Raw genomic sequence first — 57,671 nt, 5'->3', positions numbered from 1 at the left:
ATCTTCTACTTTCACATTTGTTTCTCTGTGACAGTTAATACACCATCCCATTGTTAACGGAGCATGTTGTTTCATGATCTCCATTTCTTCAACTGGACCGTGACAAGTTTGACACTCAACTCCAGCAACAGTTACGTGTTGTGAGTGATTGAAATAAACATGATCTGGTAAATTATGAATTCTAACCCATTTAACTGGTTTAGTTTTTCCTGTGTATTTTTGTAACGATTTGTCCCATCCAACAGCATCATATAATTTAGCAATTTCACCATCGTAAAACGCTTTAGAATGCTCTTCAGTTGCTGTAGTTTCAGCTACTTCACTAATATTTTTGTGACAGTTCATACAAACATTCAACGAAGGAATATTAGAATGCTTACTAACTCTTGCCGCAGAGTGACAGTATTTACAATCAATTCCATTTTCACCAGCGTGAATTCTGTGTGAATAGTGAATTGGCTGAACTGGCTCATATCCTTGATCAACACCTATTTGCATCATCCATCCGTATGCAAAATAAGCAGAAACCAACAATAACAAGATTGCCGAAACCAACACTAAGAACTGATTTTTAGCATAAGCTTTAAAGATATTCATGATTGAACGATCTTTTTGAGCTACCTCTAATCCTTTAGCACTAGCGATTTTAGTCAACATATTGTTCACCAAGAACAACATTACAACTAACATCATCATCACTAACGAAAGCACCCCTAATATAACATTATTAGAAACACCTGAATCAGCTGCAGCAGCATCACCAGCAACTGGAGCAGCACCAGGAACTGCAGCAGGCGCAGCAGGAGCAGGCTCAGAAGTGTATGCTATAATATTGTCAATATCTTCATTTGACAATTGTGGAAATGCAGTCATTGGAACTTTGTTGTTCTCTTCAAAAACTTTTACAGCTTGAGCATCTCCTGACTTGATTAATTCTCCACTGTTTTTAATCCATTTGTACAACCACTCTTTATCATACTTAGACGCAACATCACGAAGCGCAGGCCCCGTTGCTTTACCATCTAACTTATGACAAGCAGCACAATTGGTGTTGAACAATTCCTTACCCTTTGCCGCATCCTGAGAGAACGCAGATAAAGAAGTTACTAGCACGAATGCTACACTGAAGAAAATCTTTGAAAACGATTTATGGTTACCCACCTTTTTCATATTTAAAATGATTATCGACTTAATTTGGTATACTTTTAGATATACCTTATCTAAAAACAACACGTTATTTTTTCAAAACTCCGACAAAAATACAATATTCGAACTATTATTAAAACCTTAATTTTATCTTAAAATGTAATTTATATTTGTTCTAAATAATATTCAAGTGTTCGATTCTCATCTTAAATTGTATTTTTGTATAAAAATCATTTGCATATGAAAAACTTATCAAAACATAACTCATTGTACTTCTTTATTCTATCATCTCTTTTCTGCTTTACATCTAATGGACAAGATGGAAAAACCAATGTCTCTGTGGATCCAAAAATTGACCAATTGTTAAAAGAAAAAAGAAAACTAAACACTGGTTTATTTTTAAATGAAGGTTATAAAATTCAAATTTTTTATGGAAACAGTGAAGAGTCCAAAAAGAAATTACAAGAATTTAAAAAAGAATTCAAAGATCTTGACGGAACTATTATTTTCAACAGCCCCAACTATAAAGTATGGATTGGAAACTTTAAAACAAGAATTGAAGTAGAACGTGCAATGGTAGATATTAAGAAAAAATATCCAACAGCATTAATCATCAAACCTTCTAATTAGAACAAATAAAAACAAAAAAACCATTCAAATGAATGGTTTTTTTTATTGCTTATAATTGAATTATTTCAATTTTTTCTTCACTTCCACTTCATGGAAACCTTCGATTAAATCGTACTCACGAATATCGTTGTAATTTTTAATCTGCATACCACAATCGTATCCTTTAGAAACTTCTTTAACGTCATCTTTGAAACGTTTTAAAGTGGCTAATTCACCTGTATAAATTACAACGCCCTCTCTAATTAAACGTATTTTAGAATTTCTGAAGATTTTACCATCTGTAACCATACACCCGGCAATAGTTCCTACTTTAGACACTTTAAACAATTCTCTAATCTCTGCAGTACCAGTAATCTCCTCTTTCATTTCTGGAGACAACATTCCTTCCATAGCATCTTTTAAGTCATCAATTGCATCGTAAATAATTGAGTAGTTACGGATATCGATTTCTTCTTTTTCTGCTAATTGTTTTGCATTCCCTTGAGGACGAACGTTAAATCCAATAATAATCGCATCAGAAGCAGAAGCTAACAATACGTCAGATTCCGTAATTGCTCCAACTCCTTTATGAATAATGTTAATTTGAATTTCTTCTGTAGATAATTTAGAGAATGAATCTGATAATGCTTCCACAGAACCATCCACGTCTCCTTTAAGGATAATATTCAATTCTTTAAATTGTCCTAATGCAATACGACGACCGATTTCGGCAAGCGTAATATGTTTTTGAGTACGAACTGATTGCTCACGTTGTAATTGAGTACGTTTAGCAGCAATTTGTTTTGCTTCTCTTTCGTCTTCATAAACATTGAACTTATCACCCGCTGTTGGCGCACCATCTAATCCTAAAACAGATACTGGAGTTGATGGTCCAGCTGATTTAATTTGGTGACCTCTTTCGTCAAACATGGCTCTAATTTTACCATGATTTTTTCCTGCTAAAACATAATCTCCAACTTTCAAAGTTCCTGCTTGAACTAAAATAGTTGAAACATAACCTCTACCTTTATCCAACTGAGCTTCCACTACAGTTCCTAAAGCCGGTTTATTTGGATTGGCTTTCAATTCTAAAATTTCAGCCTCTAACAATACTTTTTCTAATAATTCAGGCACTCCTTGCCCAAATTTAGCTGAAATGTCTTGAGATTGATATTTTCCACCCCAATCTTCAACCAATAAGTTCATACCTGCTAATTGCTCTTTAATTTTCTCAGGATTTGCCGTTGGCTTATCCACTTTATTAATAGCAAAAATCATTGGTACACCAGCTGCTTGTGCATGACTAATCGCCTCTTTTGTTTGTGGCATGATTTCATCATCGGCAGCAACCACTATAATAGCAATATCGGTAACTTGAGCTCCACGGGCACGCATCGCTGTAAATGCCTCGTGACCTGGCGTATCTAAGAATGTGATTTTTTCACCATTTTCTAAGATTACTCCGTAAGCTCCAATATGTTGCGTAATTCCTCCAGACTCACCTGCGATTACGTTAGCTTTACGAATGTAATCTAGTAAAGAGGTTTTACCGTGGTCAACGTGACCCATCACCGTTACAATAGGTGCTCTGTGAACTAAATCTTCTGGATTGTCTTGAACTACTTCAGCAGCTTCTTCAATATCTGTTGTTATGAATTCAACTTCATATCCAAACTCATCAGCAACGATAGATAATGTTTCCGCATCTAAACGTTGGTTCATGGTAACCATGATTCCAAGCGACATACAAGTTCCGATTACTTTTGTAATTGACACATCCATTAAAGATGCAATTTCACCAACAGTAACAAATTCCGTTACTTTTAAAGTTTTGCTTCCTTCTTCTTGTGCTTGTAATTCATCATCAACACGTTGACGGTGTGAATCTCTTTTATCTCTACGGTATTTAGCCGATTTTGATTTATTTCCTTTACCTTGTAATCTTTCAAGAGTTTCTTTAATTTGGTTTTTAACATCTTCTTCAGAAGGCTCTACCTTTTGAATAATTGGTTTTTTACCTTTATTAAAACCTCCTGCACCATTACCTTTTACAAACTCTTTTTTAGGACCACCCGCATTATTATTAGCCCCAGGAGCTCCTGGCGTACCTGGTTTAACAATACGCTTACGTTTGTTTTTATTATTAGCCGCATTTGCTCCTCCAGCATTTTGACCTTGAGGAGTTCCAGGCTTTTTAAAATCTTTTTTAGGATCTTCTTTTTTCTTTTTAGGTTTTTCAAATTGAGATAAATCAATTTTTTGACCTGTAAAAGTAGCACCTGATAATTTTTGGTACTGTGTTTCGAATTTTACCTCTCCAGTTTCATCAGTAGTTGATTCAGTTTTTTCCTCAACCTCTTTAGCAGGCTTAACCATTTCTACTTTTTTAACAACTGGAGTTTCTTCCTTCACTTCAGGTGTAACCGCTTCTGGTTTTTTCTCCACAACTGGTTTTTGTTCAGAAACAACAGGCTTTTGCTCAGTTTTAGCAACAGGTTTTTCTTCAGAAACTAGTTTTTCAGACTTAACTTCTTGTTTTTTAGGATCTAAATCGATTTTACCAACTGCTTTTGGAGCAGATAAAACTGCCTTAGCTTTGATAATCTCTTGTCTTTGACGCTCTTCTTCCTGCAAACGTTTCGCCTCTTGTTCTTTTTCAAGTTCACGTTTTAGTGCCTCTTTCTCTTTTCTCTTTTCTTCACTCACTTCAAGAGAGGCAACCTTATTCCCTTTGTCAGCAGAAAATTGACCACATAAGACTTGATATTCCTCTTGAGATATTTTAGCATTTGGACTCGACTCAATTTCATGACCCTTTTCTTTTAGAAAATCCACAGCTCTATCAAGAGAAATATTTAACTCCCTTAAAATTTTGTTTATTCTTATTACTCTTTCTTCAGACATATAACCTTTTTAAAATTCTTTGTATTGTTGTGTTGTTTGGTTAGAGAATTATCCTTCTAATTCTTCTTTCAATATATTCATTACATCTAAAATAGTTTCCTCTTCAAGATCTGTTCTTCTCACCAAGTCAGCAACATCTTGATTTAATACGCTTCTAGCTGTATCTAAACCGATTTTTTCAAATTCTTCAATTACCCAAGCTTCGATTTCGTCAGAGAATTCTCTTAATTCTACGTCATCTTCTTCTTCAGTAACACCTTCTCTGATTACATCAATTTCATAACCTGTTAATAAACTAGCTAATTTGATGTTATTTCCACCTCTACCAATAGCTTTAGAAACTTCTTCAATTTTTAAGAATACTTCTGCCGTTTTAGCTTCTTCGTTGATTTTAACTGTAGAAACTTTTGCCGGACTCAATGCTCTTGTAATATATAACTGAGCATTCGTTGTATAATTAATTACATCAATATTTTCATTTCCTAATTCACGAACAATTCCATGAATACGAGAACCTTTCATTCCTACACAAGCTCCAACAGGATCAATTCTATCATCATAAGAATCTACAGCTACTTTTGCTTTTTCACCTGGGATGCGAACAACTTTTTTGATCGTGATTAAACCATCAAATACTTCAGGAATTTCTTGTTCGAATAATTTCTCAAGGAATTCAGGAGCCGTTCTTGACATGATGATTTGAGGTTTATTACCTTTCAATTCAACATTTTCAATAACCCCTCTTACATTATCTCCTTTTTTGAAATAATCGTTTGGAATTTGTTTTTCTTTTGGCAAAACAATTTCGTTTCCTTCATCATCCATCAAAATTACAGCTTTTGGACGAACATGATGCACTTCTGCCGTATAAATATCACCAATTAAATCTTTAAACTGTTTGTAAAGATTTGTATTGTCGTGTTCATGAATCTTAGAAATCAAATTTTGACGCAAAGCCAAAATAGCTCTTCTTCCTAATTGAATTAATTTTACTTCTTCAGAAACATCCTCACCTACTTCAAAATCAGGCTCAATTCTTCTTGCTTCAGATAAAGAAATTTCAGAATTTGGATCTTCAACCTCACCATCTTCTACCACAACACGATTTCTCCAAATCTCCATATCTCCTTTATCTGGATTAATGATGATATCAAAGTTATCGTCTGATCCATACTTCTTTTTTAATGCATTTCTAAATACATCCTCTAAAATTGCCATTAGTGTAACTCTATCTATGAGTTTATCGTCTTTAAATTCTGAAAACGATTCGATTAATGCAATATTTTCCATGTCAACTCTTTATTTAAAATGATATTATAACAATTGCTTCTTTGATATTCTCATAAGGGATTTCCAGTTTTTTATCCACCGTCTCTTTTCCTTTACCTATTTTTTTTGGCTCACGCGCCTGCCATTCTAAAGTTATTTTTTCATCATCTGCCGAAGTTAATTTTGCTTCAACTTCTTCCGATGCTATTGTTTTAACCTTTAATGTTCTTCCGATATTTTTCTTGAACTGCCTTACTAATTTCAACGGACTAGAAACACCCGCCGAAGCCACTTCAATAGAAAAATCCTGCTCTTCACGGTCTAAATTATTTTCAATTGCCCTACTTACATCGATACAATCTTGTAAATTTACACCAAAATCACCATCTAAAATAATACTAATTTTATTAGCATCATTGATGGATAAATCAATTAAAAAAAGATGCTCACGCTCGGCCAATGCCGCATCTAGCACTTCTTGAACTTTACTTTTAAACGTCATATTTTTATAAAAAGAGGCACGCTGTGCGTGCCTCATAACCCTTTGTTGTTTAATAACGTTGCAAATATACAAATTTTTTTGAATTAAAAAAAAGATTGTCAGTTAGGATATTTTTTGTACTTTTATAGTATAAATTTATTCACGATTATAAATTAACCTAAAACAAACTTATGAAACGAATTTTAGTACCAACCGATTTTTCAAAACACGCCGAATACGCATTAAAAGTTGCAGCACAAATCGCACAAAAAAATGACGGCGAGATTTTTTTACTACATATGTTGGAATTACCAACAACTGGAAATGATGCCCTTTCAACAGCTCACGATATTCCAGAATTAATGTTTTTCAAAAATGCAGCCGTAGCAAAACTTGATGAATTAATGGATGCTGATTATTTAAACGGCGTTAAAATTTCAAGAATTATTCAATTCGAAATGGCTTTTGAAGGCATTATTAAAAACGGAGAAGCTCACAATGCAGATTTGATTGTTATGGGTTCTCATGGCGCTAATGGTTTCCAAGAGATGTTTATCGGATCTAACACAGAAAAAGTAGTAAGAAATTCTGAGGTTCCAGTACTAGTTATAAAAAGAGAAGAAGACACTTTCAGTGCAGCAAAATTTGTATTTGCTTCTGATTTTTCAGACGAAATTAAAAAACCATTTGAAAAAGTTGTAGAGTTTGTAAACAAATTTGGCTCACACCTTTATTTAGCAAACATCAACACTCCAAACAACTTTAAGTCTACTAAAGTGGCTCAAAAACAAATGGACGAGTTTATTGCCAACTTTAAAATTGACAACTATTCTACTCATATTTATAATGATGTAAACGTAGAAAAAGGAATTTTATATTTCGCAAAAAGCATAGATGCTGATATTATTGGAATGAGTACACACGGAAGAAAAGGTTTATCACACTTCTTCAACGGAAGCATTAGTGAAGATTTAGTAAATCACGCTAAACGACCTGTTATTACTTTCAAAATTTAATTTTCAAGACTTTTTGATATAAAAAAGACCTTCAAACGAAGGTCTTTTTTTATTTTTTTACAACTCTAAATCAATACATTATAAAATAAAAAAACTCCGCCAAAAAAATAGCGGAGTTTTGTTGGCCCACAAGGACTCGAACCTTGAATGACGGTACCAAAAACCGGAGTGTTACCATTACACCATGGGCCAATACCTAACAACCTTTTCGATTGCGAGTGCAAATGTAATGCATATTTTTTATTCTGCAAATTTTTCTAAAAAAAATATTAAAAAAATTATTAAACCGAAATCGTAAACAAAAAAATAGTTTCTTTGTAGGAGAATATAGAAAAAACAAAATACAATATGAATTCATTCAACTTTAAAAAGTGGAACACCATTTTAGGCTGGTCTACTTTTATGGTAGCTTTAATTACTTATTCATTAACGGTAGAACCAACGTTGAGCTTTTGGGATTGTGGAGAATATATCGCAACATCAGCTAACTTAGAAGTAGGACACCCTCCTGGAGCACCATTATTTCAAATGTTAGGCGCTTTCTTCGCTATGTTTGCCTTGAGTGCCGACAAGATAGCTTTAATGGTAAACTACCTTTCTGTATTTTCTAGTGCCTTTACAGTTCTTTTCATGTTTTGGTCACTAACCATTTTATTAAAGAAATTAATTATAGGAGAAAAAGAACTTTCTACTAGCAATGCTATTATGATTCTAGGTAGTGCTGCAATCGCAAGTTTATCTTTCACTTTTACTGACAGCTTTTGGTATAATGCTGTAGAGGCGGAAGTTTATGCAATGGCCACTTTTTTAATTGCTTTGTTATTTTGGCTTGGTTTACGCTGGGAGCAAGAAATCAATACACCTCGTGGAAATAAATGGCTTTTATTAATTTCATTGGTTATTGGACTTTCTTTTGGAGTTCACTTTATGGCTTTGTTAACTTTTCCAGCTATTGGATTTCTATATTTCTTTAAAAAATACACCAACATCACTGTAAAAAGTTTTCTAATTGCAAATGTTGTGATTATAGCGATATTGCTATTCATTTTTAAACTTTTACTTCCATATACTTTGGCTTTCTTTGGTAAAACCGAAATTTTCATGGTGAATAGCTTAGGAATGCCTTTCAATTCAGGAACTATTTTTGCATTTATACTAATTGTAGCTGCTTTTTATTTTGGGCTTAATTACACCAAGAAGAAAGGACATGTTTTTTATAACACATTAATTTTATCAACACTTTTCATCTTGATTGGATTTTCAACTTGGATGATGTTACCTATTCGTGCGAATGCTAACACACCTATTAACGAAAATAAACCGTCAGATGCTGCAGAAGTTTTGGCTTACTACAATCGTGAACAATATGGCGAACAGAAATTGTTTTACGGACCTCAATTTTCAGATACTTATTCTGGTTTAGATCCTGAAACTCCTTATTTGGACGAAAAACCAAATTACGAAAGAGATTATAAAACTGGTAAATACATCATTACGAATGATTATAAAAATGCCAAACAAAATACTGATGATGCTCACAAAGCTATTCTTCCAAGAATGTGGAGCAATGAGCATAGAGAAAATTATATGATCTTCACTGAACCACTAGAGTTCAGAATTAATCCAGAATATGCACACGAAGACGAATTGGTTCAAATTGTAACAGAATTCCGTAAAGCATATGAAGCAGGTGAAGTTGATGAAGCAGATTATGACAAATTCTTGAAAGGTTATGGCGAATATCTAATTGTAGACAAACCAACCTTCATTAACAACATGAAGTTCATGATTCAATATCAATTTGGATACATGTATGTTAGATATTTACTTTGGAATTTTGTTGGAAGACAAAGTGATGTTCAAGGGAAATACGATAACATTAATGGAAATTGGTTAAGCGGTATCACTTTTATAGATGAAATTTTTATTGGTACTCAAAAAGATTTACCGTCTGATATGCAAAACAACAAAGGAAGAAACACTTATTTCTTTTTACCTTTTATTTTAGCGATAATCGGAATGGTTTTCCATGCAAAAAGAGACATTAAGAGTTTTTATGTTTTACTTGTCTTATTCTTATTTACAGGTTTAGCTTTAAAGGTTTACTTAAACGAAAGACCTTTTGAACCAAGAGAACGTGATTATGCACTAGTAGGTTCGTTCTATGTTTTTGCTATGTGGATTGCTTATGGTGTTTATGCTATTTTTGACACTTTGAAAAAATACATTCAGCCGAAAACTGCAATTCCTGTAGTTTTAGGTTTGAGCTTAATTGCTTCTCCTGTATTATTGGCTGCTGAAAACTGGGATGACCATGATCGTTCCAATAAAGACACAGCTTTCACTATGGCAAAAGCTTATTTGGATTCTTGTGAACCAAATGCCATTTTATTTACCATTGGAGATAATGATACTTTCCCACTTTGGTACATGCAAGAAATTGAAGGTTATAGAACCGATGTTCGAATTGTAAATACTAGTTTATTTATGACGGATTGGTACATTGACCAAATGAAGATGAAAACTCATAATTCAGAGCCTATTCCGAGTTCATTTAACCGTGAACAATACAAAGGAAGTCATAGAGATTATAGCTTGTATGTAGAAAGAACGAAAGATCCTTTGTTATTAGACGATATGCTTAAATTTATTGCCTTAGAGGATGAAAGAGCAAAAATCACATTAAATAATGGTCGTAAAATCAATTATTTCCCATCGAAAAAGGTAATTTACCCTATAGATAAAGCAGCTGTAATTAAAAACAAAGTAGTTTCGGAGAAATTTTATGATTCTATTGTTCCTGCTATCGAATTTGAGATTAAAGATGATGCTTTATACAAAAATCGCTTAATGATGTTGGATATCGTAAACCAAAACAACTGGAAACGTCCTATTTATTTCACAGGAGGAAGTTTTGGAGAAGACGATTATCTTTGGATGAAAGATTATCTTCAGTTAGACGGAATGTGCTTTAAATTAGTTCCGGTTAAAACCCCTGCAGAGTCACCAAGCCCTATGAAAATGGGACAAATTGATTCAGAAAAAATGTATAATATAGTAATGAAATGGGATTGGGGTAATAGCGGAAAACCAATCATTTATCACGATCCAGAAACACGCAAAAACAGCATTTCATATCGAACTAATTTAGCACGACTAATGGAAACTTTAATCAATGAAGGCAAATTAGACAAAGCTGAAAAAGTGATTGACTTAGCAATGGAAAAAATGCCAATTCAATATTTTGAATACTATTCGTTGTTAGAACCATTTGCTGCTGGATATTATGAAGTAGGCAAAAAAGATAAAGCAAGAGCTATACTTACCGAAGTTATTAAGAAATATCAAGAAAACTTGAAATTTTATAGCGGATGGAAACCTAGTGAACAAAACTTTGGAGCTATGGATATTGTAAGTGATATTGAATACTACAGAAGTTTACTTCAAGTTGCAGAATCAGCAGAAGATTTAGAATTCTATAATAAAGAAAAAGTGAAATTCAATAATTTTAACAAAATGTTTGAACGTTTTGGAAGAAAAATGGAATAATAGTTTATAAACAATTAAAATGTTCCAAGTGAAAGAAATTTCGTTTGGAACATTTTTTTTATGCTAATTTTACAATATGAACTTCAAATAAAAACAATAAAATGAATTATAAACTAATTTTAATTTTGTGCTTATTCTTCGTTAATTGTAAAGAAGAAAACAAAAAAACAATTGTAGTTTCCAAAAAAGAAAAGAACGAAATAAAAACAATATCTAAGAAAATTGACTATAAAAACATTTCATCAAACTTCGTATCTTGGTGGACCTATTACAATAATGAAATAGATTTATCATCTGATTTTTTGGCTTATGATTACAATTCCAACAAAATTAGCAAGAAAGAATTTTTAAATCTTCTAACAAAAGGAGAATCCATTCCTGTAAAATTAGAAAACAAAAGCTATCTCATTTATAAATTACTTAAATGTGATAATATTGAAATATTGAAAACCATACAACAAGAATCACTTAAAGAGTTAGAATATTTCAATAGAGAAGGTGAACTATTGCCAGAATTCAACTTTATTACCTTAGAAAACAAACCCATCTCTTCAAAATCATTAAAAGGCAATAAAATAATTATAAAAACGTGGTTCATAAATTGTACTGCTTGCGTAAAAGAATTCCCTGAACTTAATAATTTAGTAGAAAATTCAAAAAGTAAAAATTACACATTCATAAGTTTTGCATTTGATGAAACAGAAAAACTGCAATTTTTTTTAAAAGAAAAACCACTAAAGTATAACAACATTTCAGTCTCTAAAAAGTTTATAGAAGAAAAATTAAAGTTAAATCAATATCCAACTCACATTGTTATAGATGAAAATGGCAGAATTGAAAAAATATTTAACAATTCGACAAAATTGATATCTTATCTAAAAAAATAATAAATAATGAACTTCAATTGGGTTAAAACAAATAAATGGATTAAAAAGGTTTTCAATAATCTGGTTTGGGAGATGCCAAATTCAGAAAAGAAAATCTATTTAACTTTTGATGATGGCCCAATTCCTGAAGTAACCGAATGGGTTTTAGATATTTTAAAATCAGAAAACATTAAAGCAACATTCTTTTGCATTGGCGATAACATTAAAAAACATCCAGAAATTTACAAACGAATACTTGCCGAAGGACACCAAACTGGAAATCACACTTTCAACCATCTAAACGGTTGGAAAACCAAGACTAATCATTATATCGAAAATTTCAAGTTGTGCGAAACTGAACAATCAAAACTGAACGCTGAACACTCTTTTCTATTTCGTCCACCTTATGGAAAAATCAAACCTAGTCAATCTAAAGCAATTCGAAATTTAGGCTACAAAATAATTATGTGGGATGTTTTGAGTTATGATTTTGATTCTTCAATTTCAAAAGAGAAATGCCTAGAAAATGTGATTTCAAATACGGCACAAGGAAGTATAATCGTATTTCACGACAGCATTAAATCAGAACAAAATTTAAGGTTTGCTTTGCCTAAGGCAATACAAGTTTTAAAAGATAGGGGTTTTACTTTTGATGTAATTCCTTAGGCTTGCTCTTGCACTAACGAAATTAAAGTGTTAGCATCAAGTTCACCGCTTTGTCTCCATACCATTTGACCTTCTTTGTAAATCATTAAAGTAGGCAAACCTTTAATACGAAGCGCATCGGCTAATTCCTGATTTTTATCCACATCAATTTTAATTACACGAGCCTTGTCTCCTAAAGCAGCCGCAACATGACGAATTACTTCATTCATAGCTACTGAAGGTTCATTCCACTCTGTAAAAAAATCGATTAGTACAGGTACTTGAGCATCGATAAGTTCTCCAAATTTTGACATAAATTGCAATTTATTAGTATCAAAAATATTAATTTTCACACAAAAATAATATACAAATGTAGCATTTTTACTGAATTATGCTACTTTTTCTCCTTTTTTTAGTTCAATAACCGTTATTTCGGGCATAATTCCTACCCTACCAGGATAAGCATGAAAGCCAAAACCGCGATTTACATAAATATATCTTCCTGCATTTTCATACAATCCAGCCCATTGTTTGTAAACATATTGAACCGGACTCCATTTTACCCAACCCGGAATTTCAATTCCAAATTGCAATCCATGCGTATGTCCTGAAAGCGTTAAATGATAATGATTGTCATCGTGCTGAATTTTCTCATCCCAATGACTTGGATCGTGACTCATTACAATTTTGAAATCATCTTTAGATAAACCTTTAGACGCTAAATTCAAATCGCCACGCTCACCAAATTTTCTTCCCCAATTTTCTACACCAACTATTGCTAATTCTTGATTGTCTTTTTTGATTTTCACATGTTCATTCAATAACAATTTGAAATCAATTTTATTATGTATTGCTTTGATGTTTTCAAAATTTTGGATTTTATCTTGCTGGGATGGCCAATTGATATATTCACCGTAATCATGATTTCCTAAAACAGAAAACTTTCCAAATTTAGGATTATAAATTCCTTTAAATGTATCAATCCATGGATCCATTTCAGTTGCATGTGTATTTACAATATCTCCTGTAAACAAAACCAAATCTGAATTTTGCTCATTAATCAAATCAATCGCATACTGAATTTTCTCGGCATCATCAAAACTTCCGCTATGAACGTCTGAAATATGAGTAATCGTTGTTCCATCAAAAGCATCAGGTAAATCAGGAAAAAACAACGTTTGCTTAATTACTTTGTAATTGTATTTCCCAATGGTAATTCCGTATAAAAAAGAAGCAAACGGAATTGCTGCTACTCCCAATGCAATTTGGCTTACAAAACGCCTTCTTTCTGGTAAAAAACCTTCTGAATCACTATTAAATAAGGAAAATAATCCCACAAAAAAACGCACAATATCTTCTCCAAATAATATAATGGTCAATAATAATTTTGGGACATATAGTAATAACAACAAACCCATCGTCATCATGGTTTTTGGAGTTTGTCCTACACTTCTATCAAAATGATATAATTGATAAACAATATAGGCAAGCGCAATTGCAGATGTTACATAATAGAAAACAAAAAACCACTTCGATTTTATCAAAGTTTTAAATGCCTGAAACGCATAAATTTCAAGAATGATTACAAATACTAAAAAAACAATCCAACGAATCACTAGCTCTTTTTTTTGCAAAGTAAGGAACAAGTTAGACAAATTGATGCTGCATTAAATGAATTTTAACAAAGTTTTTTTAAGCAAAGAATTGTACTTTTACATTTTAAATGAAATTTCAGAACAATGTCACAAAAACGTCTTTTCCTTCTTGATGCTTACGCGCTTATCTTTCGTGGGTATTATGCCTTTATAAAAAATCCTCGTATCAATTCTAAAGGAATGGATACTTCCGCTATTATGGGATTCATGAATTCTCTAATGGACGTAATTAAACGCGAAAAACCTGATCATTTAGCGGTGGCGTTTGATAAAGGCGGAAGCGATTATCGTTTTGAAATGTATCAAGAATACAAAGCGCATCGTGACGAAACTCCAGAAGCAATTAAAATTGCAGTTCCCTATATTCAAGAATTATTAAAAGCAATGCATATTCCAATTATCGAAAAAGCAGGTTTTGAAGCGGATGATTTGATTGGAACTTTAGCGAAACAAGCCGAAAAAGAAGGTTTTCAAGTGTTCATGGTAACACCGGATAAGGATTTTGCACAATTGGTTTCTGAAAATATTTTCATGTACAAACCTGCACGAATGGGGAATGATATCGAGATTTGGGGAATTCCCGAAGTCTTAGAAAAATTTGAAATCGAGCGCCCTGAACAAGTTATCGATTTCTTAGGAATGATGGGCGATTCTGCTGATAACATCCCAGGATTACCAGGCGTGGGAGAAAAAACGGCAAAAAAATTCTTAGCGGAATATGGCACTTTAGAAAATTTATTAGCCAACACGCATCAATTAAAAGGTGCGATGAAAGAGAAAATCGAGGCAAATAAAGAATTAGGACTTTTATCGAAAAAGTTAGCTACTATCCTACTCGATTGTCCAGTTACTTTTGATGCAACTGATTTCGAACTATCAAAACCAGATGTTGAAAAAACAGACGCTTTGTTTCAGGAATTAGAATTCCGTCAAATGAAAGCGCAGTTTGATAAGTTATTTGGTTCTGGAAAAGAATACGATGAAATTGATGCCAATGGAAATACTTCTGAAATTCCGCAACCCATTAAAAAAGCTCCAGCCAAAAAATCAAATGAAGACCAATTTGATTTATTTGGATTTAGTGACGAATCGGATGAACCAACTACGAATCATTCGTTTTATGCGACTTTAGAAAATACGACGCATTTCTACCAAATAGTTCAAGGCGATTTACCAGTAAAATTGTTAATGCAGAATTTATTGAATCAAACTTCGGTTTGTTTTGATACTGAAACTACCGGAATTGACGCCTTGAATGCCGAGTTAGTAGGAATGTCATTTTCTTTCGAAAAAGGAAAAGGATTTTATGTTCCGTTTCCCGAAAATCAGGAAGAAGTCCAAACGTTAATTGAAAAATTCAGACCATTCTTCGAAAATGAGAACATCGAAAAAATTGGTCAGAACATGAAATACGACTTGAAAATTCTTTCGAATTATAACATTCAAGTCAAAGGAAAATTATTCGACACCATGATTGCGCATTATCTGATTAATCCTGATATGCGACATAATATGGATGTATTGTCGGAAACGTATTTGAAATATTCGCCAAAATCGATTGAAACGTTAATTGGTAAAAAAGGAAAAAATCAATTATCAATGCGCGATGTTCCTTTGGAAGACATCAAAGAATATGCAACTGAAGATGCCGATATTACTTTCCAATTAAAAGAGCATTTCCAACCGATTTTAGAAAAAGTAGGTACGAAAAAACTGTTTGATGAAATCGAAATTCCGCTGGTTCCAGTTTTAGCTGATATGGAAAAAGAAGGAATTCGTTTGGATGTGGAATTCCTAAAAAGTATGTCGGTTGATATGCAAAAAGAAATCGATGCGCTGGAACAACAAATTTATGAAACTGCGGGTGAGAAATTCAATTTGGCTTCTCCAAAACAGTTGGGCGATATTTTATTCGACAAACTAAAAATTGGTGGCGCGAAACAAAAGAAAACCAAAACAGGTCAATATGCTACAGGTGAAGAAGTATTGAGTTATTTGGCAAACGAACATCAAATTGTGCGCGATATTTTAGAATGGCGTCAAATGGTGAAATTACAAAGTACGTATATTGATGCTTTACCAAATCAGGTCGATAAAAAAACGGGAAGAGTGCACACTGATTATATGCAAACGGTTGCCGCTACAGGTCGTTTGAGTTCGAATAATCCGAATTTACAAAACATTCCAATTCGTACCGAAAGAGGAAGACAAATTAGAAAAGCCTTCATTGCACGCGATGAAAATTACACGCTACTTTCAGCCGATTATTCTCAAATTGAATTGCGAATTATTGCGGCTTTGTGTGGTGAAGAAAATATGATTAAAGCGTTTCAAAATCACGAAGACATTCACAAAAGTACGGCTGCAAAAGTGTTCAATGTACCTTTAGACGAAGTAACAAAAGAACAAAGAAGTCATGCCAAAACCGTAAACTTCGGAATTATTTATGGCGTTTCGGCATTTGGATTGAGCAACCAAACTAACTTATCTCGAAAAGAAAGTGCGGATTTAATTGAAGCATATTACAAAACGTATCCAAGATTAAAATCATTCATTCAAGAGCAAGTTGATTTTGCTAGAGAAAACGGCTATGTAGAAACCATTTCAGGAAGAAGACGTTATTTGAAAGACATCAACTCAGCCAACGCAATTGTTCGTGGTGGGGCAGAACGAAATGCTGTAAATGCGCCAATTCAAGGTTCGGCTGCGGATATCATTAAAATTGCGATGATTAACATTCACAAAAAACTAACATCTGAAAATTGGAAATCAAAAATGCTTTTGCAAGTACATGACGAATTGGTATTTGATGTGCACAACTCTGAATTAGAAAAAATCCAACCGATGATCAAACACGAAATGGAAAACGCCTTTAAAATGGCAGTTCCGTTAGATGTAGAAATTGGATTGGGTAAGAATTGGTTGGAAGCGCATTAGGAAAGTGGTCAGTATTCAGTATCAGTTGGCAGTTGGATTAGGTTTTGTCATTTCGATGAAAGACAAATGTTATTAAGTTTAAATTATGATGAATAAAATAAAATTACTGTTTGAGAATAAAATGTATTTGATTAGTCTAACACCTTTTGTTCTGATTTTAAAACCATATGAGAGTGGAGTTTATGGAATTAATAAAACTGTTGGTTGGGCATTTGACATCACTGGAATTAGTTTTTTTATTCCCTATTTTTTGTTAACTTTTTTCATAGGATTTAGTCTCTTAGCAATCATTAAGACCAAAACAAACTTTATTTTATCAATCTTATTCCTTTTAGGAATTTCATATTGTTGTTTATTTCAAAGTGATTACTCAAATATTGATTTAATTGATAATCTTCTTTTAATTTCAACTTCTCTATTTTTATTAATTTTTATAAATTCCATTTATTTGAAATTCAAATCTCAAAAATAACCCATCAAACCCGATACGTTTCAAAACCTATCGGGTTTATTTTTTGAAAACATTTTGCCATTCCAAATAATATTTAGATATTTGTCTAAATATATAAATTAATATGAACGCAATTTTCAAAGCCTTAAACGACGAAACCAGAAGAGATATTCTGGAATTGCTGCGCAAACAGGAAATGACGGCTGGCGATATTGCGGACCAATTTCATATTTCAAAACCCAGTATTTCGCATCATTTAGATATTTTAAAGCGTGCCGATTTAGTCACAAGCGAAAAAAAAGGACAATTTGTAGTTTATTCTTTAAACACTACAATTGTTGACGACATTTTACAATGGATTATTACCCTAAAAAAATAAAGTATGGAGAAGTTGAAAAAAGAAATTCCGTTTATCATTATTTCATTATTACCTTTCATTTATTTAGCATTTATTTGGAATAATCTACCCGATGAAATTCCAATGCATTGGAATGGTTCTGGTGAGATTGACGATTGGGGTAAAAAGATAGAAATAATTTTTCCACTGTTGCTGATTAGTGGAATTGGTTATTTTACATTTTTGATTATTCCGTCATTAGATCCTAAAGGAAATTTAGATAAAATGGGAAACAAATTGCATAATTTAAGATATATAATAAGTGTATTTTTAACCTTATTGGCATTATTTATAGTGTATAGCATTCAAATGAAAAACTCAAATCCTAAAATGATTTTTGTTATTATTGGTTTGCTATTTACATTCTTAGGCAATTATTTCAAAACCATAAAACCTAATTATTTCATTGGAATCAGAACGCCTTGGACATTAGAAAACGAAGAAGTTTGGAAAAAAACACATTTAATAGGTGGAAAACTTTGGTTTGTGGGCGGACTTTTAATGGCATTGACATTTGTATTGCCAAATGAAATGCAACTGTATACTTTTTTAGGAATTACTGCCGTTATTACCATTGTTCCAATTGTATATTCGTATTTAGAATTCAAAAAAATCAAAAATCAGTAACAAAATTACATCTTAACTACTAATAAGAAAACAGAATATTATGAAAAAATTACTTCTTTTTGTATTTGCCTTTTCTACTTTCACTTTTGCTCAAGATAAATTTACACGAATGGATAGTTTATTAAACTATTTACATGAAAACAATAAATTCATGGGTTCGTTAACCATTCGCGAAGGTGAAAATGTGGTTTTTAATAAAGCTTACGGATTTGCTGATGTAGAAAAGAACATCAAAGCGGATCGTTTAACACGCTACAAAATAGGTTCGATTTCTAAAACTTTTACGGCTGTAATGGTAATGCAATTGATTGAAGAGAAAAAACTAACCTTGCAAACCAAATTAAATCGTTTTTATCCAAAAATTAAAAATGCTGAAAAGATTTCGATTTATGACTTATTGCACCATAGAACTGGAATAGTAGATTTAGTAAATCAAGATACTACTTTTCATAAAGTAATAGATAAAAAACATTCGAAAGAAGACATTTTAAAAGTGATTACAGCTTATAAATCGAATTTTGAACCTGGAAGTAAATACGAATACAGCAATTCTAACTTTTTTATTTTAGGTTGTATTATCGAAAAATTGACTAAAAAATCATACGCTGAAAATTTACAAAATCGCATCGTAAAAAAAGCGGAATTAGGAACTTACGAAAACAAAACCGAAATGACAGCTAAAGGTGCGGTTACTAATAAAGTTTTCGTTCCAACCACATATTATGTAGAAGACGCAACAAATACAGCAAACAAAGAAAGTTATTCCTATTATTTTGATGGTACCAATTGGGTAAAATCGTTAGAAAATCATAATTCGATTCCGTTTGCTTCTGGCGGCATTACTTCTACTCCTGCTGATTTGACAAAATTTATTCATGCGCTTTTCAATGAAAAATTAGTCAATGCCTCATCTTTAGAACAAATGAAAGAAATTAAAGAAGGTTATGGAAAAGCTTTGATTCAGTTTCCTTTTGGAGAGAGACGTTTTTATGGTCATGGCGGAAGAATTGAAAATTTCAGTTCGATGTTAGGCTATTATCCAACCGAGAAATTGAGTTTTTCTTTGATTTCAAATGGAGATAATTTTGTACAAAACGACATTATCATTGGAATTTTGAGTATTTATTACAAAATGCCGTTTCCATTTCCAAAGTTCATGAAAATGGATAAAGCAGAATTAGCAAAATTTACTGGAACTTACGCCTCAAAAGATTTACCTTTAAAAATTACGGTTTCTGAAAAGAATGGAGAATTATCAGCTCAAGCTACTGGACAAGGCGCTTTTCCATTGACATTTAAAGAAGAAACCACTTTTGTTTTTGCAGCAGCCGGAATTGAAATGGTTTTTGGAGATAATGCATTCGTGCTAATTCAGGGCGGAATGAAATTTAACTTTACAAAAGAATAAAGATGCAGAACACTATCGCTACCATCAAAAGCATTACCAATAGCAAATATCTCGATGTTATCGGAGTGGTTTTGGTGGTAGGCGTTTCAGTGTATTTAGAATATTACAAAACCACTTACGATTTTAGTTTTGACGGAAAAAATTACTCGTTTTACTTGGGTTACTTTTCAATTCTAAACACGTGCTTATCCATGATGGCGACTCGATTGGTCACCAAGAAAAATAATATTGGAAATTTAATTAGTACTTGCAACACCTTATTAAGCGGAAGTATTGATTATCTTTTGGGAAATATTGGTGCAATTTTGACCTATCCCGTTTCGTTTTTTGGAAACTATTTTGCGTTCCGAATTTGGAAAAAGAAACAATATTTGAATGCAATTGATGGCATCTTTTTCCGAAATATGGCAATTGGATTATTGCTTTCGTTGGTATTGAATTACATTGCCTTCACTACGTTTTCAGACAAAGCGATTGATTGGAAATTATTCTTCGCTATCGCCATTCCAGCCGGAATTAGTTTTGGCGGCACCTTTAATATAGGAAGAATGTATCCCGACAATTGGATTAACTGGCAAGTATATAATTTATTCAAAATCCTACAAAATGTAATGTTGATGAACATTGCCAACACCGCAAAATATGTGTTTTATATGTTCAATGCGATTTTGGGTTATATTACTTGGAAGGATGATAAAGCAAAACAATTATAACTTCCTAGTCGATTCTCTCTGACGCAATTCTGTTTTAATTACAACCGTTTGTGGTTGGTAAAACTCATCTTTAGAATTTAACTTATGGATTAACAGTTCAGCAGCTTTAGCCCCAATTTCTGGCGCGTGTTGGCTCACAGTTGATAAACTCGGCGTTAATCGTCTTGACCAAACACCATCGGCAAAACCAATAATATTTAATTCTTCTGGTATTTTGATCCCTTGTTTCAACGCCATTTTCATGGAAGCAGTTGAACTGTGTTCGTCTAAGGCAAAAATAGCATCCATTTTTTTAGATGAAATTAACTCTTGCAACTTCACATCGAAATCTTCAATAGAAGTTTCTAGAATAATTAAATTTTCATCTATTTGTATATTAGCATCTGAAAGGGCTTTTTGGTAACCTTCCAAACGTAATTTTCCAACACTCAAATTATGTATTGTAGAAAGCAAGGCAATCTTTTTACTACCTAATTTAATTAAATGCGTCGTAGCATCATAGGCCGAATCGAAATCGTCTACCACTACTTTATCACAATTGATACCATCGGCTACCCTATCAAACATTACGATAGGCGTTCCGCTGTTCATGATATCTTTAAAATACTTATATTCTTTTAAGGATTGCGTTTCTTCGGCAATAGCCACAATAAAACCATCAATAGTTCCATTGTTTAACATATCCATTACTTGTTGTTCTTTGTTGAAAGATTCATTGGAAATTCCGGTAATCACATTGTATCCTTTTTCCAACGCTACCTTTTCAATTCCACTGAACACTTTTGCAAAAAAAGGATTCAATATATTAGGTATAATTACTCCTATAGTATTGGTGCGTTGATTTTTTAGATTCTTCGCAATACTATTCGGTTTGTAATTCTGCAAAGCGGCATACTCTTGAATTTTTATTTTGGTAGCATCGCTAATTTCAGGACTATCACTAAGTGCTTTTGATACAGTAGATATGGATACCCCAAATTCTTGGGCAATCTGTTTTAGAGTTGCTTTTGCTTTCATACGTAAAAGTTAAGAGGTAAAAATAGTGTATTTCTCGTATTTAAAAAAACAACTTCAAATGAATTTTAGATAAAGATGTGATGTGTAACGATTTAGAAAAAATAATATTTTACATTAGGGGTTTGCAATTCTAATAAATAATTGTACTTTTGCACTCCCTTTATTGGGAATGGAATGTTTAATTTAAATTAATTATTGTGAACACATTAAGCTACAAAACAGTATCAGCCAACAAAGCAACTGCAGACAAGCAGTGGATTGTTGTGGACGCTGAAGGGCATAACTTAGGTCGTTTATCTACAAAAGTAGCGATGCTTTTAAGAGGTAAATACAAGCCAAGTTATACACCGCACGTTGATTGTGGAGATAACGTAATTGTTATCAACGCAGAAAAAATCAACCTTACTGGTAACAAGTTAGATGACAAAACGTACATCAGACACACAGGTTACCCAGGAGGTCAAAGAAGTTTAACTGCTAGAGTAATGCAACAAAAAAACCCTGCATTATTAGTAGAAAAAGCTATCAAAGGAATGTTACCTAAAAACAAATTAGGTGCTGAATTATTCCGCAATTTAAATGTATATGTAGGTTCTGAGCACAAACATGCGGCTCAATCACCTAAAACCGTTAACCTAAACGATCTTAAGTAATGGGAGTTATTCACAAAATCGGTAGAAGAAAATGCGCTGTTGCACGTGTTTATGTTTCAGAAGGAACAGGAAAAATCACTGTAAACAAAAGAGAATTCACTAACTACTTCCCAACTGCAACTTTACAGTACAAAGTTTTACAACCAATGTCTATGACAGAAAATGTATCAAACTTTGACGTTAAAGTAAACGTATATGGTGGTGGTTCAACAGGACAAGCAGAAGCTGTAAGAATGGCTATTGCTAGAGCAATGTGTGAAGTTGAGGCTGAAAACAGAGCTATCCTTAAACCAGAAGGATTATTAACAAGAGATCCTAGAATGGTTGAACGTAAAAAATTCGGTCAGAAAAAAGCACGTAAGAGATTCCAATTCTCGAAACGTTAATATTCGGTATTTATCAGAATATATTTTCAGATTTATTTTTACAATTAAAATTGAATTAAAAACTAAGTTGTCGATATTCCTTGTAAAAAGGGAATTAGTTTAGCATCTAAATTTTCAAGACTAACGCATGTGACTACTTGAAAATTGCTAATCACGGAACGTAAACTATTACACAATGGCAAACAAAATTGACGTTAAAGAGTTATTAGAAGCAGGTGTACACTTCGGACACATGACTCGTAAATGGGATCCAAACATGGCTCCTTACATTTATATGGAGCGTAATGGTATTCACATCATTAACCTATATAAAACTGCAGCTAAAATTGAAGAAGCTAACGAAGCTTTGAAAAAAATTGCTGCTTCTGGTAGAAAAGTATTATTCGTTGCTACCAAAAAACAAGCGAAAGATATCGTTGCTGAAAAAGCAGCAGCTTGTAACATGCCTTACATCACTGAAAGATGGCCAGGTGGTATGTTAACTAACTTCGTAACTATCCGTAAAGCTGTTAAGAAAATGGCTTCTATTGATAGAATGAAGAAAGACGGTACTTTCATGACTTTATCTAAAAAAGAAAGATTACAAGTTGATCGTTTAAGAGCTAAGTTAGAGAAAAACTTAGGTTCAATTGCAGATATGTCTAGATTACCAGCTGCATTATTCGTAGTTGACGTAAAAGCTGAGCATATCGCTGTTAAAGAAGCTCAAAAATTAAACATTCCAGTGTTCGCAATGGTAGATACGAATTCGGATCCACGTCCAATTGACTTCGTAATCCCTGCAAATGACGATGCTTCTAAATCAATTGAAAAAGTTTTATCATTAGTCTCTTCTGCTATCGTTGAAGGTCTTTCTGATAGAAAAGTTGAAAAAGATGAATTACCAGCTAAAGAAGTAGAAGCTACTGAAGCTCCTGCTACTGAAACTGAAGCATAAATCAATTAATTCCAAGAATTAAATTCCAAATTCCAAACTTGTTCTAACTTTTAGTTAGCAATTTAGTAAAATTGGAATTTGGGATTTAGTAATTGGAATTTTTACTTTTATAAACAACAAATAAAAAAAATACAAAATGGCAAATATTACTGCTGCAGACGTAAATAAATTAAGAACTATCACTGGTGCTGGAATGATGGATTGTAAAAAAGCATTAGTGGAGGCTGAAGGAGATTTCGATTTAGCTATCGAAAACTTAAGAAAAAAAGGTCAAAAAGTAGCTGCTAACCGTTCAGATAGAGAATCTACTGAAGGAGCTGCTGTTGCTGTTATCAATGCTGACAACACTGCTGGAGTTGCAATCACTTTAAACTGTGAAACTGACTTCGTAGGTAAAAACGAATCTTTCGTTAAATTAGCAAATGATTTAGCTAATCAAGCTTTAAACTATGCTACTAAAGAGGAATTATTAGCTTCTGATTTCAACGGAATCACTGTTGCTGAGAAATTAATCGAGCAAACTGGTGTTATCGGTGAGAAAATCGAAATCGGTGCTTTCGAAAGATTAGAAGGTGCTTTCGTAGGATCATACATCCACGCTGGTAAAATTGCTACTTTAGTTGCTTTATCTGCTAACGTTGCTGGTGCTGACGAAGCTGCTAAAAACGTTGCAATGCAAGCTGCTGCTATGAACCCAATTGCTTTAAACGAAGCTGGTGTTGATGCTGCAATTATTGAAAAAGAAATCGAAATCGCTAAAGAGCAATTAAGAGCTGAAGGTAAACCAGAAGCAATGTTAGATAACATTTCTAAAGGAAAAATCCAACGTTTCTACAAAGATAATACTTTAGTAAACCAAGATTTCATCAAAGACAGTTCTATGAGTGTTGCTGCTTATATTAAAACAGTAGGCGCTAACTTAACTGTAACTGGATTCAAAAGAGTAGCTTTAGGATAATCTTATTCTAAACTCCTAAATACAAAACCTTAATTCTTTAACAAGAGTTAAGGTTTTTTTCTTTTCAAAATACTGTATATTTGGGGTAAACGTAAAAAATAAAATTACCTTGAAAAAAATCGCATTATTATTTGCCCTTATATCGGTTTCATTAGTTGCTCAAGAGAAAAAATACCAAAGTTTATTGTGGGAAATTAGTGGAAATGGTTTACAAAAGAAATCATACGTTTATGGTTCTATGCACGTAAGTGATAAAGTTTCGTATCATCTATCAGACAATTTTTTCAAACATCTTCAAGAAGCAGATATCGTTGCAAATGAAAGCGAACCAAGAACATGGACTTCTTTGTTCGACTTGTTCAGCTTTTATAGTCAGTACATGTCGCAAGGTAAATTTTACAGCAAATTCTATATTCAACCTATTGAAAAAAACGATTTATATCCTTTATTCCGAAGTAGTAATTATAACCTAATAAGTTTACTAACTCGAACTAACGAAGCGCAGAAAGACTACCAAGAAGAAACATACTTAGATATGTTTATCTACAGAACGGGTAGAAAATACAATAAAAAAACAGTTGGATTAGAAGATGTAAAACAATCTACCTTAAACATCATGATGGCACAAGCCAAAATGGATGAAAGCGAAGTCGATAAAAACCGTCAAGCGATTTTGAAAATCTTAAAAAACAAATCGTATGACCAAGCTTTAAATGATTTCTATCGCGAAAAGGACTTAGATATGTTGGATTCCCTTACCATGTTAAGTTCGCCAAAATCATTCATAAAAGCCATGCTATTTGATCGTAACATAGAAATGGTTAAAAACATGGACTCTATTATGAAAACAGGAAGTTTGTTTAGTGCCATTGGAGCGGCTCACTTACCTGGTCCTAATGGTGTTATCGAGTTACTAAGAGCAAAAGGTTATAAAGTTACTCCTGTTTTTGGAAACTATACTGAAAAAGGAAAAGCAGCCAAAAAACAAATAGAAGAATATTTCACAAAACCAGAATTAAAAACCAGAACAACATCTGACGGCATGATTTCACTTCCGCTTTTCGAAATTGTACTTGAAAATGGAGAAGATTTAGAATCTCCTGATTTAGTTAATGGCGGTTTTGTAAATGTCAAGAGAAAAGCTTTAAATGATTTTATAAACAAAAAAGACAAAGCATTTAATATCAAAACGTTAGACAGTTTGTTTTATGAAAATATTCCAGGTGAAATTTTAGAAAAAAAATCATATCAAGAAAAAAATTATTGGGTTTATGATCTAAAAAGTAAAACCAAAACAGGCAACGCACAACGCTATCGTTATTATATCACTCCATTAGAAATCATTACAGTGATTATGGGCGGAGAAGGCGATTATGTAAGACGTTTTGAAGAAGACATATTCACGAAAATTGAAATCAAAGAAAGCAAAAATTATTGGGAAAAAATTAGTCCAAGAAAAGGAAGCTTTGAAGTTCAAGTTCCTGCTTATAATACTTTCACAGGTAATAAAAACAATGGAAAAGATAATTCCGACATTTCAATTATTGCCTTAGACGAAAAGAAAAAAAGTCATTATTTCCTTATTGAAAAAACCTTACCAGAGATTGATAATTTAGAAAATTCAGAATACGAGTTAAAACGTATTCATTATGAATTTTATACCCAACACGAATTAGATTCAACTCAAACAAAATTCAACAAAGAGAGAACTTCTTTCTACTCAAAATCGAAAATTGAAGACCGAGAAATCCAACTCAAAACGTTGTTAAATGGCAATAAATACTATCTATTAGGAACAGTAAACGCGGATGAAACAGATGTAAAACGCTTCTTCGATTCTTTCGAATTAAAGCCAACAATTGATTCTGAAAGTTATAGAACTTTTAGAGATTCGGTAAATCATTTTAGTATTGAAATTCCAGAAAAACAAAACGAACATTTGGACTTCTTAATTGAAAATGAAACTAAAAACGGTACAAAAAAGAAAAATTACTTCACCGCTAAATCTAAAAACTATCAATTTTTAGGAAGCAATGGTTCTATTATTCAATTGAACTACTACAAATATCATCGATATGAAAATGAAAAATCTTTAGATAGTATTTGGAACGAATATAGAAAACAAATTACTGGCAATAAATTCGTAAACCAAAAACCTGAAGAAATTGAAGGAGATAACGAAGTAATTGAAGTTCCGCTTCCAGATATCGATATGAGCCTTCCTGCAGATTATATGGAATCAGATTGGAATTCGAAATTATTTCCAAAAGAAGAAAAACTGAAAATAATCGACGAAAAAATTAGCTTAGACAAAGAAAACAATCTTCATACTTTTGAAGCTTTGGTTTCCAAAAACAATTCTAAACAAGCTATCAAATATAAATTATTACTAAAAGGAAATACCATTTATGAAATATCTACATTAGTTGCTAAAGACTATGATAATCAAGATCCTTTTGTGGAAAAAACATTTAATTCGATTCGTTTAGAAAATAAGGATACGGATAATATTTTTGAAAATAAGCTCGATTTGTTTTTGAATGATGTAAGAAGTCAACACGACAGTATTCGTTATTCTGCATTAAAATCAATTGAATATTTAAAAATTGAGAAAGACGATTTACCAAAATTTAAAATGTTTTTAAACACTTTTAAATTTAGAGATGACGAAACCGAAATCTTAGGAGAATTATATGAAAAACTAGGAAGTATAAAAGCACCAGAGGTTATTTCATATTTGGAAAATGCCTACAGAAAAGAAAATGTAAATACTGTAATTCAGTTTGCAGTTCTTCGTGCATTAACTTTTCAAAAGAGTAAAGAAGCCTATAAAAAAATTATAGAACTTCTCGAATATGACTTACCTATTTCTGATAATGAATATGAAATTATTGGATTGTTCAACCAATTTGAAGAGGATTTAGAAAATAGTCAGGTTTTATTTCCAAACATTTTTCAGTATTACAGTATTAAGGAATTCCATGAACCTATTGTTTCATTGACGCATAAACTTTTGATGAAAAATTATGGAAATGCTAAAAAGTTGAAATCCTTCAAAAAAATGTTGTTGACCAACGCTAAACTTGAATTCAAACGTTTATCAAGTTGGAAAAACAAACAAAATATTAAATCGGAAGATGATGAGGAATATTATGAAGATGAAGCGCCAATTGAAGATTTCATAAGCTATTACACTATTTTATATCCATTTAAAGCAGAAAAAGATATTGCACAATTATTCAAAAAAGCAGCTGATTTAAATATTGACGAATTAGATTTAGCTTTTGCCGAAGTTCAATTAGAAAAAAACAATCAGGTTGAAGAAACTACTTTGAACAAAATCTTAGACAATGAGCAAATAAAATTTGTAGGCTTTTTAATGATGCATCATGTAAAAGACAACTCTTTTTTAAATAAAAACAATGCAAAAGAAATTGCAATGGCAGCAGAAATTTATGCTGAAGATATTGATAAGAAAAAAGATTCCCTGACTTTTTACGACTTAAAAGAAGTAAAATTTAATGGTAAAAAAATCACTTATTTCTTCTTCAAAAAGGTGAATATTGAAGAAAACTCATATCAAACCAATCAAAAGAAGATAAGTGGAATTGCCTTCATTACCGAAAATGGGAAAATTAACATCAAAGAATTTTACAAATTGAGTCCTAAAACGTATTTAGAGGAAAAAGAAGTGGATGCCATCATAAAAAGTATGATTGATGAGTCGTTAAACGAAAATCATAAAAGAGCAACTTATGGTAAGTTGAAGCAAAAAAATGCTCTTTTCAATGATATGTACTCTGAAGACTATTAATATGTTTCAAAGAAGAAAAGACATTGTTTATGTAATTTTAGCTGGAATTTTTATTACCAATGCTTTAGTAGCGGAATTAATTGGCGGAAAATTAATTTACATTGGAGATGTTGTAATGAGTTTGGGTATTTTACCTTGGCCAATTGTTTTCATTACAACTGACTTAATCAATGAATATTTTGGCGAAAAAGGAGTAAAAAAACTATCCTTCATTACTGCTGGATTAATTGCTTATACCTTTTTCTTACTGCTAATTGGTCTTCAAATTCCTGCCGTTAAAGGTGATGGGTTAATTACAGATGAACAATTTTCAGCCGTTTTCGGGCAAAGTATGTGGATTATTGTGGGAAGTATAACAGCTTTTTTGGTTTCCCAATTAATTGACGTTACCATTTTCCATTTTGTTAAAAACCGAACAGGTAAAAAAATGATTTGGTTAAGAAGTACGGGGTCAACTGTAATTTCGCAATTTTTTGATAGTTTTATCGTATTGGGAATTGCTTTTTGGTTGCCTGGAAAAATTGACACAAAAATGTTTGTTGCATCTGCATTAACAGGTTATACAGTAAAATTGTTAATTGCTGTTGGATTAACACCTTTCATTTATTTAGGTCACTATTTAATTGAAAAATACTTAGCTAAAGATGGAAAATAAAAACCGATGTACTTGGTGCGAAAAGGACGATTTGTACCGAAATTACCACGATAACGAATGGGGAAAACCTGTCTATGACGATGAAACAATTTTCGAATTTTTGATTTTAGAAACCTTTCAGGCGGGATTGAGTTGGTACACCGTTTTAGCGAAAAGAGAAAATTTCAGAAAAGCATTTGACAATTTCGATTTGATAAAAATTGCAAATTATTCAGAAGACAAAATGGCTAAGTTAGCTGAAGATACTGGAATAATCCGAAACAAATTAAAAATTAAAGCTACGGTTACCAATGCGAAAGCGTTTTTAAAAGTACAAGAAGAATTTGGAACTTTTTCGAAATATATTTGGGGTTTTGTAGATGGAAAACCTATCGATAACCGACCGAAAACCTTAAGTGAAGTTAAAGCCACTACTCCCATTTCAGATGCTTTGAGTAAAGATTTGAAAAAACGCGGATTCAAATTTGTAGGCTCAACTGTAATGTATGCGCATATGCAAGCTACTGGAATGGTGAATGATCATGTAATGGATTGCTGGACTAGAAAATAAAATTATGAGTAACGACCCACTTCACGGAAAATCTTTAAAAACTATTGTAGAACAATTAGTAGATTTTTATGGTTTCGACACTTTAGCTGAACTCATAAAAATCAACTGCTTTAAAGAAAATCCATCCGTAAATTCTAGTTTAAAATTCTTAAGAAAAACCGAGTGGGCGAGAAAAAAAGTGGAAGAATTGTATGTTAAAACATTGCCTAAGTTTTAACCTTTCAACACCATCAAAAAATCTTCTCTATCAATCTCTACACAACCTAAACTTGCTAAATGATCATTGTAGACTTGGCAATCTAACAAATGATAATTGGCTAATTCCAATTGTTTTGCCAATTCAATGAAAGCTAATTTACTAGCATTTGGCACTTTTGAAAACATACTTTCACCACAAAAAACATGACCTAAATCAACGCCATACAATCCACCAACTAATTCATCATCTTGCCAAACCTCAACACTTTTTGCGATGCCTAATTCATGTAATTTGCAATAGGCTTCTACCATGTTATCTGTAATCCAAGTACCTTGTTGATCTTTTCTAGAAATCTTTTTACAGTTTAAAATTACGTCTCTAAAAGCGGTATTGAAGGTAACTTTAAATTTTCTTTGATTGATGATATTGCGCATGCTTTTTGAAATCTTCAAATCTTCAAAAAACAAAACCATCCGCTCTGGCGGACTCCACCACAAAATAGGTTCATCATCTTCAAACCATGGAAATATTCCTGATTTATAAGCCAAAAGTAATCGCTCTGGTGATAAATCGCCTCCAACAGCTATAATCCCTTCAGGAGAAGCCATTTCTATTGGTGGAAAATATAATTCTTTGGTTAAAAAATACATCTTTTTAAATTTAGACTTCAGAAATTAGAATTTAGAAAAAGAAAAAGTCAGAAATTATAAAACTTCTGACTTCTAATCTCTAATTTCTAAATTTTAGAAAGGTAAATCGTCGTGCTCTTCTTCGTTAAAGTTAGTTGCAGGTTCAAAAGCAGCTGCTGGTGGCATTGGTGGCATTTGAGGTGCTGCCGCTGGAGCTTCTGCTTGTACTTTTTCTATTCTCCAACCTTGGATAGAGTTAAAATATTTAGTTTCTCCTTGAGGATTTACCCATTCTCTTCCTCTTAAATTGATAGACACTTTTACTTGTTCTCCAACATTATAATTGTTTAACAAATCTGTTTTGTCTTGTGCAAACTCAATCAAAATGTGTTGAGGATATTGCTCTTCTGTAGTTACTACAAGCTCTCTTTTTTTGAAAGAAGCACTTACTTGTTGTACAGGATTAATTAATTTTACTCTTCCTAAAACTTCCATAATACTAAAATTTATTTTTTTGCTAATAACAATTTCCAAGCATCAATTGCTCTTCCATTATCTACATACTCTTTCGCTTTTTGAAATTTTGTGTCCATATCATCAGCACTTAAAACCGCTTTGACTTCAAAATTTTCTTTTACAAATATAGCAATTTCTTCTTCGGTTGGGATATTTTCTATATTTCCTAATCTTGCTAAATCATTTCCTGTAAAATAGCCACTTTCTTTAATGAAATCCGGAATCACATCTACTCCAATTCCTAAAGTAGTTAATGGTTTTTCCACTTCAAACATACCAACATTAGAACGACTGTACCAATTAGCTCCCATTCTGGCAACCAAGTCGATTTTGTGTTGGTCAATCATTCCGTTTGCATCTAAAATAGCTTCGTTGATGTGAATTTTTACCACTTCACAAATCACCAAATTTCCTGCTCCACCTTGGTCTCCTAATGCAATTACATCATTAATTTTACACTCAAATTGCACCGGACTTTCTGCTACACGAAATGGCTTTACTTTATCCGATTTTAACATCGTAAATCCAGCTTTTTCAAACTCATTCACGCCATCTGGATATTCCGTACTTGATAATGACATTTGCTCTACGATGTCATAATTCACCACATTAATCACAACTTCTTTAGTGTTTTGAGCGTTGATTAAAGTGTGTTTTGTTGTATTATCTCGTACACGTCTAGCTGGCGAAAAAATTAAAATCGGTGGATTAGAACTAAATACATTAAAGAAACTAAATGGCGATAAATTTGGATTTCCATTACTATCCATAGTACTCGCAAAAGCTATTGGTCTTGGCGCTACCGCACTTTGCAAATACCCTTGTAATTTTACTGGTGCTATTTCTTTTGGATCGATGCTTAACATGTTGAAACAATTTTTTACAAAGATAACAAACAAATACAAGTTCAATTACAAGAATAAACATCAAATTAAAAGGATTTTAGTATTTTTACTTCAAATACGAATACATGCAGTTTTCAGAAAGGCGAAATCTTACGCGTTGGTTTATCATATTAGCATCTTTTTTCATTGTAATTTTAATACTTTGGAATACCTATAACTTTTTTCAGATTTTTAAAAACGAAGAACGAGCAAAAATGGAGTTTTGGGCAAGTGCTCAAAAAACGTTAGCTAATGCCAATGAATTTACAGATGTTGATCTTCCACTTCAAATTATCCAAAACAATACAACCATCCCAATGATTGTTACGGACAGTAAAGATTCTATTATAAGCCACAATAATATTGATGAAGCTATTACAAACGACAATACTGCACTAAAAAAATATTTCAACTCTATAAAAAATGATAATCAACCCATAAAAATGGAACTTTCAGAGAAAAATTATCAGTTAGTTTATTATGGAAATTCGCCTTTATTAAATAAATTAAAATATTATCCTGTTGCTTTATTATTGATTATTATTTTGTTTGGTGCTGTAGTGTATAATTTTTATCGTGCTACTAAAATGGCGACGCAAAACAAACTTTGGGCTGGAATGGCAAAAGAAACAGCACATCAAATTGGAACTCCTTTATCGTCTTTAATTGGATGGTTGGAAATTTTAAAATTAGACAATATTGAAGAAAGTACCATTGTAGAAATAGAAAAAGACATTACTCGATTGCAAACCATTACCGATAGATTTTCAAAAATTGGAAGCGAACCTGTTTTAGAAAAAAGAAATATAATTGAAGATACTAAAAACACAGTTGATTACTTACAAACTAGAGTTTCTCAGCAAGTGAATTTTCATTTTGAAGCACCTCAAAACCCTATTTATGTTCATATTAATCCGGCATTACATAGTTGGACAATTGAAAATTTAGTAAAAAATGCAATTGATGCCATGAAGGGGAAAGGTAGTTTAAATATTGTTATTTCGGAATTAGAAGATATGGTGAAAATCAGCATTACTGATACTGGAAAAGGAATTCCAAAAAACCAATTTAGTAAAGTTTTCGAACCTGGATTTACAACTAAAAAACGTGGTTGGGGATTAGGATTGTCTTTAACTAAACGAATTGTTCAAGAATACCACAAAGGAAAAATTAAAGTGGCTCATTCTGAAATTGGTAAAGGAACTACCATGCAGATTAGTTACAAAACAGCATAAAAAAATCCCGAATGAATCGGGATTTAATTTTTATAAGTTTGAAGCAATTTGCTTAGCTAATTCTTGAAATTCTTCTGGCGATAAACTAGTTTTTCTTTGAAAACGCATATCATCCATATCTTGAAGTGGAATTAAATGTACATGAACATGTGGCACTTCTAATCCTACAACAGCAACTCCAATACGTTTGCATTCAATCGATTTTTCAATAGCCTTTGCTACTTTTCTAGAAAACTTCATTAATCCTAAATAATGCTCTTCTTCCATATCAAAGATTTTATTAATCTCTTGTTTTGGAATACAAAGTGTGTGTCCTTTGGCGTTAGGATTCACATCTAAAAAAGCCAAATAATTTTCATCTTCAGCAATTTTATAACAAGGAATTTCTCCGTTTACTATTTTAGTAAAAATACTAGCCATTTTAAATAAATTATTAGTCTCTTGTAATTTCTAAAACATCAAATTTTAACACACCGTTTGGCACGTTAATTTCTGCTACTTCTCCAACAGATTTTCCAAGTAGACCTTTCCCAATAGGGGAAGTTACTGAGATTTTTCCTGTTTTTAAATCGGCTTCACTTTCAGCTACTAATGTGTACTTCATTTCCATACCATTAGCTTGATTTTTAATTTTAACGGTAGACAACACCAATACTTTTGACAAATCTAATTGCGACTCATCAATTAAACGAGCATTTGCCACTAACTCTTCCATTTTAGAAATTCTCATTTCTAATAAACCTTGCGCTTCTTTTGCTGCATCATACTCTGCATTTTCAGATAAATCTCCTTTATCTCTAGCTTCAGCAATAGCTTGTGACGCTTTTGGGCGTTCTATACTTTTAAGTTGATCTAATTCGTCTCTTAATTTTTTTAATCCTTCTGCGGTGTAATAAGATACTGTACTCATAACTTCATAGTTTATATAAATAGAAAGAATCCCACCTGCATGGGATTCCTTTTCACAAAGATAGTGATTTATTTTTAATATTAATTTAAGTAATATTGTAATGTTTAGTCAAAAGTAATTAATTAAATTTGTTTTACAAATGAAAACAAAAAACCTAATGAAAAAATTTCTTATTCTACTTTTAATCCCTTTATTTTTTGGATGTGACAAAGAAGATTTTCAAAATAATAACCCATATTTACCAAACTATCCTGTAAACTTAAACATCAATATGAGTTTACCTCAGTACAGTAACTTATTAAGTCCTGCTAATGCAGTGTACATAAATTCGGCTGGACAAGGAATTAGAGGAATAATCGTTTTTAATACCGGAAGTGGTTATGTTGCTTACGACGCGGCATGTCCAAATCAGTCTTTATCTTCCTGCTCCACTATGACTTTAAGTGGTATTGATGCTATTTGTCCGTGTGACGATAAACGTTATAGTTTATTCTCTGGTTTATCACAAGGCATGCAATATCCTATGAAACGTTATCGCATAGAACAAACAAGTGAAGTTTCGCTTCGTGTATACAATTAATAAAAAAGCCTGAAAAATAAAACTTTCAGGCTTTTTTCAACTTAACTTAATTTAACTAAAATTTTAAACTCATTCCAAGAAGAAAGTTTATTCCAGCTTGAGGATAAAAACCTGCTCCACCATAAGTAATTGTACTTCCTGAAGAATCGTCATCATACGTATAGAAATAACCATTTGATTCGTATTCTACATCAAAAATATTATTCACTAACGCAGAAAAGACAATCGACTTGATTCCTTTATTAATTTGCCAATCGTAAGAAGCATTAAAATCATTAATGAAATAACTATCTAATTTCGAAACATCTGAATCGATATTTCCCATATATTGTTCTCCAACAAACTTTGACAACAATGATAATTGCAAACCTTTAACTGGTAAATAAGAAAATCGGTTTCCAAAAATAAAATCAGGAGAATAGGCAATATTTGTATTTCCTAAATTATGAACAGCTCCATTAATTTCGTAATAAAAATCCTCATTCTTATTTTTACTTAATGTAAAATTCGGATTTAAAATTAATTTATCTGTTAGCGCAATTGTAGATTCTACTTCTAAACCTAATCTATAACTTTCTCCACTATTGGTAAAAATTGGAGAGCCCACATCATTTAAAGCACCTGTCATAACCAATTGATCATTATATCGCATGTAAAATGCATTCGCGTATAATTTTACTTTTTTAGTGTTGTATTTCCAGCCCAATTCATAATCAAACAAACGTTCTGGTTTTGTGGCGCCACTTTCATAATCATCACGTCTTGGTTCTTTATTAGCAATTCCGAAATAACCATAAAAAGCATTTTTTTCGTCTAACTGATAATTCAAACCTGCTTTTGGATTAAAAAATCGAAACGTATCTTTTACATCATCGAATTTCACGCTTGTTGCATCATAAAACACCATTCTGTATTGCAAATCAACAAATAAATTCAACTTGTTTGTAACATTGTATGATGCTTTTGTGTAGAAATTTACATCATCTTTATTTCCATAATTATCATAATAGCGATTTGGATTTGGAATGTAATTCTGTGTCCAAACAACCTCTCCATAATGCAATCCTAGATAGCGATTAGCCGCTCCTCCGAATAACAAATCGGTTTTTCCGTTTCTGTAGTTTAATGAAAAAGTAGCTCCAAAGAAATCATTATCTAACCAACGTTTTCTTACCAAATCAGAAATTGAATTTCCATTAAAAGCTGGTAAATTATAATCGGCTAAATCTTCGTCTTCTCTGTATTGCTCAAAATATCCTTTTCCAATGGTGTAATGTAATGCTGCATTTGAAATCCATTTATCCGACCATTTTTCTGTCCAATGCAATTGAAAATGATTTTGCCAATAATTGTCGGTTTCATTATCGTAGAATTGCATATTTCCAAATTCATCGAAATACATTCCGGCTGGATTAAAAGTTCTGTCGTTTCTTAGTTTTTCGGGATCTTCAATTCCGTACCAAGCTTGATAGGTTTTCTCTTTTCCGCCAAACGCCATGAATTTCACAAGAGTTGACTCTTTAACATAATTAGCATTGAAAAAGTAACCAAACATATTAGAAGTTGCTCTATCGATAAATCCATCCGAAGCAATATTAGAAATGCGACCGTTCAATTCAAAATTGTTATGCAATCCTGTTCCAAAAGACAACGTATGCTTTCTCGTATTAAAACTTCCAAAGGAATTTGAAATTTCTGCATAGGATTTTTCTTGATAGGATTTGGTTGCCATGTTTAAACTCGCTCCAAAAGCTCCAGCTCCATTAGTTGAAGTTCCTACTCCTCGTTGTAACTGAACACTTTCTAATGAAGAAGCAAAATCTGGTAAATTCACAAAGAACGTTCCTTGACTTTCACTATCATTAAAGGGAATTCCGTTTAAAGTAACGTTAATTCGGGAACCATCAGAACCACGAACTCTCATATACGTATAACCTACACCATTTCCAGCATCAGTTGTACTGACTACAGAAGGTAAATATTGCAACAAAACAGGAATGTCTTGACCTAAATTTCGTGGTGCAATTTCTTCTTTGGAAACATTCGTATACGTAATTGGATTTTTGTCTTTTGCTCTAACAGACGAAATGGTTACTTCTTTAAGTTCGGTAGTTTTTAAACTGTCTTTTTGAGTTTCTTGTGAAAAAGAAGTAAAAGACAAAAGACAAAAGACTAAGGGTAAAAGGTAACTAAAATAGCGACTTTTTGTTTTTGGCATTAAGCCATTTTTTTTGAATAAAGTTTTCATTCGTAAAATAAATACGAATAAAAGGGGTAATTATTCCTTGGTTAAAAATTAATTTTGATACTCTTCGACGCCAATAAACGTGCACATCTATTTTTGTCAATTCCCTAAACAGCATTATCTGTTCTAGGTTCTATGGGTATGATCTCAGCTCGTTATTTAGAGCACCCCTTTGAGACGGGGCAAAGATAAGCCAATTTCAACGACAATTACAAGAACAATTTCAATTTCAATTTCAAACTTTCTTTTATTGATTTTTGAACTTGCGCTTGTTCTTGTGTTTTTAAAAGTTTGGTTTTTTTCTGTTTTGCTTTAAAACGCTCATTACTTTTTTAGCATTCAGGCGTTTTTCTTTTACCGCTCTTGGAATTTTAGTTTCTTTTCGCTCTTTTGGAACAACCAAAGCATTTTCGAGTAACTTAAAACATTTCTTAATGACTTTTTCTTTGTTTTTCAGTTGACTTCTATCTTCTTCGCTGGTTAAAATAAGAATTCCTTCTTGCGTTAATTTAGTTGCGATTTTGGTTTGCAACAAAGTTTTTTCATCATCGGTCAATCCTTTTGAGTTGACTAAATCGAATGTCAACACTACTTTAGAAGAAACTTTATTTACATTCTGCCCTCCTGCACCGCTACTTCTTACCGCTTTAAATGAAAACTCATATGCGATTATTGATTTATCCATTATCAGGTTGGTGTGAAGATTTTAATAAATCATTTACAGTTTTAACTGGATTGAAAGTTTCTAACGGAACCTCAACAAAAATAGTGGTCCATTTTGCCATAGCGCCATTCCATAACCCAGGAAGTTCAAAAGCTTTAATAGGTTTGCCGTTTTTTGTTTTTTCGGTAATAAAAGCTGCTTTTGGATCTACAAATTGCGTTAAATCAAACTTTTCTCCTTTGAAATTTTTAACTCCGCAAACAATATCTACTGGATTGAAATGCGTAGCTTCTTTAGCAATATTTTTTTGCGATTTGTTATTCAAATCTATTTGAGACGATTCAACGATTTGTAACGTTTGACGTCCCTTTTCATCTTGTACCCAAAATGGTCCACCACCAGGTTCGCCTTCATTTTTAACCATTCCACAAACACGAATAGGTCGATTTAATACCTTAATCAAATATTCCACTTTATATTCGGTTTGGAAAAAATTGAATTCTTCTGGCAATAGAAATGATGTTTTATTCTCTGCAAAATCCTTGATTTCGGTAATTTGAGCTTCAGTTACACTTCCGCTTGAAAGCAATTTAAGATAATTGAAAATCTTGTATTGCATCAAAAGTAAAACACCGCCCAATAACTTTTTATTTATTTCAATAACTTTTTTGTGATTTTGGGAAACGTTATCGATATTTTTGATGAAAATTATATCTGAATTTAAAGCATTCAAATTTTCAATCAAAGCTCCGTGTCCGCCTGGTCTAAAAAACAATTTATCATCTTCAATTCGAAACGGTGTATTATCTTCATTAACCGCTAATGTATCTGTTGATTGTTCTTGATAAGAGAACGTAATTTCACAATCTGGAAATTGATTGGTGATCTTCTCAAAATCGGGTTGGAATTCTTCAGTAATGGTAAAATGAATTTTTGTCTTTTGATTTTCTTTTTTGAAAAAATCGGCTTCAAAAATATTTTCTTCAATTGGAGTTATGATTTTCTCATCTCTCTGATGAAAAGGCAAAATACCTTTTGGTTTACTAGCAAAATCTAATCCTTCCTTACTTAACAAAGTTTTTATTAAGGCATAATATTTTGCGTCGCTTGACAAAGAGTAATAATTAGGATGCAATTGAATAGTTTTTTCCTTCAATTCTCTGTAAAAAGGAAAGTTTTTCAATCCAAAAATAAAAATGGAAATATCTTTAGCATTTCGCTTATTGATGTAACTATTGATGGTGTCGTTTTCAACATCAAAATCGTTCAAAAACTCATTCAAAAATTTGAACATACGAGTAGCTGCACCCGAAGCAGGCACAAACTTCTCAATAGAATAATTAGCCTTGTGTTTATCAAAGTATGAAACAAAATCAATCGTTTCCTCTTCTGAAAATTGCCAAATACCAGCGCCCACTTTAGCTGAGCGAACTAGGTTAATTTTGGGAATTCCTTGGATAAAAAAATCCAACTGCTGTTGAATTTTATCGATTGAGTTTCCTCTATTTTGTATGTATATTAAATCGTCTTCTGTAAAAATCTTTTCCATTCTTTATAGCCTAAAATAGCGATAATCGTAAATAGTATAAATTGAAAACTCGAAAAGGTCAAACCTTTATAAAAGTATAATGGAATTGAAATTGCATCGGCAATTATCCATAAAATCCAGTTTTCGATTTTTCTTTTAGCCATGAGCCACATCCCAACAAAAAATAATCCTGTGGTGAGTGCGTCAACATAAGCCGTCCAATTGGTAAATTTATCAAAAAAATGATAAACTAATGCAACAAATGTTAAGGTAATTGTAAAAATTAGCGTTGAAACTAGAATTTCTTTCCGATTTATGTTTGAAATAGGAAATTCATCATTACCGTCTTTCGTTTTGGCCCATAAATACCAACCCAAAAAACTCATAATCGTATAGTAGAAATTGATAATTAAATCGCCATACAGTTGAAATTCATACAAAATATAAACGTAAAGAATCGTACTTACTAAACCTGTTGGATAGACCAAAATATTGTTTTTTCGAGCAAATAAAACGCTGATAACGCCAAAAACAACAGCAACTAATTCTAGTGCAATTAAGTAATAAGGATAGTCTTTATATTGAGCAAATAAAAATTCTATCATAACGAAAAGAAGTTACTATCGTTTTCAAAAGCCGTTCCAATAACAACTAAATCAGCACCTGCTTCATACACATCTTGAATCGTTTGCATAGAACGAATGCCACCGCCCACAATCAAAGGAATATTAATATTTTGTGATACAAAACGAATCATTTCTAACGAAACGTGTTGATTGGCGCCACTTCCCGCTTCTAAATAAATTAATTTTTTACCTAAAAATTCGCCTGCTTTTGCTGTTTTGTAAGCTAATTCGATATTGTTATTTTCAATTGGTTGGGTTTGACTTACGCGTTGCACAGCGGTTTCTTTTCCGCCATCAATTAATAAATAACCTGTTGGGATGATTTCCAAATTTGATTTTTCCAAAGTTTCAACCGAATTAATATGATGCTCAATCAAATATTCCGGGTTTCTTCCAGATAGTAGACTTAGAAATAGAATTCCATCAGCTTCATTGGAAATTTGGGATGGATGACCTGGAAAAATTAAAATGGGTAATTGTGTTTCTTTTTTTAGTCTTGCTATCAACTCATCTAAATGTGTTCCGCTAAAAGTACTTCCGCCAACAAAAATATGGGTTGCGGGTGAAGCCTTAATTTTATCTGACAAAATCGAAACTTTTTCTATCGAAACTTTTTCTGGATCGATAAGAATCGCCAATAGTTTTCGATTGTCTTTTTTAGCTTGAAGTATATTTGAATAGAGATTTTGCATCTTAGTTATTTGGGAAAGCACATACAAAGATATAATCTTCTACTTTATAAAAGTGGATTTTAAACTTTTCTATTGTATTATTAAAATGCAATTCAGCCGAACATTTCCCATCGGGTAAACAAAATTCATTCTCGAAAATATGTTCAGGAAAACTGATTCCTTTTTCGTTTTTGATTTTAAAAATCGATTCTTTTACACCCCATATCACAGTCGCTTTCTCCATTTGTTCTGAAACAGGAAGATTCTCTAAATGTTTCACTTCCATAAATCTTGGTGCAATTTTCAAAGTTTTCTCTTTAAGCTTTTCCAAATCAATTCCCATCAATTCATCACTAATACAAATACAAGAGAACTCGTGTGAGTGTGAAATGGAGATATGTTTCTGATTGGGTGATGGGTGATGGGTGATGGGTGATGGATTTTCATTTTCATATTTCGTACTTCGTGCCTCGTAATTCAAATGTGGCTTTCCGGCTTCGTCATATGTTAAATCATAATCGGTATAACCTAAATGTTGTAAGAGCATTCGAACCGCTAAAAATCCTTTTTGATGCTCTTCTGATTTCATCCCTTCCAAGCGAAATAACGAAGTATCCTTGAGCGAAACGGCTCTAAATAACGAGGTTACATCTTCGGTAATTTGCCAAAAGTATGCAGTTGTAGTTGCGTTAATTTGTATGGATTTATAAAACGGCATCGATATTTAATTGTGATTCAAATGATTAGCAAAATAAACAATTCACAAATTTTAAAACATTATTTAGAAAATAGAAACTTATGTTGTAACTTTGCATCCTCAAATTTAAAAATAAATTTATAAACATAATGAGTACAAAAACAATTCCATATGTACCATACAAAGTTAAAGATATTTCTTTAGCAGCATGGGGAAGAAAAGAAATTCAATTAGCAGAAGCTGAAATGCCAGGTTTAATGGCTTTAAGAGCAGAATATGGTGCAAGCCAACCTTTAAAAGGAGCTCGTATTGCTGGATGTTTACACATGACGATTCAAACAGCGGTGTTAATTGAAACATTAGTAGCTTTAGGTGCCGATGTTACTTGGTCTTCATGTAACATTTTCTCAACTCAAGATCATGCTGCTGCTGCTATTGCTGCTGCTGGAATTCCAGTTTATGCATGGAAAGGAATGAATGAAGAAGAATTTGATTGGTGTATTGAGCAAACTTTATTCTTTGGTGAAGAGCGTCAACCATTAAACATGATTTTAGATGACGGTGGTGATTTAACTAACATGGTTTTCGATAGATATACTGAATTAGTTGAAGGAATTAAAGGTTTATCTGAAGAAACTACAACTGGAGTTCACCGTTTATACGAAAGAATGAAAGCTGGAACTTTATATATGCCTGCTATCAACGTAAACGACTCTGTTACTAAATCTAAATTTGACAACAAATATGGATGTAAAGAATCTGCTGTTGATGCTGTTCGTAGAGCAACTGACGTTATGTTAGCTGGAAAAAGAGTTGTTGTTTGTGGTTATGGTGACGTTGGAAAAGGTTCTGCTGCTTCTTTCCGTGGTGCTGGTTCTATTGTAACTGTTACTGAAATTGACCCAATTTGTGCTTTACAAGCTGCAATGGATGGTTTTGAAGTTAAAAAATTAGACACTGTTATTGGTAATGCTGATATCGTAATTACTACAACAGGAAATAAAGATATTGTTGTTGGTCGTCACTTTGAAGCTATGAAAGATAAAACGATTGTTTGTAACATCGGACACTTTGATAACGAAATCGATATGGCTTGGTTAAACAAAAACTTTGGCGCTACTAAAAACGAAGTTAAACCACAAGTTGATATTTACAACGTAAACGGTAAAGAAATTATCATCTTAGCTGAAGGTCGTTTAGTAAACTTAGGTTGTGCTACAGGTCACCCAAGTTTTGTAATGAGTAATTCATTCACAAACCAAACGTTAGCTCAATTAGAATTATGGACAAATAGTGCAGCTTATAAAAATGAAGTGTATATGTTACCTAAACATTTAGATGAAAAAGTAGCAGCGCTTCACTTAGCTAAATTAGGAGTTGAATTAGAAACTTTAAATCCAGAGCAAGCAGCTTACATTGGAGTTGAAGTTCAAGGTCCATTCAAACCTGAGTACTACAGATACTAATTTTTAGTTAATAGTAAAAAGTCACAAATTATATAGAACCCTTGCAGCAATGTGAGGGTTTTTTCTTTTACCAACTATTTTTCAACAAATTAGCAACAACTTGAAACTTTTGGCGTTAAATTTGTACTAATCATCAATCATCAACCTGTCCGCCTTTGGTGGATCAAAATCAATCATCATGTTAAAACGTTTTTTTATGTTATGTTCGGGCGTAGATTCCGACATAATTAATGGCTGTTCTAATGGCGAGCAAAACAAATATGCCGGAATTGGAGCTACCGTTTTCTTCACAGCCGTAATGGCTTTTATTGCTAGTGCTTATGCCCTTTTTACAGTTTTCGATAATGCATTTATAGCTATAGCTTTCGGATTAGTTTGGGGTTTACTAATTTTTAATTTGGATAGATTTATTGTTTCTACCATTAAAAAAAGAGATAGTTTCTTAGACGAATTCATTCAAGCTACTCCGCGAATTGCTTTGGCGATTATTATTGCTATCGTAATTTCAAAACCTTTAGAAATTAAAATCTTCGAAAAAGAAATCAATACGGTTTTATTGAAAGAAAAGAACGAAATGATGTTGGCCAACAAAAAACAAGTAGCCAATTATTTTCAATCGGATTTAGATAAAAACAAAGCGCAAATTGATAGTTTAAAATCAGACATTCTTAAAAAAGAGAAAGAAGTAAACGATTTGTACTCAGTTTATATTACCGAAGCTGAAGGAACTGCCGGAACTAAAAAGTTAGGCAAAGGTCCAGTTTATAAAGAAAAACGTGAAAAACACGATGCGGCTTTGCAAGATTTAGCGACATTAAAAACTACTAATCAAGCAAAAATCTCCGATTTAGAAACGAAAGCTAAAACCTTACAAGCCGATTTGGACAAAAAAGTAACGGAAACCCAACCTATTATAGAAGGTTTCGACGGATTAATGGCTCGAATTAACGCCTTGAATAAATTACCATTCTTACCTTCGCTTTTTATCATGTTATTGTTTTTAGCGATTGAAACTTCACCCATTATTGCCAAATTATTATCGCCAAAAAGCGAATACGATTTCAAACAAGAAGATAACGAAATGGGCATCAAAAATATGTTAGCGCAAAATCGTTATCAAAGCGAATTACAAAAACAAACCGATGCCGAAATCTACGATAAAGTCTATGCCGACATTAAAGAAGATAAAGAACTGTACAACTACAAAAAGAAAAGTGCTACGGAATTACTTAAACTCCAAGCCGATGGTTTTGTAGAGAAACAGAAGAAAACGATGTAAAAACATAGTAAAGAAAAACCCAACATTTTAAAAGTGTTGGGTTGATTTTTTATTACAGATATTTTAATATCTCCGATTTTAATCGGTCATATTCGCCTTGAAGGATTAATCCGTTATCTAATAATTTTTTATAATTCTGAAGTTTGGCAAACAATTCGTCTTGCGTTAAATGTGCTAATCCTTTTTCTTCCGAAATTGGAGCTTCTACTTCTGTATCACGAATTACATCGTTTGGAGTTGGCATAATTTCAGCATAAAGTGTTACTTCTTCTGTTGGAACTTCCTCAACTTCGGCTTCTTGAACAGGAGTTTCAATTGGAGCTTCTGTTTTAACTTCTTCCACAACTGGTGTAGCTACTTTTGGATTTTTCAACAAATCCAATTGCTCTTTAGCGTAAGTATATAATTTTCGCGCTTGATTTTTTGGTAAATAATCAACGGTGTGCGTTAAATCAGAATTAGTTGTAAAAGTAAAATCAGCACCTAAAATTCCTTCTTTTACAAACGAACCTGCGATGTCGTCCCAATCGTAATCAATGAATTCCATGGATAATCCTAAGTTTTTAGGTTTGCATAAAATGATACGTTTGTTTGTCACCACAATGCTATCTGGAAAAATAGTTACTGCTGGTTTTTTCTGAACCGCAATATAGCCTACTTCTTCATTTGACATTAAAAGATTCTCCAATTTAGCCGTGATTTTCTCAATAGCTTTTGGATCTTGATCTTCGTTTAATATTTTTTTTAAGTTGTCTATCATGATAGTTACTTTGACTTTTCTTTATTAATAGCACAAAAGTAATGCCTAATTTTCAAATTCTTGAATTTCTTGTTGGACTTTTTTCGTTAAACTTTTGAAAACAAGTTCGTAGGAATGATTAATCAATTCGCACATCATTTTATCGGAAACATCACCATGAAAACGAACCGTATTCCAATGTATTTTACTCATGTGATATCCAGGTTCGATAGCTTCATACTCTGCGCGAAGTTCTAAAGCACGTTCTGGATCACATTTTAAATTTAACGAAGGCGTTCCTTTTTCCCATTCGGATAATGACGTTAAGCAAAACATTTTTCCTCCTACTTTAAACACCAACGTATCTTCATCAAACGGAAAATGTTCGGTAACGTCTTTTTTAGATTGACAGAATTCGTATAATTGTTGAATGTTCATTTTGATAATTACTTTTCAATTTTATACAAAATAGGTTTTGATGGTGAAGCATCATTTTCAAACGAAGCGAATTGTAAATTCAATAAATAACTCCCGTCTTTTATTTCTTCATTAACGTAAATCATTTCCGTAATCGTACAATTGAATCGAGCATCTTGATTGACTTGATTCACATCTTTTACATTCCAAAACGCTTTGTGTGCTAATAATTTTCCTTCGTCGTGTTCTTTGTCGACACTTGGTAAATCGATTAACAAATGCTGAATTCCTTTTTCTCTGACAAAAATCGCAGCAGCTTCTTCTAAGTAAGGCGGATTCGTATTAGAGTAATTCAAATGCTTTTTACTTTCTGGATTTGGTAAAGTTCTTATGATTATTGCTTCTGGCGAATTTTCTTCCAAAGCAAGTTCAATTTGTGCTTTTGTAATAACTAAATCTTCCCCAATCTTTTTTGGCTCCACAGAAATCAATTCCGCAGTAAAGAAAAACTGCTTTAAACATTGATTTATCGAATAAAAATCGCGGGTAATATGTCCCAAACACTCCGTATGCGTGCCATGCGCATGAGGATTGAAGAAAATATTATTAAAATTGGTTGATGATTTTCCCTCCGAAACTTTTCCTATCCAATCGCCCATTTTTACGGGTTCAATTTCAGGTGTATTTTGATACCACGCAATCGGATTTTGTTCGTTGTTTGTTAATGGAATAGAAATATCAAGAGGTTTTGATAAATCGATTTGTATGTTGTTGATGGTTGCTTTCATATTAATTAACCGCAATGGTCAAAAAGTTTTTCACTAAGTTCACAAAGCTTTGTGTTTCATTGTGCTTTCTTTGTGTGCTTAGTGGTTAATAATCAATCCAAATTTAATAAAAATAAGTCGGAAGCTATTCCATCACTTAAAAACTTTCCTTTTTTAGTAGTTCGTAAAATATTATCATCCACAAATAACAAATGATCTTCGATAAATTTTGCTGCTTGACGGTTCAAATAATCCAAATAGGTTTTCCCAAATTCTTGCTCGATTCGCTCTAATGAAATGCCCCAAATCGTGCGCAAACCCGTCATAATATATTCGTTGTAACGGTCGGTTTTGGTTAAGGTTTCGATTTCAATTGGCAATTTATTTTCTTGAATCGATTTAATATAAAGCGAATTATTAGAAATATTCCAACCTCGATTTTTTCCATCATAACTGTGTGCTGACGGACCAATTCCGATGTATTTTTTGCCCAACCAATAACTCGAATTGTTTTTGGAGAAATAGTTTTCTTTTCCAAAATTCGATAATTCGTAATGAATGAATCCGTTTTCTGAAAGTTTATCAACCAAAATTTGAAAATGCTCTTGTGCGACATCGTCATCAGGTTGCGGAATGATTCCTTTTTGAATGAACGAATGCAAAGCTGTTTTGGGTTCGACCGTTAAGGCGTAACTCGAAATATGCGGCACACCAAAAGACAAAGCCGTTTCAATATTTTGCAACCACTTTTTATTTGACATTTCGGGAATTCCATAAATCAAATCAATGGAAATATTGTCGAAATATTGAGTAGCAATTTCCAAACACTTTTTAGCTTCTTCCACATTGTGTGCGCGATTCATCAACTTCAAATCGTCTTCAAAAAATGATTGAATTCCGATTGATAAACGGTTAATGCCAATTTCTTTGTATGCTTCAAAAATAGTTCTCGACTTCGCTCGAACTGACAAATCTGTTTCATAGTCAAATCGAGCGAAGTCGAGATGTAAATCATCAGAATTGGCTTCTAACGTAATTTCTGGATTTTCGACTACTTTATAGTTTCGATACACTGCATCAATCAAAAATCTCAAATCTTCAATCGACAATATTGAAGGCGTTCCACCACCAAAATAAATTGTCTCTACTATCTCATCTTGAAATTCACTTTTACGCATTTCAATTTCTTTAGCCAATGCCAAAATCATTTCGTCTTTTTTCTTCAACGAAGTAGAAAAATGAAAATCGCAATAGTGACAAGCTTGCTTACAAAAAGGGATATGGATGTAGATTCCTGACATTTTATTAGTGTTCAGTCGCAGTCGCAGTTTGCAGTGCTGAGACTGAAAACTGCGACTGAAAACTATTTTTTAACTCGCGACTCATTCTGTTTTACAAAAGCATCCCAACCCGAATAGCTTTTCCCCACTTCTACTCTTCCTGAATTGAAAAAATGACAAACTGCTGCAGCCAAACCATCTGTTGAGTCGAGGTTTTTTGGTAATTCTTTCAACCCTAATAATTGTTGGAGCATTTTGGCTACCTGTTCTTTGCTGGCGTTTCCATTTCCGGTGATGGCCATTTTAATTTTTTTGGGTTCGTATTCTGTAATAGGAATATCTCTCGAAAGTCCGGCTGCCATGGCAACGCCTTGCGCTCTTCCTAATTTTAGCATCGATTGCACATTTTTTCCAAAAAAAGGCGCTTCAATAGCAATTTCATCTGGATTGTGTGTGTCGATTAATTCAATGGTTCGCTCAAAAATGACTCTTAATTTCTGATAATGGTTGTCGTATTTGGACAAAATGAGTTCGTTCAACTGTAGAAATTCCATTTTCTTGTTGACTACTTTGATTAATCCAAAACCCATAATCGTCGTTCCTGGGTCAATTCCTAATATGATGCGTTCGTTTGCCAAAATTTTGTATCAGGTTTCAAGTTTCAAGTTTAAAGTTTTGTTTCTTTGCAACATGATTTCAATTCCTCACAAAGCTAAGCAATTCCTTGTTTTTACCATCAAACTTTTGATTGTAATTGGTGCGTTTTATTTTATTTATGACCAAATTGCCAGTAATTCAAAGTTAGAATGGAGTAAATTCCAAACTTTAGTTTTAGAAAAGACTTCGATAACAACTATCATTTTCATTTTATTGTTTAGTGTTGCGAATCGTTATTTCGAAATTTTAAAATGGCAAAACTTAGTTGATTTCATCAAACCAATTTCGATTGGCGAAGCAAGCAAACAAGTTTTAGGTGCCTTAACTGCTGGAATTTTCACACCAAATGGCTTAGGAGAATATGCCGGAAAAGCCATGTTTTTCAAAAAAGAACAAACCAAAAAAGTTGTATTTTTAAATTTAATTTGCAACGGAATCCAAATGATTTTGACAATTATTTTCGGAATCCTTGGATTGATTTTAATAGGATATTGGAAATGGGCTTTAGCGATTATTGGAATTGCCGTTGTCTTATTTTTAATTGCTGTTCTTTCAAAAAACATTACGATTAAAGGTTATTCCATTCAAAAATTACTTCACAAAATCAACGAAATTCCAAAGAAGATTCATCGAAAAAATATTGTCCTGGGCATTTGTCGTTACTTAGTTTTTTCGCATCAATATTATGTTTTGTTTTTGTTTTTTGATGTCAACTTACCTTATCTAACATTGGTTAGCTCGATTGCTGCGGTTTATTTTTTAGCTTCTTCGCTACCAAGTTTTCAATTTTTAGATTTTGCTGTAAAAGGAAGTGTGGCGATGTTTTTCTTCGGGAAATATGGTGTTAACGAATGGATTGTAATTTTCATTAGTACGTTAATGTGGTTTTTAAATGTAGTTTTACCTGTAGTAATTGGAAGTTATTATGTGATGCGATTTAAGTTGAATACTTCAAAATAGATTCTTTATGTTGGAATTAATTCTCGGAATTGTTTTTCTCATTTATATCCTATTTATTGGGCAACTGATTTATGGATTCAATCGAATGAAACGATTTTCTAAAAAAGAATTCACTCCAAAAACATCTTTTACCATTGTGGTTCCGTTCCGAAATGAAAGAGAGAATCTCCCGAATTTATTGCATTCGATTTCATTGTTGCATTATCCGAAAGAATTGGTTGAAATTATTTTAGTGGATGATGATTCTGAAGAAGTGTTCAGTGTTCAGGATTTAGTGTTCAGTTTAAAAGTAATTAAAAACGACAGAAAATCAAATTCACCAAAGAAAGATGCGATTGAAACCGCGATTCAAGTTACCAAAAACGATTGGATTATTACTACTGATGCCGATTGTTTGATTCAGAAAGATTGGCTAACGACTTTCGATCAATATATTCAGGAAAATGAAGTGGAAATGGTGGCTTCTGGAGTTTGTTATGTTCCGAAAAGTGGTTTTTTATCGGCTTTTCAGAATTTAGATTTCTTGAGTTTACAAGGCGCTACCATTGGAAGTTTTGGAATCAATCAACCTTTTATGTGTAATGGTGCTAATTTTGCCTATTCTAAACAATTTTTCAAGAGATTAAACGGATTCCAAGGAAATGAAACTATTGCAAGTGGTGATGATGTTTTTTTATTACAAAAAGCAGTTTCTGTTGCTCCGAAAAAAGTTGGGTTTTTGTTGGCTAAAGAAAGTATTGTCGCTACAAAACCAGTTGCAACTTGGAGTGAATTGTTTCAGCAACGCGTTCGCTGGGCTTCGAAAAGCACCGGTTACTCTTCAGTTTATGGAAAGTTGTTAGCGCTTGTGGTTTTGGGCGGGAATTTGGCTTGGATAGTGAGTTTTCTACTTTGGTTGGTAGGTTTATTGGACCAAAATATTTTCATGCTTTTTGTTTCTTTGAAATTCCTAATCGATTTTATCTTGATTTACAAAACCGCTAATTTCTTCGAATCGAAATTGCAATATGTGTTAGCGAGTAGTTTGTTGTATCCGTTTTTTAGTGTGGCGGTGGCAGTGTATTCATTATTTGGAAAATACAATTGGAAAGGGAGAAACTTTAGAAAATAATTTTAAACACGAATTTCACGAATTAGCACGAATTGTTTTTAACATATAAGTCATGTAAGTTTTTAAAGTGAAAATTTTTCACGAATAAAGTTCAGATAAGATTTTAAAAATTATTGAAATTTCTTAAATCTGTGTTCCTAACTTGAAATTGTAATTGCACTTGACTTACACTTGCTTACTTCTCCATTTTGATAATCACTGGAAGTACAAATTGTGTTTTTACTTTTACGCCTCTTTTGATGGCAGGTTCTACTTTTGGGAAATCAGATAATCTTGAAGTTAGAATACTATCGATTTTTGTTTTATCTGCCAAAGCAATGCTGTCGTTTGGATATAGGGTTTCGAATTGTAAACTCGAATCGGGATTTACGGTCACTTTTACGTTGATGGTGTCGATTTCTGGATATTCAATACGTAATGTGTCAATTCCTATTCGTTCCTGAATGGTTTGTGCCATGTAATCAAAGAAACATTGTGTTTTAATTTCCGCATCTTTTATCGTATCACATTGCAAAACTGATGGAAATTCATCCACTTCGTCCCAATTGATTTTTTTCAATTCTTGTTCTAATAATTCCTTTTCATTCGGCACTTCTTTTTCGAAATACTGACAAGAAACCATAAAAAGTGAAAGAAGTAAACCCCAAAATAATTTCATTATTTGATTTTTAATACATCATAAGAAACAAAGTTATAAATTTGTTAGACAATAACTAAAATCTTATGGAATACTTTTTATTGATTCTGGGTTTGCTTTTAATGATAGTGGGAATTATTGGCAGCTTACTTCCTGCTTTACCAGGTCCGCCAATAAGTTGGGTTGGGATTTTACTGCTTTATTTTTGTCAAGGAATCGAAACCAATTATTGGTTACTAGGCATTACTTTAGTAATTGCTATTGTGATTGGGATTTTAGATTATGTGATTCCAGCACAAGGCACGAAATACTTTGGCGGTAGTAAATACGGAATATGGGGAACGAATATCGGTTTAGTAATCGGCTTGTTTTTTCCTCCTTTTGGGTTTTTGATTGGGCCTTTTTTAGGAGCTTTGATAGGCGAACTCATTTACAATTCAAACGAAGGAAAACGCGCTTTTAAAGCTGCTACTGGTTCGTTCTTAGGTTTCTTGGCGGGAACGTTTATAAAGTTTCTAGTGAGTTTGCTTTTCTTAGGATTGTTTTTAGTTGTTGCGTGGCAAAATAAATCAATATGGTTGTAATAAAAAATCCTGAATTACTTCAGGATTTTTGCTATATTTTTTCTTTTGGCCTTACAATTATTCGCAATGATTGATCTTTAGTGAAATAAGCAATTGCCCAATTGTATAAAGTTTGTAAACGATTTCTGTAATTAACTAACGACATAATGTGAACAAACAACCACATAATCCATGCAAAAAAACCATAAAAATGAGTATTCGCTGGAATATCAGCAACTGCTCGTGCTCTGCCGATAATCGCCATCGATCCCTTGTCGCTATATTTAAAGACTCGTAAAGGCTTATTAGAAAGCATATTTTTAAAATTCTTTGCAATATTTTTACCTTGTTGAATAGCTACTTGTGCTACTTGAGGATGTCCTTGAGGGAATTTAGCATCTACATTTTCCATAATACAAGTATCTCCAATAGCAAAAATATTGGCTGTTCCTTTGACTTTATTAAATCCATCAACTAGAAGTCGTTTGCCTCTACCATAAGATTCCGTAGGAATTCCTTTAAACAACATAGCGGAAACCCCAGCAGCCCAAATTAAGTTTTTAGTCTTAATGTAAGAACCGTCTTTAAAAGTTACCACTTCACCATCATAATCCACAACCTGAGTATTTAATTTTACTTGTACTCCTAATTTTTTTAATGATTCAAGAGTATATTTTTGTGATTTTTCACTCATGGGTGCTAACAATCGATCCCCTCCATCCACTAAAAAAATTTCGGTTTTACGCACATTGTTTAATTCTGGATATTCTTTTCTAATGATTGTTTTACTCATCTCTGCAAACATTCCAGAAACTTCAACACCTGTAGGACCTCCGCCTGCAATAACCATTGTTAAAAGACGTTTTCTTTCGGCTTTACTTTTTGATATTGTTGCTTTTTCTATACGTTGGAGCAAAATATTTCTCATGTTAAGAGCATCATCTAACGTTTTCATTGGAATAGCATGCTTTTTTACATTTTCCATTCCAAAATAATTGCTCTCTGTACCTGTTGCAAAAACTAAATAATCATATACGATTTCGCCATTATTCAACTTTAAGAGATTCTCCGATGGCACAACTTCTACAAATTCTCCTAACCAGAAACGAATATTCTTATTATCTTTTAATAACTTTCTGAAAGGATAACTGATGGAAGATGGCTCTAAAAAACCTGTTGCTACTTGATAAATTAAAGGGGGAAAAAAATGATAATTATTTTTATCAACCAAAGTTATGGTATAGTTAGTTTCTTTTGCTAGTGAGTTTGCAAGGTTTATTCCTGCAAATCCGCCTCCAATAATCACAATATGCTTTTTCATTTTGTGTAACTTTTTAATATCGTTATATGATATTCTAGATTGCAAAATTAAGGTATAAATAACAATGTATTAAAGAGATTAGAAAAATAATTTCTTAAAAAACACTAAATTTTTGAGGTCACAAAATCAAAAAAGCCCTGCATCAAATGCAAAGCTTTTCATTGGTCTAACTACTAAACCTTTTTGGTACTTTCGTACCTAAACAACACAACTATTTTAAATATTGTAAGAGGGCAAAAAAGCCTTTCTTGTTACGAAAGGCTTCCTCTAAACTGGCGGTCTGGACGGGACTCGAACCCGCGACCCCATGCGTGACAGGCATGTATTCTAACCAACTGAACTACCAAACCAGTGCTTGATTGCGAGTGCAAATATACTACGCTTTTTCATTCCTGCAAATATTTTTGCAAAAAAAATTAAACTTTTTTTAGTGTTTTTAGCCAAACTTTTGTTTTTCAACCAAATACGTTAGTAAAATTTTTTCAAAATTTTCACCTACAGAAACGGGTACATAGCGAATTTGATACTGCATACACGTTGCTTCTATCGTTTTGAAATATTCTTGTACCACTTTTTGATATGATTCTTGCGTATTTTCGGCAAATAAATTAATTTCTTCTCCCGATTCTACATCAATAAATTTTCGTGGCGTATTATCAAAATTGAAATTTAACTCGGTTTTTTCATCATACACATGAAAGACCACTACTTTATGTTTGTTGTGTTTTAAATGTTGAAGCGCTTTAAAGATTTTATCGTTGTCCTCTTCCGACCCTTCGGAATGAAACATATCAGTAAACAAAATTACCATAGAACGACGATGAATATTTTCAGCTATTTGATGTAAAAAAGTTACAGTATCCGTTTTCCGAGTGGTTTTGTTTTGCGATAACATTTCTTCTAGCTTGTTCAAAATCATGCGATGATGACGCTCACTTCCTTTTTCTGGCGAATAATATTCATACGTATCCGAATAAACACTCAATCCAACTGCATCGCGTTGCTTTTTAAGTAAATTCATCAAAACCGCAGAAGCCAATACCGAAAAACCGATTTTACTCTCATAAAACGGCTGATTTTCCTTTAATTTCGGATAATGCATCGAAGACGAATTGTCTAAAATCAAATGACAACGCAAATTGGTTTCTTCTTCGTAGCGTTTAGTGTATAATCTATCGGTTTTGGCGTATAATTTCCAATCGATATGCTTGGTACTTTCTCCTGGATTGTAAATTTTATGTTCCGCAAACTCTGCCGAAAATCCATGAAAAGGCGATTTGTGCATACCCGAAATAAAACCTTCGACAATTTGGTTAGCCAAAAGTTCTAAATGCTCAAAACTGGAAATTTTTTCTATTTGCTGTTCTAAATTCATATCGTAAAGATAGAAAAAGATTTTATTTTTTGGTGAAAGGCGATGGATGAAAGGTTATGAATAAAAAAAGGCCCAACTTTCGTTGAGCCTTGAATTTCTTTTTCAAATATTATAGTAATGCGTCAATTGCATCAGTATACGTTTTCTTTGGAGCAACACCCACTTGTCTTCCAACCACTTCTCCGTTTTGGAATACTAAAACTGTTGGAATATTTCTAACTCCGTATTTTGCTGCAAATTCTTGGTTTGCGTCAACATCCACTTTTCCTACTACTGCTTTTCCTTCGTACTCAGCAGAAATTTCGTCGATAACTGGACCAACCATTCTACATGGACCACACCAAGCTGCCCAAAAATCAACTACTACTGGTTTATCTGATTTTAAAACTACTTCCTCAAAAGTAGCATCTGTAATTGCTAATGCCATATTGTTTTTCTTTATGTTTTTACTTTATTGATATGCAAATTTAGGAATTAAATTGAAATGAATTCGCTTTTAAAAATTAGTTTTTGTTATAGTTGCATTTTCAGAATTGATACTAATTCAACCTAAAACTCAATTGCATGCGCTCTAATTCTTGCAATAATTCCGATGAAATTTTGACTTTTAACTTTCTACTTGGCATCACTAACTTAGTTTTCACTACTATTTCCTCTTTTTCTGTTGGAACAGCGATATCCATTTCTTCCATTTCATCAAAATTTTCTTCCATTTCATCTTCTGTATCGGCTGCAATCATGGCAATTGGTTTTTCTTCCACCATTCGCTTAATTTTCTCCAATTCCATAACTTCAAAAGTTACATTATGATCGCCTTTGTGTTGGGCAAAAATTTGATTTAATTCCGTAATCACCCCTTCTTTTACTTCGTTAATTGCTAATTGAAGAATTAATTTTTTGGCAAATGTTGGCAACACATCAGCTAACATTTTCACATCCAAAAACTGAATTCGAGGATCCGATTTTTTACCCGTTTCGCGATTTACCCAACCTTCTTTGACCGTAATTTTAAAGTAAGCAAACTGATTTTGCAATAAGAAATGTCTAAATTTCAAATACTCTTCATCAAAAATTCGGAATTCGAAACTCTCATCATAACCTTCCACTACAAAAGTTGCCCAACCTTTACCGTTTTTAGCTGTTCGATGTTGCACATTAGTTACAATTCCACCAAAAGAAAGGTTCTTTCCAACGTTTTGTTCTAAGTTTTTCAAACCTTCCAAGTTGGCATTACAGAAATATTTCATTTCAAATTTATAATCATCTAATGGATGACCCGAAATGTAAATTCCTACTACTTCTTTTTCTTTCGCCAACTTCTCCATAGTACTCCATTCTTCACATGGTGGCACTTGTGGCTCTGCAATTTGTACTTCAGAAGCATCTCCAAACAAACTTACTTGCGCAGAATTTTCATTTTCTTGAAATTTCGAACCGTAACGAATCGCCTTTTCTAAAAATGTAATTCCGTCGCCATCATGATGAAAATATTGGGCACGATGTGTTTCTGCAAAACCATCAAAACCTCCGGCTAAAGCTAAGTTTTCAAATGCTTTTTTGTTAGCCGCACGTAAATCAATTCGTTTCGCTAAATCGAAGATGGATTTATATTTTCCGTCTTTTCGGTTATCAATGATAGTTTGAACAGCTCCTGCACCAACACCTTTAATCGCTCCCATTCCGAAACGAACCGCATAATCTTCATTTACCGTAAATTTATAATACGATTCATTCACGTCTGGACCCAAAACGGCTAATCCCATACGCTTACATTCTTCCATAAAGAACGAAACTTGTTTGATATCGTTCATGTTATTGGAAAGTACCGCAGCCATATATTCCGCTGGATAATGTGCTTTTAAATATGCGGTTTGGTAGGCAATCCAAGCATAACAAGTAGAGTGCGATTTATTGAAGGCATAACTCGCAAACGCTTCCCAATCGGTCCAAATTTTATCTAATTTTTGTTCGTCGTGACCATTTGCTTTTGCTTGATCGATGAACTTAGATTTCATTTTATCCAAGACATCTTTCTGCTTTTTACCCATCGCTTTACGAAGTACGTCGGCATCACCTTTAGAGAAATTTGCCAATTTCTGTGACAGAAGCATCACCTGTTCTTGGTAAACGGTAATTCCGTAAGTTTCTCCTAAATATTCTTCGCAAGCATCTAAATCGTAGGTAATCGGTTCTTCTCCATTTTTTCTTCGAATGAAAGACGGAATATACTCCAATGGTCCAGGTCGATATAACGCATTCATGGCAATTAAATCGGCAAAAACTGTTGGTTTTAAGTCCTTCATGTATTTTTGCATTCCGGGTGATTCGTATTGGAAAATACCAACCGTTTCACCTCTTTGGAACAACTCATATGTTTTAACGTCATCAATTGGAAATTCGTCAGGATTCAAATCGATTCCTAAACGATATTTTACCAATTTTACCGTGTCTTTAATTAAGGTTAGGGTTTTTAATCCCAAGAAGTCCATCTTCAACAAACCAGCACTTTCAGCGACGGAATTGTCAAATTGGGTTACATATAAATCGGAATCTTTGGCAGTGGTTACGGGAACGAAATTCGTAATATCATCGGGCGTAATAATCACTCCACAAGCGTGAATTCCGGTATTTCGCATTGAACCTTCTAAGACTTTTGCTTGTTGAATGGTTTCTCCGGCTAAGTCTTCGGAATTGGCAATTTCGATTAATTCTTTTACTCGGTCAAATTCTTCTGAACGTAAGGCTTTTTTGACTTCGGATTCATCTTCGGCTAAAAATCTTGCTAAATTCCATTTTGATGGCATCATACCTGGAATCAATTTGGCAATTCTATCGGCTTCAAAAAGTGGTAAATCCAATACACGAGCGGTATCTCGAATTGCCGATTTCGTAGCCATTTTACCATAGGTAATAATCTGCGCTACTTGGTTTGCTCCATATTTATTGATTACATAATCCATCACACGACCACGACCTTCATCATCGAAGTCGATATCGATATCGGGCATGGAAACACGGTCGGGATTCAGGAAACGCTCAAAAAGCAAGTCGTATTTAATCGGGTCGATATTCGTAATTCCTAAACAATAGGCTACAGCCGAACCCGCAGCCGAACCACGACCTGGCCCAACGGAAACATCCATTTTTCTAGCTTCAGCGATGAAATCTTGTACAATTAAGAAATAACCCGGATAACCTGAATTAGAAATCGTTAATAATTCAAAATCTAAACGTTCTTGGATATCTGGTGTGATTTCGCCATAGCGTTTTTTTGCACCTTCCATCGTAAGATGTTTCAAATACGCATTTTCACCACGAACTCCGCCATCTAATTTGTCTTCCTCTACTTCAAATTCGTCAGGAATTTTAAATTTTGGAAGCAATACATCGCGATATAAAGAATACGGTTCGGTTTTATCGATGATTTCTTGAATATTGATAATCGCTTCAGGTAAATCCGCAAAAAGTTGCTTCATTTCGTCACCCGATTTAAAATAATATTCTTGATTTGGTAATCCGTAGCGATAACCACGTCCACGTCCAATAGGAGTCGCTTGTTTTTCACCATCTTTTACACACAATAAAATGTCGTGTGCATTGGCATCTTCTTTATTAACGTAATAGGTATTGTTAGTCGCGATTAACTTCACATTATGTTTTTTCGCGAAAGCGATTAAAGTTTGATTAACGCGATTCTCGTCTTCTTGTTTGTGACGCATTAATTCCAAATAGAAATCAGAACCGAATTGTTCCTTCCACCAAATTAAAGCTTCTTCCGCTTGACTTTCCCCGACATTCAAAATTTTACTAGGAATTTCACCATATAAATTTCCAGACAGCACGATGATGTCTTCTTTGTATTGCTCCACGATTTTTCTATCAATACGCGGAACGTAATAGAAACCATCAGTGTAAGCAATGGATGACATTTTGGCTAAATTGTGATAGCCTTTTTTATTTTTTGCCAACAAAACCACTTGATAACCGTTGTCTTTTTTGGTCTTATCTTTATGATCGTCACAGATATTGAATTCGCAACCAACAATCGGCTTGATTACGGTTTCCGTTGGTT

General features: G+C 32.9%; 54 protein-coding genes, 2 tRNA genes and 1 riboswitch (2 of these 57 running past the window's edge). Of the genes, 26 read left to right on the top strand and 30 right to left on the bottom strand.

Annotation, left to right across the window (positions count from 1 at the left end; translation table 11 throughout):
- On the bottom strand, positions 1–1,170 hold the 5' portion of the coding sequence (locus ACE3PD_RS09020; protein WP_374401631.1) for a c-type cytochrome. 108 nt of this gene lie to the left of the window's left edge; only the first 1,170 of its 1,278 coding nucleotides appear in the window; its start codon is at positions 1,168–1,170; its stop codon lies off the left edge, out of view.
- Between the two features lie 216 nt (positions 1,171–1,386).
- Here ACE3PD_RS09020 and ACE3PD_RS09015 point away from each other — a divergent pair, with 216 nt between their 5' ends.
- A complete protein-coding gene (locus ACE3PD_RS09015; protein WP_374401629.1) occupies positions 1,387–1,776 on the top strand; it encodes an SPOR domain-containing protein in 390 nt (129 codons plus the stop codon).
- A 60-nt stretch (positions 1,777–1,836) separates the two neighbouring features.
- On the opposite strand, the gene infB is transcribed toward ACE3PD_RS09015, so the two are convergent.
- From infB to rimP, 3 genes are read right to left on the bottom strand one after another with little or no spacing between them, the layout of a single operon-like run.
- A complete protein-coding gene (gene infB, locus ACE3PD_RS09010) occupies positions 1,837–4,659 on the bottom strand; it encodes a translation initiation factor IF-2 (RefSeq protein ID WP_374401627.1) in 2,823 nt (940 codons plus the stop codon).
- Positions 4,660–4,707: 48 nt separating this feature from the next.
- Positions 4,708–5,949: a transcription termination factor NusA gene (gene nusA / locus ACE3PD_RS09005; protein ID WP_374401625.1), complete on the bottom strand. Its 1,242-nt coding sequence runs from the start codon at positions 5,947–5,949 to the stop codon at positions 4,708–4,710.
- A gap of 13 nt (positions 5,950–5,962) precedes the next feature.
- Positions 5,963–6,430, bottom strand: a complete 468-nt coding sequence (gene rimP / locus ACE3PD_RS09000; RefSeq protein WP_374401675.1) for a ribosome assembly cofactor RimP — start codon at positions 6,428–6,430, stop codon at positions 5,963–5,965.
- Positions 6,431–6,600: 170 nt separating this feature from the next.
- On the opposite strand from rimP, the gene ACE3PD_RS08995 reads away from it, so the two are divergent.
- Positions 6,601–7,425, top strand: coding sequence for a universal stress protein (locus ACE3PD_RS08995; protein ID WP_374401623.1), 825 nt, complete (start codon positions 6,601–6,603; stop codon positions 7,423–7,425).
- 121 nt (positions 7,426–7,546) lie between these two features.
- Here ACE3PD_RS08995 and ACE3PD_RS08990 read toward each other — a convergent pair.
- Positions 7,547–7,617, bottom strand: a tRNA-Gln gene (locus ACE3PD_RS08990).
- A 156-nt stretch (positions 7,618–7,773) separates the two neighbouring features.
- Here ACE3PD_RS08990 and ACE3PD_RS08985 point away from each other — a divergent pair.
- From ACE3PD_RS08985 to ACE3PD_RS08975, 3 genes are all read left to right on the top strand, one after another.
- Positions 7,774–10,974, top strand: coding sequence for a protein O-mannosyl-transferase family (locus ACE3PD_RS08985; RefSeq protein WP_374401621.1), 3,201 nt, complete (start codon positions 7,774–7,776; stop codon positions 10,972–10,974).
- A 101-nt stretch (positions 10,975–11,075) separates the two neighbouring features.
- Positions 11,076–11,861, top strand: a complete 786-nt coding sequence (locus tag ACE3PD_RS08980) for a TlpA family protein disulfide reductase (protein WP_374401619.1) — start codon at positions 11,076–11,078, stop codon at positions 11,859–11,861.
- Positions 11,862–11,867: 6 nt separating this feature from the next.
- Positions 11,868–12,506 carry a polysaccharide deacetylase family protein gene (locus tag ACE3PD_RS08975; RefSeq protein ID WP_374401617.1) on the top strand — a complete coding sequence of 213 codons (639 nt, stop codon included), beginning with the start codon at positions 11,868–11,870 and terminating at the stop codon, positions 12,504–12,506.
- Here ACE3PD_RS08975 and ACE3PD_RS08970 read toward each other — a convergent pair.
- Positions 12,503–12,799, bottom strand: a complete 297-nt coding sequence (locus ACE3PD_RS08970) for a co-chaperone YbbN (RefSeq protein ID WP_008256043.1) — start codon at positions 12,797–12,799, stop codon at positions 12,503–12,505. The genes ACE3PD_RS08975 and ACE3PD_RS08970 overlap by 4 nt on opposite strands.
- A 75-nt stretch (positions 12,800–12,874) precedes the next feature.
- Positions 12,875–14,101, bottom strand: coding sequence for a metallophosphoesterase (locus ACE3PD_RS08965; RefSeq protein WP_374401614.1), 1,227 nt, complete (start codon positions 14,099–14,101; stop codon positions 12,875–12,877).
- A gap of 123 nt (positions 14,102–14,224) precedes the next feature.
- Here ACE3PD_RS08965 and polA point away from each other — a divergent pair, with 123 nt between their 5' ends.
- From polA to ACE3PD_RS08935, 6 genes are all read left to right on the top strand, one after another.
- Entirely contained in the window at positions 14,225–17,077 is a 2,853-nt protein-coding gene (gene polA / locus ACE3PD_RS08960; protein ID WP_374401612.1) for a DNA polymerase I, read from the top strand.
- An 85-nt stretch (positions 17,078–17,162) separates the two neighbouring features.
- Complete coding sequence (locus ACE3PD_RS08955) at positions 17,163–17,549, top strand: hypothetical protein (RefSeq protein WP_374401611.1); 387 nt, start codon at positions 17,163–17,165, stop codon at positions 17,547–17,549.
- A 103-nt stretch (positions 17,550–17,652) separates the two neighbouring features.
- Entirely contained in the window at positions 17,653–17,907 is a 255-nt protein-coding gene (locus ACE3PD_RS08950; protein WP_008256034.1) for an autorepressor SdpR family transcription factor, read from the top strand.
- Between the two features lie 3 nt (positions 17,908–17,910).
- Complete coding sequence (locus ACE3PD_RS08945) at positions 17,911–18,552, top strand: SdpI family protein (protein ID WP_374401608.1); 642 nt, start codon at positions 17,911–17,913, stop codon at positions 18,550–18,552.
- A gap of 40 nt (positions 18,553–18,592) precedes the next feature.
- The gene (locus ACE3PD_RS08940) at positions 18,593–19,960 is read left to right on the top strand and encodes a serine hydrolase domain-containing protein (RefSeq protein WP_374401606.1); all 1,368 of its coding nucleotides are present in this window, start codon (positions 18,593–18,595) and stop codon (positions 19,958–19,960) included.
- Between the two features lie 2 nt (positions 19,961–19,962).
- Positions 19,963–20,673, top strand: a complete 711-nt coding sequence (locus ACE3PD_RS08935; protein WP_374401604.1) for a nicotinamide mononucleotide transporter family protein — start codon at positions 19,963–19,965, stop codon at positions 20,671–20,673.
- On the opposite strand, the gene ACE3PD_RS08930 is transcribed toward ACE3PD_RS08935, so the two are convergent.
- On the bottom strand, positions 20,668–21,690 hold the full coding sequence (locus ACE3PD_RS08930) for a LacI family DNA-binding transcriptional regulator (RefSeq protein WP_374401602.1): 1,023 nt from the start codon (positions 21,688–21,690) through the stop codon (positions 20,668–20,670). The genes ACE3PD_RS08935 and ACE3PD_RS08930 overlap by 6 nt on opposite strands.
- Before the next feature lie 197 nt (positions 21,691–21,887).
- Here ACE3PD_RS08930 and rplM point away from each other — a divergent pair, with 197 nt between their 5' ends.
- From rplM to ACE3PD_RS08890, 8 genes are all read left to right on the top strand, one after another.
- On the top strand, positions 21,888–22,343 hold the full coding sequence (gene rplM, locus ACE3PD_RS08925) for a 50S ribosomal protein L13 (RefSeq protein ID WP_026724384.1): 456 nt from the start codon (positions 21,888–21,890) through the stop codon (positions 22,341–22,343).
- The gene (rpsI, locus tag ACE3PD_RS08920; protein ID WP_111566195.1) at positions 22,343–22,729 is read left to right on the top strand and encodes a 30S ribosomal protein S9; all 387 of its coding nucleotides are present in this window, start codon (positions 22,343–22,345) and stop codon (positions 22,727–22,729) included. The genes rplM and rpsI overlap by 1 nt, the downstream gene beginning before the upstream one ends.
- A 175-nt stretch (positions 22,730–22,904) precedes the next feature.
- Entirely contained in the window at positions 22,905–23,666 is a 762-nt protein-coding gene (gene rpsB, locus ACE3PD_RS08915) for a 30S ribosomal protein S2 (protein ID WP_111566196.1), read from the top strand.
- A 136-nt stretch (positions 23,667–23,802) separates the two neighbouring features.
- Entirely contained in the window at positions 23,803–24,624 is an 822-nt protein-coding gene (gene tsf, locus ACE3PD_RS08910) for a translation elongation factor Ts (RefSeq protein ID WP_374401597.1), read from the top strand.
- Positions 24,625–24,733: 109 nt separating this feature from the next.
- Positions 24,734–28,438 (top strand): TraB/GumN family protein, encoded by a 3,705-nt coding sequence (locus tag ACE3PD_RS08905; protein ID WP_374401595.1) that lies wholly within the window; start codon positions 24,734–24,736, stop codon positions 28,436–28,438.
- 1 nt (position 28,439) lies between these two features.
- Complete coding sequence (locus ACE3PD_RS08900) at positions 28,440–29,093, top strand: queuosine precursor transporter (protein ID WP_374401593.1); 654 nt, start codon at positions 28,440–28,442, stop codon at positions 29,091–29,093.
- Positions 29,083–29,643 carry a DNA-3-methyladenine glycosylase I gene (locus ACE3PD_RS08895; RefSeq protein ID WP_374401591.1) on the top strand — a complete coding sequence of 187 codons (561 nt, stop codon included), beginning with the start codon at positions 29,083–29,085 and terminating at the stop codon, positions 29,641–29,643. Before ACE3PD_RS08900 ends, ACE3PD_RS08895 begins: the two co-directional genes overlap by 11 nt.
- Before the next feature lie 4 nt (positions 29,644–29,647).
- Positions 29,648–29,860 carry a VF530 family DNA-binding protein gene (locus ACE3PD_RS08890; RefSeq protein ID WP_374401589.1) on the top strand — a complete coding sequence of 71 codons (213 nt, stop codon included), beginning with the start codon at positions 29,648–29,650 and terminating at the stop codon, positions 29,858–29,860.
- Here the strand turns inward: ACE3PD_RS08890 and aat are convergent.
- The 3 genes from aat to ACE3PD_RS08875 form a co-directional block, all read right to left on the bottom strand.
- Positions 29,857–30,492: a leucyl/phenylalanyl-tRNA--protein transferase gene (gene aat, locus ACE3PD_RS08885; RefSeq protein WP_374401587.1), complete on the bottom strand. Its 636-nt coding sequence runs from the start codon at positions 30,490–30,492 to the stop codon at positions 29,857–29,859. The two genes, ACE3PD_RS08890 and aat, sit on opposite strands and share 4 nt — an antisense overlap.
- Positions 30,493–30,585: 93 nt before the next feature.
- A complete protein-coding gene (locus tag ACE3PD_RS08880; protein ID WP_026724391.1) occupies positions 30,586–30,966 on the bottom strand; it encodes a DUF3127 domain-containing protein in 381 nt (126 codons plus the stop codon).
- Between the two features lie 11 nt (positions 30,967–30,977).
- On the bottom strand, positions 30,978–31,853 hold the full coding sequence (locus ACE3PD_RS08875; RefSeq protein WP_374401585.1) for a flavin reductase family protein: 876 nt from the start codon (positions 31,851–31,853) through the stop codon (positions 30,978–30,980).
- A gap of 104 nt (positions 31,854–31,957) precedes the next feature.
- On the opposite strand from ACE3PD_RS08875, the gene ACE3PD_RS08870 reads away from it, so the two are divergent.
- Complete coding sequence (locus tag ACE3PD_RS08870) at positions 31,958–33,106, top strand: PAS domain-containing sensor histidine kinase (RefSeq protein WP_374401583.1); 1,149 nt, start codon at positions 31,958–31,960, stop codon at positions 33,104–33,106.
- A gap of 30 nt (positions 33,107–33,136) precedes the next feature.
- Here ACE3PD_RS08870 and ACE3PD_RS08865 read toward each other — a convergent pair whose 3' ends face one another.
- Positions 33,137–33,526, bottom strand: a complete 390-nt coding sequence (locus tag ACE3PD_RS08865; RefSeq protein WP_374401581.1) for an HIT family protein — start codon at positions 33,524–33,526, stop codon at positions 33,137–33,139.
- A gap of 13 nt (positions 33,527–33,539) precedes the next feature.
- Positions 33,540–34,016, bottom strand: coding sequence for a transcription elongation factor GreA (greA, locus tag ACE3PD_RS08860; RefSeq protein WP_374401579.1), 477 nt, complete (start codon positions 34,014–34,016; stop codon positions 33,540–33,542).
- 157 nt (positions 34,017–34,173) lie between these two features.
- Between greA and ACE3PD_RS08855 the strand changes: the two genes are divergently transcribed.
- Complete coding sequence (locus tag ACE3PD_RS08855; protein WP_194093381.1) at positions 34,174–34,596, top strand: hypothetical protein; 423 nt, start codon at positions 34,174–34,176, stop codon at positions 34,594–34,596.
- Between the two features lie 55 nt (positions 34,597–34,651).
- On the opposite strand, the gene ACE3PD_RS08850 is transcribed toward ACE3PD_RS08855, so the two are convergent.
- The 6 genes from ACE3PD_RS08850 to ACE3PD_RS08825 form a co-directional block, all read right to left on the bottom strand.
- A complete protein-coding gene (locus ACE3PD_RS08850) occupies positions 34,652–36,814 on the bottom strand; it encodes a TonB-dependent receptor (RefSeq protein WP_374401577.1) in 2,163 nt (720 codons plus the stop codon).
- Between the two features lie 113 nt (positions 36,815–36,927).
- Positions 36,928–37,023: riboswitch (TPP riboswitch) on the bottom strand.
- A gap of 101 nt (positions 37,024–37,124) precedes the next feature.
- The gene (gene arfB, locus ACE3PD_RS08845; RefSeq protein ID WP_374401575.1) at positions 37,125–37,526 is read right to left on the bottom strand and encodes an alternative ribosome rescue aminoacyl-tRNA hydrolase ArfB; all 402 of its coding nucleotides are present in this window, start codon (positions 37,524–37,526) and stop codon (positions 37,125–37,127) included.
- Entirely contained in the window at positions 37,519–39,054 is a 1,536-nt protein-coding gene (locus ACE3PD_RS08840; protein WP_374401573.1) for a DUF4301 family protein, read from the bottom strand. Before ACE3PD_RS08840 ends, arfB begins: the two co-directional genes overlap by 8 nt.
- A complete protein-coding gene (gene pnuC / locus ACE3PD_RS08835; RefSeq protein WP_374401571.1) occupies positions 39,024–39,638 on the bottom strand; it encodes a nicotinamide riboside transporter PnuC in 615 nt (204 codons plus the stop codon). The genes ACE3PD_RS08840 and pnuC overlap by 31 nt, the downstream gene beginning before the upstream one ends.
- A complete protein-coding gene (locus ACE3PD_RS08830; protein WP_374401569.1) occupies positions 39,635–40,351 on the bottom strand; it encodes a geranylgeranylglyceryl/heptaprenylglyceryl phosphate synthase in 717 nt (238 codons plus the stop codon). The genes pnuC and ACE3PD_RS08830 overlap by 4 nt, the downstream gene beginning before the upstream one ends.
- 1 nt (position 40,352) lies before the next feature.
- Positions 40,353–41,048, bottom strand: coding sequence for a 4'-phosphopantetheinyl transferase superfamily protein (locus ACE3PD_RS08825; RefSeq protein ID WP_374401567.1), 696 nt, complete (start codon positions 41,046–41,048; stop codon positions 40,353–40,355).
- A gap of 128 nt (positions 41,049–41,176) precedes the next feature.
- Between ACE3PD_RS08825 and ahcY the strand changes: the two genes are divergently transcribed.
- Both ahcY and ACE3PD_RS08815 read left to right on the top strand, forming a co-directional pair.
- Positions 41,177–42,493, top strand: coding sequence for an adenosylhomocysteinase (gene ahcY, locus ACE3PD_RS08820; RefSeq protein WP_374401565.1), 1,317 nt, complete (start codon positions 41,177–41,179; stop codon positions 42,491–42,493).
- A 178-nt stretch (positions 42,494–42,671) separates the two neighbouring features.
- Positions 42,672–43,772, top strand: a complete 1,101-nt coding sequence (locus ACE3PD_RS08815; RefSeq protein WP_374401563.1) for a DUF4407 domain-containing protein — start codon at positions 42,672–42,674, stop codon at positions 43,770–43,772.
- Positions 43,773–43,824: 52 nt separating this feature from the next.
- On the opposite strand, the gene ACE3PD_RS08810 is transcribed toward ACE3PD_RS08815, so the two are convergent.
- The 5 genes from ACE3PD_RS08810 to ruvC all read right to left on the bottom strand — a co-directional run bounded on the left by ACE3PD_RS08810 (position 43,825) and on the right by ruvC (position 47,613).
- Positions 43,825–44,532 carry a PH domain-containing protein gene (locus ACE3PD_RS08810; protein WP_374401561.1) on the bottom strand — a complete coding sequence of 236 codons (708 nt, stop codon included), beginning with the start codon at positions 44,530–44,532 and terminating at the stop codon, positions 43,825–43,827.
- A gap of 45 nt (positions 44,533–44,577) precedes the next feature.
- Positions 44,578–44,949 carry an MmcQ/YjbR family DNA-binding protein gene (locus ACE3PD_RS08805; RefSeq protein ID WP_374401559.1) on the bottom strand — a complete coding sequence of 124 codons (372 nt, stop codon included), beginning with the start codon at positions 44,947–44,949 and terminating at the stop codon, positions 44,578–44,580.
- Positions 44,950–44,957: 8 nt separating this feature from the next.
- A complete protein-coding gene (locus ACE3PD_RS08800) occupies positions 44,958–45,716 on the bottom strand; it encodes a cyclase family protein (RefSeq protein WP_374401557.1) in 759 nt (252 codons plus the stop codon).
- A 92-nt stretch (positions 45,717–45,808) separates the two neighbouring features.
- Positions 45,809–46,996 carry a radical SAM family heme chaperone HemW gene (gene hemW, locus ACE3PD_RS08795; protein WP_374401555.1) on the bottom strand — a complete coding sequence of 396 codons (1,188 nt, stop codon included), beginning with the start codon at positions 46,994–46,996 and terminating at the stop codon, positions 45,809–45,811.
- 62 nt (positions 46,997–47,058) lie between these two features.
- A complete protein-coding gene (gene ruvC, locus ACE3PD_RS08790) occupies positions 47,059–47,613 on the bottom strand; it encodes a crossover junction endodeoxyribonuclease RuvC (protein ID WP_026724415.1) in 555 nt (184 codons plus the stop codon).
- A 52-nt stretch (positions 47,614–47,665) separates the two neighbouring features.
- Here ruvC and ACE3PD_RS08785 point away from each other — a divergent pair, with 52 nt between their 5' ends.
- Positions 47,666–48,592: a hypothetical protein gene (locus ACE3PD_RS08785; RefSeq protein ID WP_374401553.1), complete on the top strand. Its 927-nt coding sequence runs from the start codon at positions 47,666–47,668 to the stop codon at positions 48,590–48,592.
- 7 nt (positions 48,593–48,599) lie between these two features.
- On the top strand, positions 48,600–49,703 hold the full coding sequence (locus tag ACE3PD_RS08780; RefSeq protein ID WP_374401551.1) for a glycosyltransferase: 1,104 nt from the start codon (positions 48,600–48,602) through the stop codon (positions 49,701–49,703).
- A gap of 175 nt (positions 49,704–49,878) precedes the next feature.
- On the opposite strand, the gene ACE3PD_RS08775 is transcribed toward ACE3PD_RS08780, so the two are convergent.
- Positions 49,879–50,361: a hypothetical protein gene (locus ACE3PD_RS08775; RefSeq protein WP_374401549.1), complete on the bottom strand. Its 483-nt coding sequence runs from the start codon at positions 50,359–50,361 to the stop codon at positions 49,879–49,881.
- A gap of 65 nt (positions 50,362–50,426) precedes the next feature.
- Here ACE3PD_RS08775 and ACE3PD_RS08770 point away from each other — a divergent pair, with 65 nt between their 5' ends.
- Positions 50,427–50,924 (top strand): DUF456 domain-containing protein, encoded by a 498-nt coding sequence (locus ACE3PD_RS08770; protein ID WP_374401547.1) that lies wholly within the window; start codon positions 50,427–50,429, stop codon positions 50,922–50,924.
- A gap of 31 nt (positions 50,925–50,955) precedes the next feature.
- On the opposite strand, the gene ACE3PD_RS08765 is transcribed toward ACE3PD_RS08770, so the two are convergent.
- The 5 genes from ACE3PD_RS08765 to dnaE all read right to left on the bottom strand — a co-directional run.
- Positions 50,956–52,224: an NAD(P)/FAD-dependent oxidoreductase gene (locus ACE3PD_RS08765; protein WP_374401545.1), complete on the bottom strand. Its 1,269-nt coding sequence runs from the start codon at positions 52,222–52,224 to the stop codon at positions 50,956–50,958.
- Positions 52,225–52,497: 273 nt separating this feature from the next.
- A tRNA-Asp gene (locus ACE3PD_RS08760) sits at positions 52,498–52,574 on the bottom strand.
- A gap of 86 nt (positions 52,575–52,660) precedes the next feature.
- The gene (locus tag ACE3PD_RS08755) at positions 52,661–53,599 is read right to left on the bottom strand and encodes a DUF58 domain-containing protein (protein WP_374401542.1); all 939 of its coding nucleotides are present in this window, start codon (positions 53,597–53,599) and stop codon (positions 52,661–52,663) included.
- Between the two features lie 109 nt (positions 53,600–53,708).
- The gene (trxA, locus tag ACE3PD_RS08750) at positions 53,709–54,041 is read right to left on the bottom strand and encodes a thioredoxin (protein WP_374401673.1); all 333 of its coding nucleotides are present in this window, start codon (positions 54,039–54,041) and stop codon (positions 53,709–53,711) included.
- 97 nt (positions 54,042–54,138) lie between these two features.
- A protein-coding gene (dnaE, locus tag ACE3PD_RS08745) for a DNA polymerase III subunit alpha (RefSeq protein WP_374401540.1) crosses the window boundary here: on the bottom strand, positions 54,139–57,671 show its 3' portion. The gene runs 994 nt beyond the window's last position; the window shows 3,533 of its 4,527 coding nt (coding positions 995–4,527); the start codon falls outside the window, past its right edge; its stop codon occupies positions 54,139–54,141.

The sequence above is a fragment of the Flavobacterium sp. genome, from assembly GCF_041911335.1.
Classification (GTDB): domain Bacteria; phylum Bacteroidota; class Bacteroidia; order Flavobacteriales; family Flavobacteriaceae; genus Flavobacterium.
This window is presented reverse-complemented; position numbering and strand designations above follow the sequence as displayed.

What these genes read in the sequence shown, in the direction of transcription:
- ACE3PD_RS08870 (WP_374401583.1), top strand. Translation starts at nt 31,958, where the DNA reads ATGCAGTTTTCAGAAAGGCGAAATCTTACGCGTTGGTTTATCATATTA.
- ACE3PD_RS08895 (WP_374401591.1), top strand. Translation starts at nt 29,083, where the DNA reads ATGGAAAATAAAAACCGATGTACTTGGTGCGAAAAGGACGATTTGTAC.
- ACE3PD_RS08950 (WP_008256034.1), top strand. Translation starts at nt 17,653, where the DNA reads ATGAACGCAATTTTCAAAGCCTTAAACGACGAAACCAGAAGAGATATT.
- ACE3PD_RS08880 (WP_026724391.1), bottom strand. Translation starts at nt 30,966, where the DNA reads ATGGAAGTTTTAGGAAGAGTAAAATTAATTAATCCTGTACAACAAGTA.
- ACE3PD_RS08995 (WP_374401623.1), top strand. Translation starts at nt 6,601, where the DNA reads ATGAAACGAATTTTAGTACCAACCGATTTTTCAAAACACGCCGAATAC.
- aat (WP_374401587.1), bottom strand. Translation starts at nt 30,492, where the DNA reads ATGTATTTTTTAACCAAAGAATTATATTTTCCACCAATAGAAATGGCT.
- ACE3PD_RS08930 (WP_374401602.1), bottom strand. Translation starts at nt 21,690, where the DNA reads ATGAAAGCAAAAGCAACTCTAAAACAGATTGCCCAAGAATTTGGGGTA.
- ACE3PD_RS08825 (WP_374401567.1), bottom strand. Translation starts at nt 41,048, where the DNA reads ATGCCGTTTTATAAATCCATACAAATTAACGCAACTACAACTGCATAC.
- ACE3PD_RS09015 (WP_374401629.1), top strand. Translation starts at nt 1,387, where the DNA reads ATGAAAAACTTATCAAAACATAACTCATTGTACTTCTTTATTCTATCA.
- ACE3PD_RS08850 (WP_374401577.1), bottom strand. Translation starts at nt 36,814, where the DNA reads ATGCCAAAAACAAAAAGTCGCTATTTTAGTTACCTTTTACCCTTAGTC.
- ACE3PD_RS08755 (WP_374401542.1), bottom strand. Translation starts at nt 53,599, where the DNA reads ATGAATTTAGAACAGCAAATAGAAAAAATTTCCAGTTTTGAGCATTTA.
- ACE3PD_RS08875 (WP_374401585.1), bottom strand. Translation starts at nt 31,853, where the DNA reads ATGTTAAGCATCGATCCAAAAGAAATAGCACCAGTAAAATTACAAGGG.
- ahcY (WP_374401565.1), top strand. Translation starts at nt 41,177, where the DNA reads ATGAGTACAAAAACAATTCCATATGTACCATACAAAGTTAAAGATATT.
- ACE3PD_RS08970 (WP_008256043.1), bottom strand. Translation starts at nt 12,799, where the DNA reads ATGTCAAAATTTGGAGAACTTATCGATGCTCAAGTACCTGTACTAATC.
- ACE3PD_RS08900 (WP_374401593.1), top strand. Translation starts at nt 28,440, where the DNA reads ATGTTTCAAAGAAGAAAAGACATTGTTTATGTAATTTTAGCTGGAATT.
- ACE3PD_RS08945 (WP_374401608.1), top strand. Translation starts at nt 17,911, where the DNA reads ATGGAGAAGTTGAAAAAAGAAATTCCGTTTATCATTATTTCATTATTA.
- ACE3PD_RS08985 (WP_374401621.1), top strand. Translation starts at nt 7,774, where the DNA reads ATGAATTCATTCAACTTTAAAAAGTGGAACACCATTTTAGGCTGGTCT.
- polA (WP_374401612.1), top strand. Translation starts at nt 14,225, where the DNA reads ATGTCACAAAAACGTCTTTTCCTTCTTGATGCTTACGCGCTTATCTTT.
- ACE3PD_RS08865 (WP_374401581.1), bottom strand. Translation starts at nt 33,526, where the DNA reads ATGGCTAGTATTTTTACTAAAATAGTAAACGGAGAAATTCCTTGTTAT.
- arfB (WP_374401575.1), bottom strand. Translation starts at nt 37,526, where the DNA reads ATGGATAAATCAATAATCGCATATGAGTTTTCATTTAAAGCGGTAAGA.
- ACE3PD_RS08940 (WP_374401606.1), top strand. Translation starts at nt 18,593, where the DNA reads ATGAAAAAATTACTTCTTTTTGTATTTGCCTTTTCTACTTTCACTTTT.
- ACE3PD_RS08810 (WP_374401561.1), bottom strand. Translation starts at nt 44,532, where the DNA reads ATGATAGACAACTTAAAAAAAATATTAAACGAAGATCAAGATCCAAAA.
- pnuC (WP_374401571.1), bottom strand. Translation starts at nt 39,638, where the DNA reads ATGATAGAATTTTTATTTGCTCAATATAAAGACTATCCTTATTACTTA.
- ACE3PD_RS08780 (WP_374401551.1), top strand. Translation starts at nt 48,600, where the DNA reads ATGTTGGAATTAATTCTCGGAATTGTTTTTCTCATTTATATCCTATTT.
- nusA (WP_374401625.1), bottom strand. Translation starts at nt 5,949, where the DNA reads ATGGAAAATATTGCATTAATCGAATCGTTTTCAGAATTTAAAGACGAT.
- rimP (WP_374401675.1), bottom strand. Translation starts at nt 6,430, where the DNA reads ATGACGTTTAAAAGTAAAGTTCAAGAAGTGCTAGATGCGGCATTGGCC.
- ACE3PD_RS08770 (WP_374401547.1), top strand. Translation starts at nt 50,427, where the DNA reads ATGGAATACTTTTTATTGATTCTGGGTTTGCTTTTAATGATAGTGGGA.
- rpsI (WP_111566195.1), top strand. Translation starts at nt 22,343, where the DNA reads ATGGGAGTTATTCACAAAATCGGTAGAAGAAAATGCGCTGTTGCACGT.
- greA (WP_374401579.1), bottom strand. Translation starts at nt 34,016, where the DNA reads ATGAGTACAGTATCTTATTACACCGCAGAAGGATTAAAAAAATTAAGA.
- ACE3PD_RS08805 (WP_374401559.1), bottom strand. Translation starts at nt 44,949, where the DNA reads ATGAACATTCAACAATTATACGAATTCTGTCAATCTAAAAAAGACGTT.
- ACE3PD_RS08975 (WP_374401617.1), top strand. Translation starts at nt 11,868, where the DNA reads ATGAACTTCAATTGGGTTAAAACAAATAAATGGATTAAAAAGGTTTTC.
- ACE3PD_RS08775 (WP_374401549.1), bottom strand. Translation starts at nt 50,361, where the DNA reads ATGAAATTATTTTGGGGTTTACTTCTTTCACTTTTTATGGTTTCTTGT.
- ACE3PD_RS08840 (WP_374401573.1), bottom strand. Translation starts at nt 39,054, where the DNA reads ATGGAAAAGATTTTTACAGAAGACGATTTAATATACATACAAAATAGA.
- ACE3PD_RS08785 (WP_374401553.1), top strand. Translation starts at nt 47,666, where the DNA reads ATGATTTCAATTCCTCACAAAGCTAAGCAATTCCTTGTTTTTACCATC.
- ACE3PD_RS08800 (WP_374401557.1), bottom strand. Translation starts at nt 45,716, where the DNA reads ATGAAAGCAACCATCAACAACATACAAATCGATTTATCAAAACCTCTT.
- ACE3PD_RS08890 (WP_374401589.1), top strand. Translation starts at nt 29,648, where the DNA reads ATGAGTAACGACCCACTTCACGGAAAATCTTTAAAAACTATTGTAGAA.
- ACE3PD_RS08955 (WP_374401611.1), top strand. Translation starts at nt 17,163, where the DNA reads ATGATGAATAAAATAAAATTACTGTTTGAGAATAAAATGTATTTGATT.
- ACE3PD_RS08980 (WP_374401619.1), top strand. Translation starts at nt 11,076, where the DNA reads ATGAATTATAAACTAATTTTAATTTTGTGCTTATTCTTCGTTAATTGT.
- ACE3PD_RS08830 (WP_374401569.1), bottom strand. Translation starts at nt 40,351, where the DNA reads ATGCAAAATCTCTATTCAAATATACTTCAAGCTAAAAAAGACAATCGA.
- tsf (WP_374401597.1), top strand. Translation starts at nt 23,803, where the DNA reads ATGGCAAATATTACTGCTGCAGACGTAAATAAATTAAGAACTATCACT.
- hemW (WP_374401555.1), bottom strand. Translation starts at nt 46,996, where the DNA reads ATGTCAGGAATCTACATCCATATCCCTTTTTGTAAGCAAGCTTGTCAC.
- rpsB (WP_111566196.1), top strand. Translation starts at nt 22,905, where the DNA reads ATGGCAAACAAAATTGACGTTAAAGAGTTATTAGAAGCAGGTGTACAC.
- infB (WP_374401627.1), bottom strand. Translation starts at nt 4,659, where the DNA reads ATGTCTGAAGAAAGAGTAATAAGAATAAACAAAATTTTAAGGGAGTTA.
- ACE3PD_RS08855 (WP_194093381.1), top strand. Translation starts at nt 34,174, where the DNA reads ATGAAAAAATTTCTTATTCTACTTTTAATCCCTTTATTTTTTGGATGT.
- ACE3PD_RS08765 (WP_374401545.1), bottom strand. Translation starts at nt 52,224, where the DNA reads ATGAAAAAGCATATTGTGATTATTGGAGGCGGATTTGCAGGAATAAAC.
- ACE3PD_RS08935 (WP_374401604.1), top strand. Translation starts at nt 19,963, where the DNA reads ATGCAGAACACTATCGCTACCATCAAAAGCATTACCAATAGCAAATAT.
- ACE3PD_RS08815 (WP_374401563.1), top strand. Translation starts at nt 42,672, where the DNA reads ATGTTAAAACGTTTTTTTATGTTATGTTCGGGCGTAGATTCCGACATA.